Here is a 56,055-nt window from a genome sequence, read left to right as displayed (position 1 = left end):
GTTGTTGCGGGCATATTCGAGCGCGCTTTGCAGGCGATCTGAGCGAGGCGCCAGCGCCAGCATTTCGGAATGCTGCGTCTGGCCGCCTGAACGGCGCTGATTCATGACCAGGCGATGCGCCACAATACGGGCAATCTCTGCGCCCAGATCTTTTTCCACCATACCGAGCGCCATATCCAGCCCAGCGGTCATTCCTGCCGAAGTCCAGATGGTGTCATCGATAATAAAGATACGGTCATCTTCAAGCTGAACGCCGGGATGCAGTGTGGTGAAACTGCGGGAGTGCGCCCAGTGCGTGGTGGCCCGTTTTTGCGCCAGAAGCCCGGCCTGTGCCAGCACAAAGGCGCCGGTGCAGATGCCCGCGATACGGCGTGCTTTTCGGGCAGAGGTTTGCAGAAAATGAATCACCGCCGGGCTTGCGGGCTCCTCTACCGGGGAAAGCACCCCCGCCACCAGCCAGGAATCAACCAGGGTTTCGTCGCTCAACTGTTCGGAATCCACGCCAATACCAGAGGAGGAACGCACCTTGCCACCGGATTCGGAATAGACCGTCAACTGGTAAAAAGGCTTCTCAGCCACGAAGTTGGCAAACTCAAATACCGTCAGCGTCGACAATGCCAGCATCTGAAAGTGGTCAGAAATAATCAATCCTATCCGGTGCATCGCAACCTCTTTATGGCAATTCAACATTTACCCATTGCGCAGAACGGGCGCGTAGCCGCTCCGATATACCCAGGCTGGCCAATGCCAGCAACAAAAACAGCATCGAGCTTATCATCACACCGTAAAAACCGCTCAGAGGATAAAGCCAGGACGCGACCGCTGAGCCAAAACCAATACCGCAGAACATAAAGGCGCTGGTTAAAGCCAGCGAAATCCCCCGCGTTTCTGCTGAGGAGATTTCCACGATGCGCCGCTGCTGCGTTGGCCATAGCAGGTCCGTTGAAAAGGCCCACACCACCAGCAGGATAAACAACCACGCCAGTTGAGCGGGTAGCAGCGTTATCAGCAGCATATCTGCGACCAGCAAGGTCATACCGATGATCAGTAAACGCTCCGCACTGTAAACGCGTGCAGCACGACTGACAAAAAGGTTGCCCAGTATGCCCGCCACGCCAATAACCGTTAACGCGATAGAGACATCGGTGGCCGCACCGTGCCAGCGGTCGCGGATCATCGGCGAGATAAACGCGTACATATCGTATACCCCGGAGGTGATAAAAAAGACCACCAAAAACGCGGACAGCGATTTACCGTCGGTCAGCACCTGGCCGACATGACGCAAACGGATATCGACGCCTTTAACCTCATTCGGCACCAGCAGCCACACACCTGTAGCGGTGATCAGACTTACCAGCGCGACAAGGGTAAACAAGCACCGCGCCCCCCAGGCATTGGCTATCCACGCGGCCAGCGGAATACCCACCATACTTGCCATCGACACGCCCAGCAAAATCATGGCAATGGCGCTGCCACGCTCCCTGGTGGACACTAACTCAGCGCCCAACGCCACCAGCACCGGGCCTATCAGCGACGCACCCAGCCCCATCACAATACGCGAGATGACCAGCAATGCGTAATTCGGCGCAATGGCAAAAATAGCGGCTCCCAGCGCGAACACCAGCATGCCTGCCAGGACCTGGGTTCTGCGCATCATCGTGCCAAATATCACTTGCGCCAGCGGCGCACCCAGGGCAAACGTCAGGCCGAAAATAGAGAGCAAACGGGCGCTTTGCGCATCGCTGAGTCCCCATTCATGGGAAATGGGCGCCAGGCTACCGGCAACGGAAAGGGAACCTGTTGCCTGAATAAAATAAGCAATACTCAGCGCCCAGAGCGCGCGGCGTTGCGGCGTGGAAATGTGGTTTTGCATCATAAACTCCAGCGAAGGGCAGTTGCCTGCCCGACATCCGATCACGCAACCGGGATTGGGTTTTCAACCATTGCCTGATTAAACGCGTTCACCATTGCGTGTTCATTCGCACCGGGGTTGGCGCGGGCAGGGAGCACGCTATCGACAATGGCTTCGGGGTTATCCGTAGCCAGTTTCTCGAAGGTTTGTTCGATAAAGTCTGCTAAGGGCATTGCCCGTGCATCGCCACTTTTGTAGATCAGATCGGTGTCCACCCACGGCGGTGCAATCTCTATCACGCTCACTCCCGCGTCGCGGAGCAAAAAGCGCTGGGAAAGGGTATAGGAGTGGATTGCAGCTTTGGTTGCGGAATAGAGCGCGTTAGTGACCAGTGGCAAAAAGGCCAGTATGGAACTGTTGTTGATCAGTACCGCATCATCTTGCTGTTTCAGATGCTCAACAAACGCGGCGCTCACCCGAACGGTGCCCAGCAGATTGGTATCCAGCAGCGTGGTGGCCATCTCGTCATCCAGTTCCGCGGCGGGATTATCAAACGGCATTATCCCTGCGTTATTTATCACTACGTTTAGCGCCGGATAGCGAGACAGTACTTGCTGTGCCGCGTTTTTAATATCAGAAGCACTGGTGACATCGAGGACCACGTAATCCATACCCGGATTGGCGGCAGTCACGCTCTCTAATAGCGCCTTACGACGACCAGAGATGATCACCTGATTGCCAAGCTGGTGAAATTTTTCAGCGATGGCGCGACCAATACCTGAGGTGCCGCCCGTAATAAAAAGAGTGTTTCCGGTGAGTTTCATCATGTCATTCCTGTTGGATAGAAGGGTTAGCGGCCAGCACTATCACGGTAGCGTTCAGCCGGGATATTGCTCGAAAGATGTTGGATCATGGCCTTGCGGCTGTTTTCCATCGCCAGCCACTCTGCTTCGTTGTGCAAAGAAGGGATGGTGACAAGTTCACCGCGCAAAAAGCCTGTCAGCGCGGCATCCACCAGGTCATAAGGGCTCATAACTATCGCTTTATCGAGCTGCTCCAGCGGGAGTCCGCCGTTATCCCAGAACGGCGTTGCCGTTGCGCCTGGTAATACGGCCTGGATCTGTATCCCTTTGTCGGCCAGTTCGTGGTGCAAGGAGTGACTAAAGGCCAGCACAAACGCTTTTGTTCCGCCGTAAACACCGTTTAACAATTCCGGTGCGATGCTGACAATGGAAGAGATGTTGATGATGGCGCCGTTGCCACGCGCGACGAATCCGGGAACAACGGCGTATGTCAGGCGAGTCAGCGCAACCACGTTCAGGTTAATCATCGCCTGCATCTGGTCGACATCGCTGGATAGCAGCGGCGTGTGTGTGCCCGTGCCCGCATTGTTGACCAGCAGAGTGATGCTGGCATCGTCGCGCAGTTTTTTCTCCAGGGCGTTAAGTTGTTCGGCATCGCCAAGATCGGCCACCACCACCTCAACATTCCGGGCCGTATCGGCGGTGATATGGCTTGCCATCTGATTCAGGCGGTTGTGATTGCGGGCAACAATAATCAGGTCGTAACCCATGCGTGCCAGGCGATTGGCGTAAATAGCACCGATGCCAGTTGATGCACCGGTGATCACGGCTGTGCCTTTACTGGGTTGTGTAGCGATGTTCATAGCAGGTTCCTTTCAGTCACCATTGATTCGATGGAAGAATCATAAGGAAGAAAGGGATGTCTTAAATGACGATAATGGTCGTTATTCAGGACATTCTGAATGCACCAGTGCGGTGACAGGTGATGTCGCAGCTTCACTGTGCGGACTTGCGAAGATTGCCTGCTTAAAAGAAGCGGCGCACAGTTAGGCAATAAAATGCTGAAAAAATAATGGATAAGGCGTTTACTGGCACCGCCACAGTAACGTTAATCCGATACCAAATCAGGAAGGAAAAAGGGAATGAAGGGTTTTCTTAAAACAGTAAGTGCAGTTTTTATGATGTCAGCCAGTTCTGTAGCGCTGGCGTCGTCTGTCCCTGCCACTGATACCACGCCGCAGATGGCCTATGAAGATATCTCACACTCTTTACCTGCGCTTGAACCTATTACCTTTCAGGCCAGTCCGGAAAAACACAAGTTGTTAGTCTTTGTAGATAATCAGTGCGTCTATTGCAGCTTCGTCGTCAAAAATATAAAGAAATATACGGATGCAGGTTTGACCATGTCATTTCTGACTGTTGTTCCATCATCAATAAAAGATTCGGTTATCGAAGATATGGCCAGAGTATGGTGTGCGTCAGATCGTCCGAAAAGCCTGCAAAATGCGATGGCGGGATTTTTACCGGCAAATGACAGCACGGAAAAATGTAAAAATCTGATCATTCAACAATCTGCACTTGCAGACCGGCTGGGCGTAAAGGCAACGCCCGCGATGGTTGTGCTCGATAGCTCCGCCCATACTTTCCTGGGCAGTGTATCGCCGGACAGAATTCTCTCTGAATTACACTAATATACTGCACAGGCGGCCAGTCGCTATGTGTTTCATCGCCAGAACGGGCCGCCTGGCGATGTGGATACTAGATGATCGTGACACTGAGCTGTGGAAATTGCACCGCAGCGACATGAACAAGATCGCCAACAAAGACAATTTTTTCCCCTTTGCTTTCCAGAGCATAAAAGGGTTTGATCAAAGGCCGCATAGCGGCCTCTTTACAGCACTGTCTTTATTACACCTGGGTCAGCCCGCCATCGACGCAAATTTCCGCACCGGCGATATAGCGACTGTCATCACTGGCAAGGAACAGCGCGGCGCTGGCAATCTCCTCCGGCGTGCCCATTCTGCCTAACGGAATGGCGCTAATGATCCCCTGACGGAACGCCTCCGATGCGGCGGCCATCATTTCCGTGTCCACCGGACCGGGTGCGACGACATTCACCCGAATACCGCGGGGGGCGAGTTCACGTGTCCAGGTACGTGCAAAAGAGCGCAGTGCGGCTTTGCTGGCGCTGTAGACCCCATAACCTTCCGAGCCAATAACGTCGGCTATCGAACCAATTAACACCACGCTGGCACCGGGTTTCAGCAGGGGCAGGGCCGCCTGCAACGCAAACACCGGAGAGCGGACATTCAGACCAAAAATCTGCTCAAAATGATCGGCGGAAATCTGTTCCAGCGTCGCATGTTCCGACATACCGGCGTTAATCACCAGCACGTCAATATGACCGGATTCGGCCTGCACTTTTTCCATAATTCGGATGAGCTCGCTTTGCTGGCTGACATCGGCGCGCAATGGCAGGGCATTGTTTCCGATGGTGGCAGCGGCGGCCTGCAACTCTTCATCCCGACGAGACGTAAACCAGGTGGCGGCGCCTTCGTGGGCGAAACGTTGGCTAATCGCCAGACCGATGCCTTTGGCTCCGCCCAGTACGACGGACACTTTATTATTGAGTCTGTTCATCATTGCTCTCCTCAGTGAGTGGAAAACAGATGATATAAGTTTTATATTTAGTATCAATTACGCACTTTGTTTATACCAGATATCAATGGATATACCGACATGACAAAAATTGATTGCAACAGCCTGAGAGAAGTAGGAAAAACGCGTCCGGTGCTTGAGCACATCACCAACAAATGGTCGATTCTGATCCTGACCGTACTGTGCACGGAACCCTCGCGCTTCAATGAGATCCGCCGCCGCCTGGATGGCATTACCCACAAGGCGCTTGCTGATGCTCTCAAGCGCCTTGAACGCAACGGTTTGATATACCGAAAAGTGCTGCCCACCATGCCGGTTGGGGTGGAATACAGCATTACCCCTTTAGGACATTCGCTGCGTGAACCTTTCGAGGCGCTTTACCACTGGGCGCTGGAACATGGTCCGACTCTGGAGGCTGCGCAAAAAGAGTATGACAAACAGCGACATGAAGAAGAGTCCGTCGTCTGACAGAACGTTTTGCTGCTAAAAGAGATATCCCGTGTGTTATTTTAATCGGGATACTGAGCGTCAGAGCGTATTTCTGAAACAGGCTGGTAAAATATCCGCGTGTTTGCGCAAAAACGTTATTTATTTTAAATGCAACTTTCATATGAAGGGTGGCTGAATATCTTTTGTACGTTTGCTTGTATATCAGATACACAAATCCAGACGTATCGTGTTAACATTTGTGCCACCACAATCTGTATCCCGTTAGTTTTTTTCATAAAACAAAATAAATAGATGATCTTTATCATTACGCTCAAGGTTTACCCTGACTACAATAAAATAAAGCAAGAATGAATTGCGCTGTAGAGGTAGGGGATGAATATGAAATGGATCCGTTATAAAAAAAGATTGCATCGGCTAACTACCATTATCCCCGGCTGCGAATATCGGCTGGCCATTCCCGAAGAACGGGCGGCAGTGACCGTTGATCGCGTCGCACTGGAAAAGGTCGTCCGCGAACATTATGGGCTAAAGTGGCACTGAATAATAATGCAAAATTAGCTGCATAATAAACGCCCTGGCGAAGGCCGGGGTGTAAATTTTATCCTCTCTTATAACCCTCTCTGTTTATCGTCTTCTTGCCTGCGTATTTTTACTCTTATGCTCCGTTAAAACTGGCATCGACCTGGCCTGTAAAAAAGCGGTCATGATCTTCAATCTGACGATGGCGGTTTTATTGCGCACAGGGGCTGATCTCTTTCGTCCCGTTGGGAGACGGCACTGCCTCAGAAGAAGGCAACGGGTACGTCGCATAACGCGCTTACCACTCACCTTTTAGTCGCAGAATGTCAGGTTTCGTTACATTTTTTTTGGCCTGCGGGTCAGAGATTGTCACGAAGCGCCATCCTGCCGACATGGCATTTTTGCGTACTGATAAATCAGTTGATTAGCCCGAATTAATGTCTCTCGGCTCTTTTATCAGGATACGCAATACCGTTTTGTCTCATCTAAAAACCCTGCATTCAGTAAGATTTTTATCGCTTTTTAGCCTCGATGAATGGCGGCCTGTAAACCCTATGCTAAATTTTTCCTGACCCAACAAAGAGGTCGAACAGAGAGGAAACGGTATGAAATTCAATGACGAGCGTACGGGACTCATTGGATTAGCCATTGGGGCCGCTGTTATTGGGCTGATTTCGGGCGGTAAGGTTATTAATCGGGACAATATCATCGAAGAGATAGAGCGCCAGGGCAGAAACAGGGGCGACGGGGTGGAGGATGCCATTTTTACGCAGGCGGCGAGTCTGGTAATGAAAGGGAAATAAAGGCCCACTATTTTGCGTGGCGTCACATTAAGGCCATGACAAATGTGATTCCGGGGCTTAGTTTGCCATCGTTTAGTCTTTATTTAGGAAACGGTGGGTAGATTAATCGTGATCCGTTAATCCTGTGGCTACAGGGTAGCGTATAGACCAAAACACAAATCTATCCATGCAAGCATTTTACCGTCAGTGTGAACTGGCGGTTTTTTTTGCCTGCATTACGGCAAAAAAGAAGGCCCCTCGCGGCGTATCGGCGCGAGGGGCCTGTTTAGTGGGGGATTATCTCCGTTCATTAGTCGTCCCATTTATGGCTAAAATAAGCAGCAAGAAAACCAGAAAATAAAATTATTCCCAGCACTGCAATAAAGACGTGCATATTTCCTAACATGATTGCTCTCCTTTTATCGAATAATACTAACCTCACTTACCTTTCGTTATTTGCCGCGTTGAATGGAATACTACCTCATTGAATCTAAACAATAGCTTAATTATGTGAACTATTTATTCACCAGCGTAAATTTTTTGCGAAATTGTCCTGGGGTGAGTGCGTAATGTTGCTGAAAATGATGGCGCAGGGCGGCACCATTGCTAAAACCGATTTGTTCGGCAATCACGTCGATATTCATTCGTGACTGGGTTAGCAACTCTTCGGCCCGCCGCAGACGGGCCTGCAAAATCCAGCGGGCGGGTGTAGTGCCAGTCGATTCCGCAAACCGGCGTAAAAACGTGCGCGGGCTCATGCCGACATGACGGGCCAGCGACTCAACGGTATGGCTTACGGCGAGCTGCTGGTGCAAAAAATCAAACAGTTTCCCCAACGACTGACTCTCCCGCGAACGGGCCACCGGTGCCGTCACTTTTTGCGTCTGTGTCCCGTCGCGGTGGGGCTGAACCACCAGACGTTGGGCAACATTATTGGCGATGTCTCGACCGAAATCGGTTCGGACAACATGCAGACACAGATCGATGCCTGCCGCGCTACCCGCTGAGGTCATTACGCGGCCTTCATCATAGTAGAGCGCATCTTCCAGCACCTCGATTGCCGGATAGCGCTGACGCAGCAGATCAGTGTAGCGCCAGTGGGTTGTCGCTTTTCGTTCGTTGAGGAGCCCGGCTGCGGCAAGCACAAAGACCCCGGAGCAAATAGACATTATCCGGCATCCGCGCTGATGGGCCTGGCGAAGTGCCTGGCAAAGCGTCTCCGGCACCGGCATTTGCGCGCCGCGCCAGCCTGGAACAATGATTGTATCGGCCTGTTCGAGCAGTTCCACGCCGCCTTCGGTCACAATGCGGATACCACCAGTCGCACGCAATTCCCCTTCATCCACCGCCGCAACGGCGAAGCGATACCAGTTCTCGCCCAGTTCGGGGCGTGGCAGGCCAAAAATTTCCACGGCAACGCCAAACTCAAAAGTACATAAACCGTCGTAAGCGAGAGCGACGACCAGGTGTTGGTGTTCGTGGGGCAGTGAAATTGTCATGTTTTTGCGGTTATCTGGCATAAAGCTATACAGTCGCTGTGTCCTGTTTTCGTTACATTAGTGTTAACACAAACCTGGAGAAAGCACTATGAGCTATGTATCGGAAGTTCCCGCAGCCTCACCTGAGATTACCGCCAGTCACTTTTTGCGCCGCCTGAGCGTCGAGACAGATTGCGCCGATGTCCACCATGCGTTGAACCACGAGGAGCAAGATTTTGTGCTGTTACATGTGGTGGGCAGCCCGGAGACCTTCGCCAGGCGCCATATTCCCGGCGCGATCCATCTGCCGCATTCGCAAATGACACCGGAACGCATGGCGCAATGGCCCCAGGATACCCTGTTTGTTGTCTATTGCGCAGGCCCCCATTGTAACGGGGCGGACCGTGCGGCGCTCAAACTGGCGCGGTTGGGGCTGGCGGTGAAAATTATGATCGGCGGGATAACCGGCTGGGAAGATGAAGGGTACAGTTTCGCGGCAAGATGAATTTTTTTCATGTGTGATGAGAAAATCTCGTTTGCTATACAGACGCTGCGTATGACATTTTATTTGGACGTTTAGCCATCCAGAAGGCTAAGAATTCAAATAATGAACTATCACGCCGGGAAACTATCTGACCCGGCGTGCAAGGAGATCACCATGCAGCAGCGTCATCAGGCCCCGTTCCGCGCAGACGTAGTAGGTAGCTTCCTGCGTCCGGATGCCATTAAACAGGCTCGTCAACAATTTGCACAGGGCACAATCAGCGCACAGCAACTGCGTACCGTGGAAAACGAGGCTATCCGTCAGGTAGTTCAGCAGCAGTGTGACTGCGGCTTGCATGTGGTGACCGACGGTGAGTTCCGCCGCGCCTGGTGGCATTTCGATTTCTTTGATGGTCTGCAGGGCGTTGAGCGTTACGACGCGGATAAAGGCATCCAGTTCAATGGTGTGCAGACCAAAGCACACGGCGTGCGGGTGACCGGGAAACTCGGTTTTGGCGATCACCCAATGCTGGAAGACTTTGTTTACCTGAAAAGCATCAGCGGTAATGCCCAGCCGAAGATGACCATTCCAAGCCCGAGCGTGCTGCATTTCCGTGGTGGTCGTAAAGATATCGACGCCACCGTCTACCCGGACCTGGCTGATTATTTTGACGATCTTGCGACCACCTGGCGCGACGCGATCCATGCGTTCTACGCCGCAGGTTGTCGATATCTGCAACTGGACGATACCGTCTGGGCCTACCTGTGCTCTGACGATCAGCGCCGTCAGATAGTCGAGCGTGGTGAAGACCCGGATGAGCTGGCGCGAATTTATGCCCGCGTACTGAACAAAGCGCTGGAAGGCAAACCGGCGGACTTAACGATTGGTCTGCACGTCTGTCGCGGCAATTTCCGCTCTACATGGATTTCCGAAGGCGGCTATGAGCCGGTGGCGGAAGTATTGTTTGGCAGCGTGAATGTCGATGCGTTCTACCTTGAGTATGACAATGACCGCTCCGGTGATTTTGCGCCGCTGCGCTTTATTCGCCCTGGCAAACAGCAGGTGGTACTGGGGCTGATAACCACCAAAAATGGGGAGCTGGAGAACCCTGAAGGCATCAAAGCGCGCTTACAGGAAGCGGCGAAATATGTCAGCCTGAACCAGCTTTGCCTGAGCCCGCAGTGTGGTTTTGCCTCAACGGAGGAGGGGAACACGCTGACAGCAGAGCAACAATGGGATAAAGTGCGCCTGGTTACGCAGATAGCGGAAGAGGTGTGGTAATCCGCCAGTCATAACGACAAACAGAATACTTTGGACATGCGGGTCACCCTGCATGTCCTTTCTTTATTTATTCGGCCAGGCCAGAACCAGACATAAGGGAGCCATTAATGGCGACAAAAAGGGATAAATCGGAGCAGATTTGTGGATACTGAGGTGATGGCGTCGCGCGGCCAACGGGCCTTTCACTCTTCTTCTTTTCGCTACCTGTTTTTTGGCCGCCTGCTGACCGTGCTGGGAAACGGCATTGCCCCGATTGCGCTGGCGTTTGCGGTGCTGGATATCGGCGGCTCCGCGACGGACTTAGGGCTGGTTGTGGCGGCACGTTCACTCTTCAACGTTATCTTCTTGCTGCTCGGCGGTGTGCTGGCGGACCGCTATTCGCGAAGCCTGGTGCTGGTCTCCTCTTCGCTGGTGGCGGCAGTGGCCCAGGGGATGGTGGCCTGGCTGGTGCTCGACGGCAGCGCAACCATTATGCTGCTGGCAGTGCTCGGCGCGCTTAACGGCGCGGCGGCGGGCATCGCGTTGCCTGCCTCATCGGCGATGGTGCCGCAGACGGTGCCCCTGCATACCCTGCGGGAAGCGAATGCCCTTATCCAGCTTGGTGTGTATGGCGGTACGGTGATTGGCGCGTCGCTTGGCGGTATGCTCACCAGCACTATCGGTCCAGGATGGGGGCTGGCGATTGATGCGCTTGGCTTTGCGGCCTCGGCTCCGCTCTACTTACTGATTCGTGTTGGGGCAATCGCATCACATGAAACGCAATCAAATATCCTGCAGGATTTGCGCGATGGCTGGAAAGAGTTTATCGCCCGTACCTGGGTCTGGGCGATTGTGGTGCAGTTTACTATTGTCAATGCGGCCTTTAGTGGGATGGCGATGGTACTCGGCCCCATTGTGGCGGATGAAACCTTTGGCCGTACCGGCTGGGGGCTCGGCGTGGCGGCGCAAAGCATTGGCCTGATTGCCGGTTCGCTGATTGCGCTGCGCTGGCGTCCCCGACGCGATCTGTTTATTGGGGTGATACTGATTAACTTTTGCGCGTTGCCGTTACTGGCTTTGGGAATCTATCCCACAACGACCGCATTGATGGCCGGTTTCTTCCTGGCCGGCGTGAGCTTTGGTCTGTTTGGCGTGGTCTGGGCGCAGTCACTGCAAACCCATATCCCGCCTGAAAAACTGGCGCGGGTGTATGCCTATGATGCCCTGGGCTCGTTTGTTGCCATCCCGGTTGGTGAAATTGCCGCCGGTCCGCTGGCGCAGCACTATGGCAGCACGCCTGTCCTGCTGGCCTGCGCGCTGGCGGTGGTGCTGGCTACGGTGGCGGCCTGCTTTGTTCCCGCCATTCGTTTGCTCGACAACTCGCCGCAGATCCGCCCGAACCGCTAAAGCACAGACAGGCGTTAGCTTGTCTGCAACGCAGCCAGTGGTTTTGCCTGCATCCCCCGCAGCATCATCAGCCAGGCCAGCACGATGGTGACCATCATAATGACAAAGAGCGTCCATGCCGGCAGGGTGGTCAGGATAATCCCGGTTAACAGCGGGTTCATTGCCGCGCCCAGCCAGCCCAGCGCCTGGGCTGAGAAGTAGCTCGCTTTCATCCCCGGCGGGGCAATGTTATCGATCAGCATGTACTCGCCGGGGGCATAAATCACTTCGCCAAGGGTAAAGACGGCGGCCGATACGCCCCAGAACCAGAGATTGTCCCCTGAGAACATAAACCCGCCCAGCCCCAGCACAAAACAGACGGTGCCGAAGGCCATTAACGGGCGCAGGTTGTTTGCCGTCAGCTTACTGCCCAGCCCATATTGCAACGTCACTACCACTGCGGCATTCACCGGCAGTACCACGGCAACGACTTTCTCGGCAAAGTCGCCGTCGGCGATCGACAGGACATACTGCGCAATACAAGACGCAAACGATCCGGCGACAAAAGAGGCCAGCAGTCCGGATAACGTAAACCAGCGTAGCGCGCGGTCACGCAATAACACCGATGGCGACCAGGCCACGCAGTTTTCGCTGCTCTGCGCCACGTGCACGCGGCGAACAAATAGCTGAATAAACACTAACGGTATCGCGGAACAGAAGGCCGCGAGCCAGAAAGGCAGATTGATGCTGTACATGACCAGCATCGTGCCGATCGGCGGCCCGACGGTCCAGCCGATATTAATAAACGTATAGTTGAGCGAAAAAATCCGCGCTTTCGCCGCCGCGCCCAGCGTATCGGAAAAATAGGCTTTCAGAACGGTCGAAAATACCGAATAGGCGCAGTTAATGAGCGAGAAAAATAACACCACCAGACCGGCATGGCTGACCAGTGGAATAGCGCTAAAACCAAGCAGAAACACGGCGATGGCCAGCAACATATAGCGCTTTTTATCGAATTTATCCGCCAGGATACCGAAGCCAAGACTAAAGACCACGCCAATGGTCAACGCCGTCGTCATCGCGTAACCCACCTGGTCAACGGACATGGCGTACTGGCGATTGAGATAGATAGTCATGAATGGCAGCGTTGCGCCGCGGCCTATGGTTAACAGCAACGACGACGCCAGTAGCGCGGCGGTAGAGCGCTTTTGTGTTGAGATCATTTTCCTGCCCGACAATGCCTGTTGTTATAGTTTTTTGTGATGTCTAACAGCAATAACATGCATAAAGCGTGATGTACATCGGTTGATTTATCCGTGGATGCCAAAACTGACCTGCCAAAAATAATGATCTGTCTCTGGACTGTTTTTTGCGTTAACGTAAATTTTTACAAAAGTTTAAAAATCAGAGGCGAAGAATGACGCGTAAAGATGGACTGCTGGCGCTGTTGGTTGTGGTGGTTTGGGGCCTGAATTTTGTGGTGATCAAAGTCGGGCTGCACAACATGCCTCCACTTATGCTGGCGGGTTTACGCTTCGTTCTGGTGGCATTTCCGGCACTGCTGTTTATTGCGCGCCCTAAAGTACCACTGCGTTTACTGTTGGGCTACGGTCTGACCATCAGTTTCGGGCAGTTTGCGTTCTTATTTTGCGCCATCAAGTTCGGCATGCCTGCGGGCCTGGCGTCACTGGTTCTGCAGGCGCAGGCGTTTTTCACCATCATCCTTGGCGCGGGCGTGTTCGGTGAACGTCTGCAGGGGAAACAACTGGTCGGCATTGCGCTGGCGGTCTTCGGTGTGCTGGTGCTGATTGAGGGCAGCCTGAGCGGGCAACAGATCCCGATGATCGGTTTTGCCCTTACCCTCGCGGCGGCGTTCAGTTGGGCCTGCGGCAATATCTTCAATAAAAAAATCATGAGCCACAGCTCACGCCCGCCGGTCATGTCGCTGGTGGTCTGGAGCGCCTTGATTCCGATTATTCCTTTTATGGTGGCATCGCTGGTCTTTGAAGGCCCGGCGTTGATGCGACAAAGCCTGGTCAGTATTGACCTGACGACCATTCTGTCACTGATTTATCTGGCGTTTGTGGCGACGATTGTCGGTTATGGCATATGGGGTTCGCTGCTTGGGCGTTATGAAACCTGGCGCGTGGCGCCGCTGTCGCTGCTGGTGCCGGTGGTAGGAATGGCCAGCGCCGCGCTACTGCTGGGTGAGTCGTTGTCCCTGTTGCAACTGGGCGGGGCGGTGCTGATTATGGCGGGGCTTTACATCAATGTGTTTGGTTTTCGCTTACGTCGGGCAGTTCAGGCGTAAGAGATAAAAAAGCCCCGCCGAAGGCGGGGCAAAACGATTAGGTGCGCTCGTTGTAATAAGGCACGCCCAATTCGTCGGATTTATCACTCCCGGCTCCCATGTGGTTAAAGTCGAAAGGCGACTGTTCATGGGAGGTGGGCATTACCATTGTGTCACGTGGGTTCTGTTTCGCAGGGTGTGCGAATTGTTCCGCATAACTCTGGCCGGTCAGTAACACCATCACGGTGAGGGCGGCACAGGCAATACGTTTCATGATTTCCTCGATACGTCTTTAAAACAGGCGATTAGCAATTACAGTGGTTTAACGGAAATAGATAGCGAGACTCTCCGGGTATTTCTGTCACACGATACTTGTGTGGCGGCACGTCAAAGTAGTTTTTGAACGTGCGCGTCAGGGTTTGTTGCGATTCAAACCCATAGCGCTCCGCGAGATACAGGATCGGTTCATTACTGCCTTTCAGCTTCTGTGCGATTTCAGTCAGCTTACGGCTGCGAATGTACTGTCCCAGGGAGTGCCCCGTCTCTTTTTTAAACATCCGTTGCAGGTGCCATTTGGAGTAACCCGAACGCTCTGACACTTTTTCCAGTGAGAGCGGCGATTCCAGGTTATCTTCAATCCAGTCCAAAATGCTATGAATAGTGATGGCGTCAGTATTGCGTCTGGACATCGTCATACCTCTTTTTCGTTACGGCAAGATCTTCTTGAGCAAGTGCTCCAGAGTTGCCACTTCTTCTGCCGTTAAGTTTTTTGTTAATTCCTGATGCAGGTTTTGCCCTACTAATTGATGACATTGCTCACACAACGCGGCGCCGTCGGTGGTTAATTGCACCAGCACGCCGCGTTTGTCATGCGGATTAGGATTTCTTTCGATCCAGCCTTTGCAGACCAGTCGGTCAAGCATGCGCGTAAGCGCACCAAGGTCGACAGAGAGGATCTTTTTTAATTCAACCGGGGTGATACATCCCTGGCAGCGGATAGAACAGAGCACCTTAAACTGCGTGGCGGTGACATCCAGCGGCGCGAGATAGTCGTTAAGTAAGCGATCTTTTTTTTGGTTAACCATATGGATCAAGCGACCAAGTGGAATGATTTCGTTAAACAGATCACTTGTGCTTTTCACAGTGGTTGCCCCGGCAAGTATATTAGTCACGGCAGATATTATTGCTCAGGCAAGTATAAGTCAACTGAATGAATTAGCTTATGCCACGATTTGCTAAAGCCGCGTTATTTTTACTTTTTGCCACATCTATGTCTTTTTTTTTTATTAATTAATAAAGAGATAAGCAAAGCCACTGCCGGGCAGGTCGCGATGAAGATATACTCTCCGGTACGTTTGTTGGCCCTGGAGAGCCTTATTAGATGATGGATTTATTGAAAGTAATTGGCCTTGGACTGGTGGTGATACTGCCTTTGGCAAACCCACTCACCACCGTTGCGCTCTTTTTAGGGCTCGCCGGCAATATGAACAGCGCCCAGCGCAATCACCAGTCGATGATGGCCTCTGTCTATGTCTTTGCCATCATGATGGTGGCGTATTATGCCGGGCAAGTGGTGATGAATACCTTCGGGATTTCAATTCCGGGGTTGCGTATCGCCGGTGGGCTTATCGTGGCCTTTATCGGCTTTCGTATGCTTTTCCCGCCGCAGAAAATGCATGAAGCGCCGGAGATCAAAACCAAATCGGAAGAGCTGGAAGAGGAGCCGACGGCCAATATTGCTTTCGTGCCGTTAGCGATGCCGAGTACTGCCGGGCCGGGGACGATTGCGATGATCATCAGTTCCGCGTCGACCGTGCGCGAAAGCAGCGCCTTCCCTGAATGGGTCTTATGGATTGCGCCACCGCTGATTTTCGCCACCGTGGCGGTGATCCTGTGGGGATGTCTGCGCAGTTCCGGGGCGATAATGCGGCTGGTAGGAAAGGGTGGAATTGAGGCTATTTCTCGTCTGATGGGCTTTTTGCTGGTCTGTATGGGTGTGCAATTTATCATTAATGGCGTACTGGAAATCATTACGACCTACCACGCCGCTGTCTGATGTGACAGCCGTTACGCTGATGGCCGCCAGTGCCAGGCGCGGGGAGATAAATACCGTCAGCGGTAGCGCATGCGACCCGCTGACGGTGAGGCATTACATATGGTGTGGTTGCTGCCTTTCTTCAAGCGATACCGGCCAGCGACGGAAAATCACCACCGACCAGACCAGCGCGGCCAGCGCCGGAATGGCGCCCGCATAGCCAATGGCTGACATCGACCATTGCAGGCTGACTTGGTTACCGACCAGCGCGCCCGCGCCAATCCCGATATTGAAAATGCCCGAAAACAGTGACATGGCGACATCGGTCGCGTCCGGTGCCAGCGCCAGGACTTTCACCTGCATACCGAGGCCGATAATCATAATCGCGATACCCCAGAAGACGCTCAACACGGCAAGGTTCATCTCACTGCCTGCCGCAGGGCGCAGCAGCAGCAGCGAAATGAGCAGCAGGCCAATTGCGCCGCTAATAAGACCGGAGGCATGTTTATTGCCCAGCTTGCCAAACAGCACGCTGCCAAAGATCCCCGCACCGCCGAGGATCAGCAGCAGTAAGGTGGCGAAATTACCGCTAAATCCCGCCACATTCTGCACGAACGGCTCAATATAGCTGTAGGCGGTGTAGTGGGCGGTAACCACCACGACAGTCAGCAAATAAATCGATAACAGCGCCGGGCGACGGAACAGTTCCGGCAGGCTACGCAGCGAACCGGAGTGCTCGCTGGGCAGTTTCGGCAACAGTTTGATCAGACACAGCAGGGTGACCAGCGCACCAAAACCGATGGCGAAGAAGGTGGTACGCCAGCCAAAATATTGCCCGACGACGCGACCAATCGGAATACCCAGCACCATAGCCAGCGCCGTACCGGTAGCAATAAGACTCAGCGCCTGCGCGCGTTTGCCTGCCGGGGCGAGGCGAATGGCCAGGGAGGCGGTGATAGACCAGAAAATAGCATGGGCGAAAGCGATACCGATGCGGCTTATTACCAGCACATGGAAATTCCACGCCAGGAAGGAGAGAACATGGCTCCCAATAAACAACACGAACAGGCCAATCAGCAGCTTACGGCGCTCCACCTGACTGGTCAGTAGCATAAACGGCAGCGACATCAGCGCCACAACCCAGGCGTAGATCGTCAGCATAATACCGACCTGCGGTGTTTCCATGTCAAAGCTTTGCGCGATGTCCGACAGCAGCCCCACGGGCACGAACTCAGTGGTATTAAAAATGAACGCAGCAACGGCAAGCGTCACCACCCGGAGCCACGCGACTTTTCGTGAAACCATTTGTGTTGTCATATATTTTGGGATCGGTAGCAGGAGAAGAAGATGTGCAGATCTTAGATCTAATTCTGCTCAAAATACAAACTTTTTGTGATCAATGTCTCATTTTTCGGTGGGGCACAACGATGCCAGTTGAAACAAAAAGCAATACAAGGGAAAAACGAACTAAAACAAAAAGGAAAACAAGAGGAAAGGCTATGCATACAATCGACTTCTACATGGTGGACGCGTTCAGCGACCGTACGTTTGGCGGCAACGCCGCCGCCGTTTGTCCACTAACAGAATGGTTACCTGATGACGTGCTGTTGAAAATGGCGCAACAACATAATCAGTCGGAAACCGCCTTCTTTGTTCGTAACGACGACGGTTTCGAGCTGCGCTGGTTTACCACGCAGTATGAAATCAACCTTTGTGGTCACGCCACGCTTGCCGCAGCCCATGTGATTTTCGAATATCTGGACTACCCCGAGACGCAGATTAACTTTACTACCCGCTTTGTTGGCCCGCTTACCGTAAGTCGCAAAGGCGACTGGCTGACGCTGGACTTCCCGGCCTGGCAAACAGAAAAGGTGGAAACGCCGCCTGCGCTGCTCTTTGAAACGCTCGGCATCAGCCAGGCCAAAGAGGTGCGTGTGGCACGCGATTACATGGTGGTGCTGGACAATCAACAGCAGGTTGAAGCCGTTACCCCGGATATCGCCGCGATGATCCCCTTAAACAAAATGGTCTGTATTACCGCACCGGGCGACGAGCATGATTTTGTCAGTCGCTTTTTCTGTCCGGGTGAATCGGTACCGGAAGATCCGGTAACTGGTTCGACTCATAGCATGTTGATTCCGTACTGGGCGGATAAGCTCGGTAAGACCGTTTTGCAGGCCCGCCAGCTCTCAGCCCGTGGCGGCGAACTGCGCTGCGAAGCGCGTGGCGAAAGGGTATTGATTGGCGGCCAGGCCACCATTTATCTGATTGGCAAAGTCTATTTGCGTGGTTAAAAATAAGCACCGTTGAGAAAGTTAAAGGGGTGACAGTGTCACCCCTTTTCCGTTACTTAAGCGATGCGCCGCCGCATATCACCAGCTCCTGACCGGTCATGGCCGCCGCGTCCGGTGACAGGACGAATCCCACCAGCGCGGCCACTTCTTCCGGTTTAATCAACCGTCCGATGGGCGGCATATTGGGTGGCGAGCTTTCGCGTCCGGGCGCACTGAGCATCGGCGTTTGCGTCGCACCCGGCGCCACCACGTTGGCCGTGATACCTCGCGGCGCAAGCTCTGCTGCCCAACTGCGCACCATTCCCACCAGCGCCGCTTTGGTGGCAACATACTGCGATCGTCCCGCCGCGCCGCGCGACGTCCGGCTACCGATAACCACGATCCTGCCCCCGGAGGCCATCTGTGGAGCGAAGTGGTTCACCAGCGTTTCCGCTGCCAGTACATGCAATTGCCACAACCGCTGACTGACCTCAGGCGTTATTTCACCAAGCGGTGCGGCGGCCATCATTCCGGCGGCATGAATGAGCGCATGGGGCACGGGCAGGGTATTGAGCACATCACGCAGCGCCGCGCTGTCGCTGAGATCGACACAGACGCTGTTAAAGTGTGTGTTGTCGCGTGTGACCTTTGAACGGCTAAGCCCGGTGACATTCCACCCCTGCTCAAGCAGGCGGCTGACAATGGCCTCGCCAATCCCGGAACTTGCCCCCGTTACAATCGCATGTGGCATGTTTACACCCCCAGCAGTGAGCGCGGCACTTTGAACACCGCTTTGCGAACGGTCATGGGTTCCGCCGCCGCGCACAGTGCCTGATGCGGTTCGCCGGGTAAGAACACGGCAAAATCACCCGCTTGCAGTAGCATACTGACCGGTAGTTCTGCGGTTGTGGTGATAAACAGATCCGGTTTACGTTCCTCATCCGTTGCCAGCGGCGTATTTTGCGTACCGGCGCAGATAATTTCTTCCCCCGTCAGCAGTACCTGAATATCCGCCCACTGGTGGTGATATTCCGTATGGCGGTCTTCACGCCGTTGCGTGTTGGCCGGACCAACGGTACAGAACCATTCTGCGCCCGGTAACTGAAAACGTCCGTCATCGCGCGTCTGCAGTGCAGCGAGCGAACACTGGGGAAGCGCGAGAATATCGTGCAACACCGCAGGTAACCCTGCCTGCGGCAGGGCGTTAAGATTGCCAAAAATCACACAGACTCCTTAACCCATTCCGGTGATACGCGCACGTATTTAATCGCCTGGCGGAAATACGTGTAAGCAATATGCAAACTGCCGTCCGCGCCCTGTTTGATGCTCGGGTAGGAGAACTCACGGTTCAGTTTTTCCTGGGAGTTATTAGTCATGCAATAGCCGTCGCCTTCATCAAGATGACGCTGCCACGGCCAGCTTTTCCCGCCGTCAGGCGATATCGCCACGGTCATCGGCGCGCGCGGCGCACCCCAGAACGCGCTTCGCCCTTCGGTCACTTCCGGCTCTTTACGCCCGTCGCCATCATCAATCTCATCGTATAAGGAGGCGCGACGTTCCAGCGCACCGGCGGCACTCATGTGGTTAAAGACCAGCGCCAGATTACCGTCCGCCAGTGTTGTGACCTGAATAGACGAGTTGTTGTTAGGCAGCGTTGTCGGTTCCGGTACGGACCAGCTTTCACCGCCATCAGTGGACTGGCTGTAATAGATGTTATCCGCCCAGCGGCTGCGAAAGAGCGCGACCAGCGTGCCGTCGTGTAGCGCGGTGATGTTCATATGCACGCAGCCGAGACTTTGCGGCACGTCAACATCACGCCAGGTTTTTCCCTGGTCGGCGGAGATTTTCACCGCGCTGACATCATCATTACCCACCCATTTTTCGCCCGGTTTTGTGCGGCAATAGAAGACCGGCAGCAGCCAGTTGCCGTTTTCCAGTACGGTGATCGGCTGGCGAATAAAGGTGCCAGGCTTATCAAGCAGCGTGGCAATCTCACCCCAACTGACACCCAGATCGGTCGACTGGCGATAGCGGACGATTGCCGTGTCCTGGTTGCCGGAGATCTGCGCGGTCCACATCAGCCACAGTACGTTATCCGGGGCCAGAAAAAGGACCGGATTCTGCTCAGAGCGGGTGGCATCGTCAGACAGCTTCACCGCGTCACTCCAGCGCTCACTGCCCGGTGCGAGGCGAGATCCCCACACGGAAATATCCGCTACCCCTTCCTGGGTGCCACCAAACCAGACACACATCAGTGTGCCATCAGGTAGCGGCAGGATGTTGGCCGCGTGGTTTTGCGGGCAGGGCGAGGGCAGCATTGCACTCAGTACCTGTGCGTCTTCCTGTTGACGAATTACACCATCACGATTAACGGTAACGGACATATCAAACTCCACTATTTTGAACGGGTGTTGGCGCTTTTGGGTGTTCTTTACTCGGGATCAGGCGGTCAAGAACCATAATCACCGCAGGGGTAATCAGCGCGATATACATATTGTTAATACCAAACGGGTCGCCCAGCACGTACCAGACAGACGTGACGACACAGGCGCCAATCAGGCCAGCATTCGCACCACGGGTGCTTTTAAAGAAGGGCGCATAGAAGGCAATCACAGCGACCACGGTGATGGACAACCGAATAGCACGGGTAAAGAACGACAGTTTCAGAACTTCCGGGACCAGCAGCACGAAAATCAGCGGCAGGAAGCCAATAAACAGAGAAAGCCAGCGCGTCGCTTTAAATTCCTGTTCCGGCGTTGGATTGCGGTAAGGCACGTAGAAATCTTTAACGACCAGCGAGGCGATAGCCAGCGCCACGGTACTCACACTCACGAAAATGGAGGCAACAAGTGACGTTGTCACGAGTCCGGCAATCCACGGATTCATATCCTGCAGGAAGATAGGCATGGCGTACAGGCTGCTGATTTCCGGATGCAGGTATTTGGCCGCCACACCGATCACCGCAATCGCCAGGGAAATAGGCAGACAGAACCAGAAGGCAATCCAGGTGGAACGTCTGGCGGATTTCACGTCTTTGGTAGAACAGATGGCCTGAATCACGAACTGGGTACAGAAAATAGAACCAATGGTGCCAATCAACCACGCGAAAATCGTGCTTGGGCCAAAGTTACCGTCCCAGGTCCAGTAGAAATGCGGCATCTCTCTGATCATAGGGGTGAAACCACCGGTTTTGTACAGCGCGAAGACCATGATCACCAGGATACCAAAATATTTCAGTGCGCTGTGCAGCAGGGTAACCCAGGCGACCCCTTTCATCCCGCCGTAAGCGAAGTAGAACGTACTGACAATCGCGGTAATAAAGGCTGCAACCGGCAGACTCACTTTCAACACGGTTGCGATAGCCGCCGCGCCGCTGACGTAGTTACCGACGTTTACCAGCAACAACGCGTAGATCATGATGATAGAAATGATGTTCTTAGTGCTGTTGCCGTATTTCTCCGCAATCGCGCCGGAGATGGTGATTTTGCCGGTGTTATAAATACGTTTTACCAGCAGCAGACCAAACAACGGGAAACCGATAGCCGCGCCCAGAACGGACCAGGAGGCGGCAATCCCACCTTCAAACGCGGCCTGTGCGGTACCGATAGTGGATTTTGCGCCGATGTATTCAGACATCAATAAGATGCCTACCAGAAAGGCCGGCATCGCGCGCGAGCCTTCCATAAAATCGCCGGAGTTTTTACTGCGTAAACGGAAGGTAAGCCAGGTAGTAAAGACGATATAGGCAATGACTATACCGACAATGATCAGGGTATCTTGTGAAGTAAACGTGTTCATCTTTGCCTCTCTTTGGGGCGAGTGAAGCCAGGGCGCCTGAGGTGCCCAATATTCTAATGACGAATGAAAAACGCCTTAACGCACGTACTGCGTCACTATCTGGCGAATTTGCAGTTGTTGTTCTTCGGTGAATGAAACGGCATAACGACTTTCGCCGACGTTATAGCCCATCAGTTGTACTGCTTTTTTAACCGCCGCCGGAGAGAACCCTACGCTATAGAGATCGGTGCGCAGGCCGGTGACATTTTCTTGCGCCTGACGAGAACCTTCCACGTCGCCAGCCCTGAAATGCGACCAGATCGCATTAATTTCATTCGGGGCGACGTTCGCAAGGCCAGAGATACAGGCTGAACACCCTTCCACAAATCCCCGGTGAATCAGGGAGTCCGGTCCGTTCAGAACATCGAAATTATCGATATCTTTTACGGCGTTCAGAAATCCGCTCAGGCTGTCATAGCTGCCTGCGCTGTCTTTAATGCCAATAATGTTTGGATGTTCCGCCAACACGCGAACGGTTTGCGGTTCAAGAGTATTCCCGGTGCGGGCAGGGATGTTATAGAGAAATACCGGGACGCTAAGGGCATCAGCGACAGCGGTATAATGGTTAATTAATTCGTTTTGTTTTAAGGGCACAAAATAGGGTGTGATCACGGAGACCGCGTCGACGCCCAGCTTTTCAATCTGTTTACCCAGACGAATAGTCTCGCGGGTAGCGATCTCACCAATATGAGCCACCACATTGGCGCGGCCGGCCACTTCCTCAACACAGGCTGCGGTGACGGTGATTTTTTCCTGCTCATTCAGCACAAAAAACTCACCGTTTGTGCCGCCGCAGAAAATACCGTTTCCGGCAGCCAGTTGGCGATTGACCTGTTCTTTTAGTGACTGAACGTTCAATCCGCCTTCTTCATCAAAAGGCGTGACGATCGCCGTCAGCACGCCTTCAATTTTCTTACTCATTGCACATCTCTCCATGAAAAATCAGTGAAACAATGTCTGGTAAATCGCTTGCACGGCGGCGTGATCAACAGTGCAAGGGGCATTATTCATTAAGCGCTTAACGTTCAGGGCGGCATCGGCCAGCGACGGAATATCCGCGCGCGGCACCCCCAGCGCTTCCAGGTTGTCCGGCAGGTTGAGGCGTTTTACCAACGCGGCAAAGTAATTCACCAGCGCGTGGGATTTATCCTCATCGCTGAGCGTGGTATCCGCGCCCGGAACCAGATCCCACACCTGCGCGAATTTTTCGACGGCGTACGGGCGCACCACTTTCATGCAGGGGGCCAGCAGAATGGCATTGGCGACACCGTGCGGCAGGTGGTATGTGCCACCCAGCGGGTAGGAGAGCGCATGTACCAGATGGGTACCCGCATGCGTGATCGCCGCACCACCGTAATAAGAGGCCCACAACATTTCGAGGCGCGCGGTCAGGTTGTGTGGCTCACTGACGGCGGTTTCGATGTTGTGCAGAAGCTTACGCAGACCGGTCAGGGCGACGTTATCGCTTACCGGGTTGGCGATCGTGGCGGTAAAACATTCGATCAGGTGGCACAGGGCATCAATACCGGTAGAAGAGGCGATATGCGCAGGCATGCTGGTGGTCAGTTCCGGCAGCAGGGCGACATAATCCGGCAGCAGCACCGGAGAGATGATCCCCACTTTGGTGTTCTGTTCCGGGATCGCCAGAATCGCATTCGGTGTAGCTTCGGAGCCGGTCCCGGCGGTGGCCGGAATCAATAAAGACGGTACGCGTGCGGTCGGCTTTTCCCCGGCCAGCAGGGCGTCAAGGCCAGGAGAGCTCGGGTGATAAAGTACCGATAACAGTTTGCTGACGTCGAGAACGCTGCCGCCGCCGATACCGACGACCAGATCAAATGCCGCGTCTGGCGCATCGGCGAGAATACGGGCGACATCATGCTGGCTGGGTTCCGGCGGTACGTTGTCAATAATCTGTACCAGTCGGCCTTCTGCCTGGAGCAGCGTCAGAATGTGCTGCGTTGCGGCAAGTTTGATGACGTTGCCATCGCTGACCAGTAAGAGTTTCTTTTTACCCGTAAGCAAAGGCGCGATAGCGGGAATGGCCCCTGCGCCGCTTATCAGGGTGCTGTTTATTGTTACCACAACGTTCTCCTGTCTGTCTTTGTGGTGATTGAACTCAATCATCTTTTTTCAATCACGGTCACTGTATGGCATAAATTTATAATTTATTCGCAAATTAAATAAGTTGATCTTGCTCACATATAATCAATTATGATTGAATATAATCATAACCAGAACGTAACGACGCGGAGTAGGGATGAACAAACAAAGCGCGGTCCAGCAAGTGGTGATTCTGGCCGATGACTTCACTGGCGCGAATGATGCGGGCGTGAGCCTGGCGCAGGCAGGGATGCGGGTAGAAGTGGCACTGGAAGCGACATATCAAAGTGATGCGCAGGCGCTCATTTATAACAGCGACAGCCGGGCGATGACGGCGACGGCGGCGTACGAGAAAGTCGCCGAGCTGACCGAAAGCGTACTGCGTCTCTCTTCACCCGCGTGGCTGGTGAAAAAGATAGATTCCACGCTGCGCGGTAATCCGGGGGCGGAAGTGATGGCCATGCAGCGGATTACGGGTGCAAAGGCAGTGATTATCGCCCCGGCATTTCCGGCGGCAGGGCGCATTACCCGCGAGGGGAAATGCCTGGTCAATGGCGTGCTCCTTACCGACACCGAGTTTGCCAGCGATCCGAAAACGCCGATTACCTGTGCGGACGTGGGCGCGCTCTTTAGCGGGCATAGTCAGAACATCACACCCTCGCAGTTGCCCGTCGCGCTCTTGAGTGGCAGTGCGCAAGTCCCGGCGCTGCTGGTGGTGGATGCGCAAACGGATGCCGATTTGGATGACGTCATCACCCATGCCATGCAGGCGAGTGAAAGGCCGCTGCTGGTCGGTTCCGCCGGGTTGTGTGATGCCCTGTCACGCCGTCTGGCGCCGCAAAAACAGCCGGTAGTACTGGCGGTTGTCGGCTCAATGAGTGAAATCGCTCAAAAACAGGTGAGCATAGCCGCGCAGCATCCACGCTGCGAACACATCTTTGTTGATATTAATGACGTCTTTCAGTCGTCAGCCACCGATTATCGCGCCGCGATTGTCGCCGCGCTTAACGGTGGACGCCATTGCCTGGTCCATACCTGCCCGGATGAACAGGCGCGCCATCAGGTGGCGACGCTGTGCGAGCGCTGGGGAGTGGGCCGCGCTGAGTGCGGCGAGCGTATTTGTGATTATTTAGGCGCACTTACCCGCGATGTGCTGCAACACAGTACGCCTGACGGTCTCTATCTCTCGGGTGGTGATGTGGCGATAGCGGTCGCCAGGGCGCTCGGGGCAAAAGGGTTTCAGATTCGTGGGCGCGCCGCAGGTTGCGTGCCCTGGGGATATTTTTCAGGTTGCGAATGGCAACGACCAGTGATGACCAAAGCGGGCGGTTTCGGCGACGAAACCACGTTGCGCAAGGTTTTGAATTTTATTGAGGAGAAGTCGAGTGACTAACATTATTGCCGTAACCATGGGCGATCCTGCGGGGATTGGTCCGGAGATTATTATTAAATCGCTGGTCGAAGGGGAACTGTCCGGGGCGCCGGTTGTGGTTGTGGGCTGTGCCCAAACGTTTAACCGTATCCTGGCGCTGAACATCACGCCGCATGCGGAACTGCGCATTATTAACCAGGTCAGCGACGCCCATTTTGCCCCTGGCGTGATTAACGTGCTGGATGAACCGCTGGCGGATCCGCAGGCATTGGAACCCGGTAAAGTACAAGCCCAGGCAGGCGATCTGGCCTACCGCTGCGTACGTCGTGCGACCGAACTGGCGATGGCCGGCGATGTGAAGGCCATTGCCACCGCACCGCTGAACAAAGAAGCACTGCACTTAGGCGGTCACCACTATCCGGGACATACTGAGCTGTTGGCGAAACTGACCAACATTAATGACTACGCGATGGTGCTCTATACCGACAAACTCAAAGTGATTCATGTCACTACGCATATCGCGCTGCGTAAATTCCTTGATACCCTGAATCAGGATCGCATCAAGACGGTGATTCGTGTGGCGGACAGGTTCCTTAAGCGCGTTGGCTTTGCAAACCCGCGTATCGCGGTGGCCGGTGTGAACCCGCATGCCGGAGAAAATGGTCTGTTTGGCGATGAAGAGATCACCACCGTAGGTCCGGCGGTTGAGGCCATGAAAGCCGAAGGAATCAATGTTTACGGCCCGTGCCCGCCAGATACGGTCTTTATGCAGTGCAACGAAGGCATGTACGACATGGTGGTGGCGATGTACCACGATCAGGGACATATTCCGTTAAAATTGCTGGGCTTTTACGATGGGGTTAATATCACTGCTGGTTTGCCGTTTATCCGTACCTCTGCGGATCATGGCACCGCCTTTGATATCGCCTGGACCGGAAAAGCGAAACCGGAGAGCATGGCGGTTTCCATCCAGTTAGCTATGCAAATCACACGAGAATAATATGAAGGGATATAACCGGTTAGAACAGATTATGGATTATCTGAAAGGCCATAATCTGGTAACGGTAGACCAACTGGTGACCATCACAAATGCGTCTCCTGCCACCATTCGCCGCGATTTGATCAAACTCGATCAGGAAGGGGTGATAAGCCGTTCACACGGCGGCGTTACCCTTAACCGGTTTATCCCCTCGCAGCCGACGACGCATGAGAAAATGCAGCGTAACCTGTCGGAAAAGCATGCCATCGCCTGTGCGGCCGCGTCGCTGGTGAAAGCCGGTGACGCGATTGTCCTGGATGCCGGTACCACCATGATTGAACTCGCTCGTCAGTTGACGCATCTGCCGCTGCGGGTGATCACCAGCGATTTGCACATTGCGCTGTTCCTCTCCGAGTTTAAGCAGATCGAAGTGACAATTATTGGTGGGCGTATTGATGACACCAGCCAGTCCTGCATCGGCGATCATGGCCGTAAACTGTTGCAGGGGATTTGGCCGGATCTGGCATTCGTAAGCTGCAACGGCTGGGATTTGGAAAAAGGCATCACCTCGCCAACCGAAGAGAAGGCGGCGCTGAAACGGGCATTGATTGATAATGCGCAGCGTCGGGTATTGCTGGCCGACAGCAGTAAATACGGGGCGTGGTCGCTGTTTAACGTCGCCCGTCTTGATTCACTGACGGATATTGTCACCGACAGTCACCTGGGTGACGATATCCGCCAGAAACTTGCCGTATTACCTGCCCGGTTAACCATCGCCAGTTAATTTCCACTCGGATCAGGCTCTTTTACTTTGATAAACAGACGGCGTGCTCATTGCCATGCCGTCAGTTTATTTTCAACTGATTTGTGTTCGGGCAGCGTTAATCAATGACCGCCGCTTTCAACATATTTCCCTGCTCGTCATGGGAAACCGCGAGACGAAGTTTGCCATTTTCTGTCAGGATCCGACGGTGGTTATTCTTAAGCTGCAATAGACAGGTCTCGTAATGGGCATGACTTTGAGCAGCAATATTTTTGGCCGACTCCAGGGTTGTCGCAATAAAATAACGACGATGTACGAGCATCTCTTCGCTGTTAAATCTTGAGCTGGAAAGAAAAGCCGCTGCTTTCTCATTGATGGTAAAGATAAAGTTGGTGAGTTGCTCTTCCCACGCTTTGCGTTGCAGGTCAAACTGGCTGAAGTCTTTGTTCGTGGGATCAATGCACGCCTGAATCCAGGCTAACAGGGCGGCCAGCTTTAACAAAACATTTCTGCGCTGAACTAAAGGATTTATGCCTTCCGCGATCGTTTTTAACTTTTGATAAGTATCACCCGTGCCAAAGGTATCGGAATCTTTTAAGGCCCTGGCGGAAGCTTGAAGCGTTTTCAAATCAGCGAACAGGATCGATTGCCACTCGTAGGCATCTGCTACTGTGTCTTCGATTTTATTCTTGATTTGTAATGACACATCGTAATCAAAATCGCCACGGCGGAGTTTTTCTACCAGCCCCTCCAGATAATGAACTCGCCCTTCAATGCGCGCCAGGTGGGTGTTATCTATTTTGTTGTGCAGTTTTTCTACGGACTCTTTGATTTCGGCCAGATTCTGGCTAATGTCTGCCAGATGCGCCTGGGCAACCATCAGACTTATGAGTTGAAAAGAACCACTGGCGATCTGCTTGAGTTTCCCGCCTTCAATAATCCGTGCTTTTCCCGCGATTTTACCGGCCTGTTTCCCGCCTGTATGCACAACATCTGCCAGCGTTTCTCCGGCGGTGGTTTGCATCATTTTGAAAGTCCCGTCTTTCAGACCTTGCTGAATATGTGGTTTGAAAATAAGTTCGACGGTTTTTCCATGCGTATTAATGACACCCTGACATGCCTGGGCGGCCAGAGCACTCATACGCTTAAGCTCGATGGGGTCGGTAATGTCGTAAAGCACATCGTCAGGGAAAGAGGGGCATTGTCTTACATCAATAACCGGAATCCCTTTCTCATCAACTAACGTGTATTCATTGTTATCTTCACTGGTCATAAAAATCCCTTAATACGTTTCACGGACCTGGATAAATCTGGTAGTGATGTTATCAGACCTTCTTTTGCACGACTTGTGAGATGAGGTTGTGTAAAAAAAACAATTTTATTTATCGGGAATTTGTCTTTTGAAATGATAATAAGCTGTTTTGGCGATCAAAAAATGCCTGCGCTGGACGCAGGCAGGATTATTTTCGACAGCACGCCCTCAGGGCAGGCGCGCGATATTGGCTTTTATTACCGATACGGAGTGGTTGAATTTCGCCACTTCGTCTTCTTCAAGCTGCAACTCAATAATCTGCTGTACGCCGCTCTGGGTCAGGACCGCAGGGACACCGATAGCAACGTCGCTTACGCCATACTCACCGTCAAGTACGCAGGAGATCGCCAGCGCGCGGTGGCTTCCGGTAAAGATATTGCGGCAGATTTCCGCAATCGTCCCGGCAATACCGTACTCGGTGCAGCCTTTACGGGCGTAAATTTCAAAACCGTGCTTGCGCACGCTCTCCGCCAGTCCGTCAAAATCGATCGTCTGCCCGGTACGGCGCTTCCAGACATCGGCAATCGGCGAACCGTAGACCGACGAGTGCGACCACACCGGAAACTGGGTGTCGCCATGCTCGCCAAGGATAAAAGCATCAATACTCTGCGCGCCGATATCCAGTGTCTGCGCCAGCGCGCGCCGCAACCGGGTGGTATCCAGCCACACGCCGGTACCAATGACCTGGCTACGCGGCAGGCCAGAGAGTTTCCACACCTGCCAGGTGATGATGTCGCAGGGGTTGGTGGCAATCAGAAAGATGCCATTAAAGCCGTTTTCCATCATCTGCGGCACAATGTTTTTAACGATACGCGCGGTGTTTTGTAGCTCGTCCAGGCGGGTCTGCCCCGGTTTAAGCGGGCCGCCGGAGACAGTGATGACCGCAATGTCCACATCGGCACAGTCGGCGGCGTCGCGCCGGGTGATATGCATCATGCCCGGCATATACGCGGCGGCATCCGCCAGATCCTGCACATGGCCTTCAACGCGATCGCGGTTCAAATCAACAAGGATCAACTCTTCGGCGATGTTCTGATTCAGCAGGGCGTAAGCCGCCGATGCGCCAACATTGCCAGTACCGATGATCATCACTTTGCGGGCTCTGGTATTCATTTCTCTTCCGTTATCAGGATTACGCGTGAGCGTAAATTACCGCCGCAGGCGCGATTTATGCAATCCGGACAGGGATATATAAGTTAATTGTATGGCGGAGTGAGCAGGGTTTGCGCGTAATTTAACAGAACCATAACAGGAGAGCCCATGTATACCTTTATCCCCGCCTCGGCGAGCCAGCCGGGCATTCGTACTCTGATTGCCGCCCTGGATGCTTATCAAACCCAGCTCTATCCGGCCGAGAGTAATCACCTGCTGGATCTGGCAACCCTGCCACCTGAGAGCGTAATCATGCAAGCCATCGTACATACGTCCGGAGAGATGGTCGGCTGCGGCGCCATTGTGCTGAACGACGATGGTACCGGTGAGATGAAGCGGGTCTATATCGATGCGCGCCATCGCGGTCAGCTACTGGGGGATAAACTGCTGAATGCCCTGGAGGCGGCGGCCGTTGCGCGCGAGTGCCATACGCTGCGCCTGGAGACGGGCATTAAACAGCAGTCGGCAGTTCGTCTTTATACACGCTGCGGATACCAGCGGCGGGAGGCTTTTGCCCCTTATGCAGAAGATCCGCTCAGTATTTTTATGGAAAAACGGCTGACTGCGGATCGGCTTTCAGCACTTCAATAAAGGCATCCAGGTGGCGGGTTTTCGCACCGCGCCGCCACACCAACCAGGTGTTCAGCCAGCGCCAGTTTTCCGCCAGCGGCCAGGCGCCGACCTGGTGGTGACCGGGCATACTTTCCAGCATGCTGCGCGGAATAAGCGCCAGTCCGGCACCGGCAATCACGCAGGCCAGCATGCCGTGATAGGACTCCATTTCGTGGATTTTCCCGGGGGTAGCCTGATCGGCGTGAAACCAGCTCTCAAAATGGCGGCGGTAGGAACAGTTGGCGCGAAACGCATAAATACTGGAACCATTCACCTGGGCGGCCCGGGTGATCGGTTCGTGGCCGTGCGGGGCGACAATCATCATCTCTTCACGGTAGACCGGAATGCCTTCCAGACCGGGATGCATCACCGGCCCATCGACAAAGGCGGCGCTCAGCGTGCCATCAAGAATACCATCAATCATCGTGCCGGAAGGCCCGGTAGCCAGATCGAACTGAATGCGCGGATAGCGCTGATTATATTTCGCCAGTGTGGCAGGGATACGCACTGCTGCGGTGCTCTCCAGCGAGCCGAGCGAAAACAACCCTTGTGGCTCGTCCCCGGCCACGACCATACGCGCTTCATCAACCAGCGCGAGGATCTGCTGGCTGTAGCGCAAAAAGCTATGCCCGGCGGGGGAAAGACGCAGACGCTGGTTTTCACGAATAAAGAGATCCACCCCCAGGTCGGCCTCAAGCTGGCGAATGCGGGTGGTCAGGTTCGACGGCACACGGTGCACTTTTTGCGCGGCCTGGGTAATGCTGCCGGTCTGCGCCACGGCGTTAAACATCTCAAGCTGCGTTAAATCCATGGTGTTCTCCATTCGTGAATAGTGAAGTTAATATTATTCAGTTTTCAGGAATAACAAATTCAGCGACGATAGCGCAATACCTGAACAGCGAAAGCGAGAGAATTATGTCTATTTCATCTGCCACCCATGCCATTTCCGTGAATCCGGCGACCGGAGAAACCCTGTCGGCTACCCCCTGGGCCAGCCGTGAAGACGTCGACGCTGCCCTGGAACTTGCCGCCAGAGGCTATCGCCAGTGGCGGCAAAAAAGTGTCAATGAGCGTGCGCAGGTTTTGCGTGCGGTCGGTGAGGTATTGCGCCGTCACGGCGAAGCGATGGCGCAATTGATTTCACAAGAGATGGGCAAACCGATAGCCCAGGCGCGCGGCGAAGTCGCTAAATCCGCCAACCTGTGTGACTGGTACGCCGAACACGGCCCGGCGATGCTGGGTTCAGAAGCCACCCAGGTTGAAAACAATCGGGCGACCATTGAATACCGTCCGATGGGGCCGATTCTGGCGGTGATGCCGTGGAACTTTCCGCTGTGGCAGGTGCTGCGCGGTGCGGTGCCGATTCTGCTGGCGGGCAACAGCTATCTGCTTAAGCATGCGCCGAATGTGCTGGGTTGTGCGGCGCTGACAGGCAAAATCTTTACCGAAGCCGGGGTGCCGCAGGGTGTCTTTGGCTGGGTGAATGCCACCAACGACGGCGTGAGCCAGGCGATTAACGATCCGCGCATTGCGGCGGTAACCGTTACCGGCAGTGTGCGTGCCGGGGCGGCGATTGGTGCTCAGGTCGGCGCCGCGCTAAAAAAATGTGTGCTCGAACTGGGCGGTTCCGACCCGTTTATTGTCCTCGGTGATGCGGATCTCGATCTGGCCGTGAAAGCAGCAGTGGCCGGACGTTATCAGAACACCGGGCAGGTTTGCGCGGCGGCTAAACGTTTTATTGTTGAAGCCAGCATTGCCGATGCCTTCACGGAGAAATTTATCGCGGCGGCGGCGGCCTTACCCCAGGGCGAACCGCTGGATGAGGCGACCTACCTTGGCCCGATGGCGCGTTACGACCTGCGTGATGAACTGCACGCTCAGGTACTGGCGACGGTCAGCGAAGGGGCAACCCTGGCCCTCGGCGGTGACAAACCCTCCGGGGCAGGGAACTACTACCCGGCTACCGTGCTGACGCATGTGACGCCACAGATGACCGCTTTCCGTCAGGAGATGTTTGGCCCGGTGGCAGCCATCACCGTAGCGCGCGATGCGGAACATGCGCTGGAACTGGCCAATGACAGTGATTTCGGTCTGTCTGCGACGGTGTTTACCGCCGATATGGCGCTGGCAGAGGGTTTTGCCGCCCGCCTGGAGTGTGGTGGCGTCTTTATTAACGGCTACAGCGCCAGCGATGCCCGTGTGGCGTTCGGTGGTGTGAAGAAAAGCGGATTTGGGCGTGAGTTGTCGCATTTTGGTCTGCACGAGTTTTGTAACGTACAAACCGTATGGAAAGATCGCCTGTAATCGTATGCGCGCCCTCCCGGGGGCGCGCCGTCTGCGGATGTCATGGTTTCGTCATACTTCTTTCGTAAACTCGCGGGCATCGTGAGGTTATAGAAGAATATCATGAACTTAAAGCAAATTTTCCGCCGAATTTTTCGGCAATTGACACCACGGCAGTTTGGCTTGCTGGCAGGTATCTTCTGGATTATAGGACTTTTTTCCGCACTCCAGATTGCCTCCTCCTTCGTTCTCACCCTGTCGTTGCGCGATGCACAGCACAACGAACAACTTAATCAACAAACCCACCTGCAACAGATAAAAGTCGATGAAGCCCGCGTGGCGTTACTGGCGGCAAGCGATCTGCTTAACCGCGCAGGCGTCTATTTTATGCAGGATAAAGAGACCGGCTCTGACGGTAGCTGGCATAGCCTGATGGATGAGGCGCAGGCTGCGCTTGCGACGTCGCAGAAATCCTGGCAGGCCTGGCTTGCGATGAATCCACCGAAAGATGACGGGCTGATCAACAGCTACCAGCTTTTCTACGGGGCGATAAAAGAACAGGCCGACGGGCTGGTGAAAACCAATTCAACCGATGCGTTCTTTGCCGTTCCGGCTCAGGCGTTTCAGGCCGATTTTAACGACAACTACGCGCGCTTCCAGCAGGCCAGTGAAAAGCGGGCCGATGAGGGTCGCCTGACCTTAATGGGCGGGTTAGCGCGCCTGCAACAGGTGTTTGTGCTGGTGCCCGTGCTGTTGGCGGTTATCGCCATTGCAGTCTGGTTTGGCATGTCGCGCTGGGTAATTTCACCGCTACGTCGGCTTATTGCCCATATCAATACCCTGGCGGCCGGTGACCTTTCCACGCCATTGCCGGAGGTCAAACGCTTCAACCGTGAAATTGATCAGATTGTCCTGAGCGTCGACACCATGCAACACGGGTTACAGCAACTGGTCAGCCAGGTGAGTCAAGCCACCCGTTCGATGGTGAATAACATTGATAGCCTGGCGCAGGGCAATCAGAAGCTATATCAGCAATCGACCCGCCAGGCACAAGAGCTTGAGGACGTGACGGCACATATCGCGACCCTTGAATCCCATGTTGAAGGCAATAGCGGCTATGCCCAGCTTGCCAGTGAACGTGCTGATGAAGCGCGTAAAGTGGCGGCGGGGGGCGACAGCATGATGGAGACGGTAAACCAGTCGATGCAGGCGATTGTGGGCCGGGCGTCTGAAATGCGCGGTATCGTCGAATTGATTGAAGGGGTGGCGTTCCAGACCAATATTCTGGCGCTCAATGCCGCCATCGAGGCGGCGCACGCGGGTAACCACGGGCGCGGCTTTGCGGTGGTAGCCAAAGAAGTGGGGCTGCTGGCGCGTAAAAGCAGCCATTCGACGCAAACCATCCAGCAACTGATCAACCACTCTTTGCAGGGCATTAATGACGGTACTCACGCGGTCAGTAAACTGGAAAATAATCTGCAACAGGTCACCGGCCTGGTCGGGCATCTTAGCGGATTACTGAACGATATCTCCACGGCGACCCTAAGCCAGGGGGAGAGCATTCATCATATGACCCGTCGTTTGCATTCGCTCAATAAGGTGGCGCGCCGCACCGGAGAACTGGTCACGGATGCTACCGAAGCGTCCGTGCAACTGCATAATGATTCTCACGCGTTGATGCAGGCTGTTTCCCGCTTTCGTCTCCCGGCCTGATTTTTGCTATACTCGCAGCCCATTTTACGGCTGCGAGTAAGGATCGGGTGTGGCGACAGTCATGGATAACAGCGTACTTGAGGCATTGCTTGAGCAGGTACGCCCGCTGAAAGGTCTGGGAAAAGTGGCAGACTATATTCCCGCGCTGGCGACCGTCAGCGGGGACAAATTGGGTATCGCCATTTGTACCGTCGACGGTGAACATTTCCAGGCAGGTGATGCCGATGAGCGTTTTTCCATTCAGTCACTTTCAAAAGTCCTCAGCCTTGTGGTGGCGATGAACCATTACGAGGAGGATGAAATCTGGACGCGTGTCGGTAAAGACCCGTCCGGTCAGCCGTTTAATTCTCTTTTGCAACTTGAAATAGAGCAGGGCAAACCGCGGAATCCCTTTATCAATGCGGGCGCGCTGGTAGTCTGCGATATGTTGCAAAGCCGCCTTAGCGCCCCGCGCCAGCGGATGCTGGAAATCGTGCGCAAGCTTTCCGCCACGCCGGATATCGCGTTCGACAGCGTGGTGGCCCGCTCTGAGTTCGAACACTCCGCGCGTAACGCGGCGATTGCCTGGCTGATGAAATCCTTTGGTAACTTCAATAATGATGTTGCCACGGTACTGCAAAACTACTTTCACTACTGCGCGCTGAAAATGAGCTGTGTCGAGCTGGCGCGGACTTTTCTCTTTTTGGCCGACAAAGGCACGGCGCCGCATCTTGCTCAACCGGTATTAACGCCGCAACAAACACGCCAGGTCAACGCGCTGATGGCAACCAGCGGCATGTATCAAAATGCCGGTGAGTTCGCCTGGCGTGTGGGATTACCGGCAAAATCGGGCGTGGGCGGCGGCATTGTCGCGATTGTGCCGCAAGAGATGGCCATTGCGGTCTGGAGCCCGGAACTGGACGAAGCGGGCAATTCACTGGCGGGGATTGCCCTACTGGAGGCGCTGACCCAAAAACTGGGGCGTTCGGTGTACTGATGTCTGACTACGACGCATTGTTTGCGCGGCTTGCCCGCTCCACTTTTCGTTCCCGCTTTCGGCTGGGGGCGAAAGAGCGCCAGTACTGCGTGGATAAGGGCGCAGAGGTTATCGCGGCACACGCGGCTGATTTTGTTACTCAACGCCTGGCCCCCGCGCTACCGCAGAATGACGGCAAACAGACGCCGATGCGTGGACATCCGGTCTTTATTGCCCAGCATGCCACGGCTACCTGCTGTCGGGGGTGTCTGGCAAAATGGCACAGTATTCCAGCCGGTGTTGAACTCACGGATGTGCAGCAGCGTTATATCGTCGGGGTGATTTATCACTGGCTGGTCCTGCAAATGAATTCATAACACTAATGAATTAAACGGCAAACACATGTTAAAGGCCTGTTATATCGACATTACATGTTAAGCTATACGCCGTCTTTGTCGCGTCGAAATGACCTGCAACATCCTTACCTGGGATTGATATGTAATGCGCGCTCTTTTTTCGCCCACATTTCGCCTGCTGCGAAATGATCAGCCGTTCATCAATGCGACGGTGATTTTTCTGATCACCACGCTCTTTTATTTTGTTGGAGCGATGCTGCGTCTGGTCGAGGCGCTTTCGCTCTTCTGGCCGCTAAATGCAGTGATGGCAGGGATCTTTGCCCGTTACGCTTTTTTACAGCGCTGGCCTTACTATCTGATGAGCTTTGTGGCGATGATCCTCTACGACGGCATAACCACCTCGTGGGGCTGGTCATCGGTGGTGATTAATTTTTCTAACATGGTTTTTATCATAACGATGGCGCAACTGGTGCAACGCGAGCAGCGGCTTATGCGTCATGCGCCGCAACCCATAAACGCGCTTAATCTTTTTGGCTACTGTCTGGTGTCGGCAATGCTCTGCGCGCTTTTCGGTGCCTTCGGCTCGATGGGGGTGGTCATCAACCAGGATTTCCTGATGCTCTTTGGTGACTGGTTCAGCGAGCAGTTTGCGACGGGGGTACTGATCCTGCCTTGCATCCTGACCGCCGTCTGGCCGGACACGCGGCTGGCTTTAAATAGCAAGACGCTGTTGCCCGTACTGGCGTTGATTGTCTCCGTACTGGCCTCGGTGTGGGTAGGGGGGGCGGGCAGTCTGGCATTCCCTCTGCCAGCGCTTATCTGGTGCGCCGTCACTTTCTCCTTGCCACTGACCTGCCTGCTGACATTGATAACCGGCGGGCTGGAAATCATCCTGGTAGCCAACGGGTTGATCAATATTTTTGTCGCCTCGCCGTTGGAGATGTCGCGCATGTTTTCTGCCCGACTGGGGATCGCCACAATGGCAATTTGTCCGGTCATCGTCTCTGTCAGTGTGGAAACCATCAACCGTTTGATGCGCCATGTATCTTTGCGCGCGGACTACGATTTTCTGACCCGTGTTTACTCCCGTTCTGGCATGTATGAAGTGCTCAACCATGACAGTAATGGCTTTGCCAACAAACATCTGACGGTCATGCTACTGGATATCGATTACTTCAAAAGCGTTAACGATAACTACGGGCATGAGTGCGGCGACCGGATGCTCACCGCGTTTGCGCAGAAGGTTCGTCAGGAATTGGGTGAGCAGGGGGTTATTGCCCGGATGGGAGGCGAAGAGTTCGCGGTGATAGCTGCCACGGTCGGTCCACAGGAGGGTTTTCTGTTGGCTGAACGGCTTCGTAAGTCGGTTGAGGCGCATCCTTTCCACTGGCATGACCAGACACTGCGCCTGACGGTCAGTATTGGTGTCAGCAACGGAAAGGTACTTTCCGGCTCGTTGACGGAGGCTTTTAATAAATTACTCGCTGAGGCGGATGAGTATCTTTATCGCTCCAAAAATGCAGGGCGAAATTGCGCCAGTATGCGCCAGACGCCAATCGACGAAACATTAAAATCCTCAGTCGGTTTTTGAGAGCGGTCTGCCTGTCTCGACAGCGCGAATGAGTATTGTTAGAAGGTAAAACGATTGAGATAAGTTATTAAATTACTTGCTACAAATTTTCTTCGTCAATACTATAACCGAGTATATGTATCGGAAAAATTTGCGCCATGAATGGATCTGACAATTTGAAGAAAAGCGAGCGGATCGCTGGCGGCAGGTTCGTCAGACGCATGTACCTGATGCGTATTCTTGGGACATTTCTCTGTTTTTTTCCCATTCTCTCCGTATTGCTGGAGCTCCATCGCCCCCTGTGGCTGATACTCTTACTGGGCGCTAATGCCTTTATCTGGCCGACGCTGGCATTTATTCGTGCCCGCCGCTCCGACACCCCCCTGACGCTGGAACATCAAAACCTGATCTTAGATGCCGGTGCCGGTGGCTTCTGGATAGCCATGATGTCGGTTAACCCCCTGCCATCGGTGGTCATTGCTACGATCCTGCTCGCCGATCGCCTCTCGGCGGGCGGCGTCGAGCTGATGCGCAAAGCGGGGATGGTGATGCTGGCTGCCTTTGCGGCGGCTTGGGTGGCGCAGGGGATGAATTTTTATGTTGAGGTGTCTCAGCGCACCATGTTCACGACGCTGCCCCTGATTGCCATCTATATGCTGGCGCTCAGCGTATTAACCGACAACATTGCCGTAAAGCTACGAAATAAAAGCCGCGAGCTGGAACGCATTGCGATGATGGACCCGCTGCTGGATATTGCCAACCGCCGCCTGCTGGAAAAACGCATCCAGTATGAGCTGGATAAGCTGCGTGAACTGCCGCACAATTCAATGCTGATGTTCATCGATATCGATAATTTCAAAGAAGTTAACGATCGGTTTGGTCACAAAGCGGGCGATGCGTTGCTGGTCACGGTGTCGAAGATTCTGCATGCCGCGACGCGGAAAACCGATACCCCGGCGCGCCTGGGTGGGGATGAATTCGTGATTTTGCTTCCTGACACTACACAGGAAGAGGCGCTCGCCGTTGCCGGGCGAATTATGGATTCAGCCGCTGTGATGAGCGTAACTCAGGAATATGCCTTCCACTGTACCCTGAGTATTGGCATTGCCAGTGCGACCCAGGGGATGCAAAACGTCACGGACTGGCTGAAAGCGGCGGATGACGCCCTCTATAAAGCAAAACGCCGCGGCAAAAATCAAATCTACTCACACTGACAAACGTGCTGAATACGCTAAGCTTTATCCTGTACACCGCGAATCGGTCGCTCGATCACGTCTTATAATCGCGGACACCTGCCGATACTGACTAGCGAGATAGGCACTTTATGAAAACTCCTGCAATTCCCTTTGATGAGGAAAAACGCCTGGCATCGTTGCGCGAATCCGGGTTGCTTGATACAGGAACTAATGAACGTTTCGACCGGCTGACGAGGCTGGCAAAGCGGTTGTTCAATGTTCCTATCGCGCTGGTGACCCTGGTGGGTGAAAAAACACTGCATTTTAAAACCAGTGACGGCACCGCCCATGAAAGCCTGCCGCGCCATCTCTCTTTTTGCGGACACACCATCCTCAGCACAACGCCGCTTATCGTCAACGATGCCGGTAGCGACGAGCGCTTTTGTGATAATCCCCTGGTAACAGGAGAATCTCATCTGCGTTTTTATGCGGGCTACCCGCTGCGCCTGCCCGACGGTGCGCTGGTCGGTTCATTTTGCCTTCTCGATCGCACTCCGCGTGCTTTCTCATCCGCTGAGGTGGATATTCTGAAAGATTTTGCGCTAATCGTGGAAAATGAGTTTGCGGTGATGAGTGCCGCGACCACCGATGAACTCACCGGGCTGTTTAACCGCCGTGCGTTTGATAATCTGGTGAAATTTGCAATTAATAGCGCCCGGCGTCGCGCTGAACCGCTAGCGCTGGCGTGGGTGGATCTCGACGGTTTCAAACAGATCAACGACACCTGGGGGCACAACGAGGGCGATGAGGCGCTGCGCTCAATGGCAAAAGTGATGCGCGCAAGCTTCCGGGAAGCGGATCTGTTAGTGCGCTATGGTGGGGATGAGTTCGCAGTCCTTTTTTCCGACACCCATGAGCAGGGGGCGTGGATTGCCCTGGAGTATCTGGTGGAGCAGACTCAGGCCTGGAACTTGTCCTCTGGCAAACCCTGGAAGCTTGCCTTTTCCTGGGGGGTAAGTGAGTTCGATCATAACGGTAACGGCGATATAAAAGCCTGGCTGGAAGATGCGGATGCCAAAATGTACGCCATGAAGACGAAAAACCATCGCGAACGCTAGCGCTGTAACAAAAAACCATGACATGGGATGTTGTGTTAAAAATATGTAAAATGCATAGTGGTTATTTTTTAAGGAACAAAAATGACCACTTCCTCTTCTTTTCCTCCCTTTCTGTCGGTAAATCCGAAATCATATTGATGAACACTGTGACGTACTGAATTACGGCCTTCTGGGCGTAGCATTGTGCGTCTTTTATATGTTTTTGTGACGGGTGTTGTATTTTTGTGATTGCCGTTGGAAATGTTGTCTCGCTTTGATCAAAACAGGGGTTCGTGGTCGAAAAGTTTGGTAAGTTATTAGACCAATCTTCCTAGGTTGTATGACTAATCAAAAAAGGAACCCATTGTGAACACAGTTAACCGTCGCGATTTCCCCGGCGCTTCTTACCCTGAGCGTGTGATTCAGTTTGGCGAAGGCAACTTTCTGCGCGCCTTTGTCGACTGGCAGATCGATTTATTGAATGAACACACTGACCTCAATGCCGGTGTGGTGATTGTTCGTCCTATCGACAGTGACTTCCCGCCCTCTCTGAGTACCCAGGACGGCTTGTATACCACTATCATTCGTGGCCTGAATGAGCAGGGCGAAGCGGTCAGCGACTCACGCCTGATCCGTTCCGTGAATCGTGAAATCAGTGTTTACGGGCAGTACGATGAGTTCCTGAAACTTGCGCATAACCCGGAGATGCGTTTCGTCTTCTCCAACACTACCGAAGCCGGTATCAGCTATCACGCAGGCGACAAATTCGATGACGCACCGGCGGTGAGCTATCCGGCGAAACTGACCCGTCTGCTGTTCGAACGCTTTAGCCACTTTAACGGCGCGGCAGATAAAGGTTGGGTCATCATCCCGTGTGAACTGATTGACTACAACGGTGACGCGCTGCGTGAACTGGTGCTGCGCTATGCGCAGGACTGGGCGCTGGGCGATGCGTTCGTGGCATGGCTCGATTCTGCTAACACCTTCTGCTCAACGCTGGTTGACCGTATCGTAACGGGCTATCCGCGCGATGAAGTGGCTAAAATTGAAGCGGAACTGGGTTACCATGACAACTTCCTCGACACCGCAGAACATTTCTATCTGTTTGTGATCCAGGGGCCGCAGTCACTGGCCGCCGAGCTGCGTCTGGACAAATATCCGCTGAATGTGCTGATTGTCGACGACATCAAACCCTATAAAGAACGCAAAGTCGCTATTCTGAACGGCGCGCATACCGCACTGGTTCCGGTTGCCTTCCAGGCGGGTCTTGATACCGTGGGCGAGGCCATGAACGATACCGAAATTTGTGCCTTTGTTGAGAAAGCGATTTATGAAGAGATCATCCCGGTGCTCGACCTGCCGCGTGATGAGCTGGAATCCTTTGCCAGCGCGGTGACCGGGCGTTTCCGTAACCCGTATATCAAACATCAGTTGCTCTCTATCGCCCTGAACGGCATGACCAAATTCCGTACCCGCATTCTGCCGCAACTACTGGCGGGGCAGAAAGCTACCGGTAAACTGCCTGCGCGCCTGACTTTTGCGCTGGCCGCGTTGATCGCTTTCTACCGTGCAGACCGCAATGGCGAAGCCTATCCGGTGCAGGATGACGCCCACTGGATCACCCGTTACCAGCAACTGTGGGGCCAACATGGTGATCATCAGATCAGCACCAGCGATCTGGTAAAAGCGGTATTGTCGGTCAGCGAACACTGGGAGCAGGACCTGACTCAAGTCAGTGGACTGGTAGAACAGGTTTCTCTGGATCTCGACGCTATTCTGCTGCAAGGCATGCGTCAGGCTGTGAAACCGCTGTGCTAATGGCATTCTGTTAAGCGTGTAACGAACCCGGCTTGCGCCGGGTCTTCTTTTCCCTGTCTTTAGTTACAACATACTATTGAAGAAGGTTAAAGCACACGCATCAGAATCGGCGGAAAAATGTAAAAAGGTCTATCAGGACGGAAGATCCTTTCTATACTTTACTTTGCCACACCAGTGCCGATACGTTCGGCCAGGGAAATCCGTTGTTGCCGCAGTCTGGCGCAACAAGAACGAAAGAGAGGGACAAGCAATGGAAAAGCTGGAAAGAGCGGTGCCTGTTGTTATGGGTCTGGTCGTCAGTATTTCGCTTATTGCCACGGCCTGGGATATCTCATTCGTCAGTACTTTGCCCTGAGTAGTTGCCTGAAAGGGGACACATTCCCCTTTCAGGCCTTAAACCATTCCCGTGTTTCTTTCGCTACTCGTTGTAATAACGCCACCGCCTCTTCGCTGCTATGAACATTGGTGTAACCCATGATTAAACCGTGGCGTTTTTCAGGGCTGTTATACCACTCTGAAAGTGGACTGACCTTTAGCTGCGCGTTTTGCCAGATTTTTGCCAGATGCACATCTTCTTTGCCATGGCGTAAAAAAGCGATAATGTGCATGCCGCCATCGTTAACCTCAATATCAAACAGATCCGGAAAAACCAGGCTTAGCGCATCGAGTGCCATCTGGCGACGTTGCTGATAAAGCGTGCGCATCTTCTTTAAATGGCGAAAGAAATGTCCTTCTGCAAGGAAGTTCGCAACGATTTTTTGTGTCAGCACCGGTTGTGCGCTTTCAGTGATTTCACCAGCCTCATGGAAGGCGTTAAGGGTGGTGCGCGGCATGACCAGATAGCTGATACGCAGGGCAGGCATCACCGTTTTACTGAATGTGCCCATATAAATGACCCGATCCCCATTATCAATACTCTTGAGGGCAGGCAGTACCTTGCGGGTGTAATGGAATTCGCCATCATAATCATCTTCGATGATCCACGCGTTGTTAGCATTGGCCCACTCCAGTAACTGGCGTTTACGCGGCAGGGAAAGGGTAACCGCCAGCGGGCTATGGTGTGAGGGAGTGATGCAGACAAAGCGGGCATCCGAATGGTATTTCAGCAAGTAATCAACGTTAAGCCCCTGCTTGTCGACTGGTGCGTAATGAAGGTTTTCGACCTTCTTTCTCAGTAATTGCTGGCCAAAGAGATAGCCCGGATTTTCAATGACGACTTTATCGCCGCGCGCCGCCAGCGCATCGAGGATGAGCGTAAGATTGTTACGATAACCTCCAGTGATATAAATCTGCTCCGCCGTGCAGGTCAGCCCACGAGAAACACTCAGATAACGGGCAATGGCCTCACGTAGCGGCGGATAGCCCATCAGTGGGGGATTGGTCATCTCTTTGGGTGACATAGCGCGCACGGCTTTGCCGGACAGAAGCAGCCATTTCTTGTAAGGAAAGGCATCCAGTGCGGGAATGCCCAGACGGAAATAGCCCTCCCTGTCGCGAACATCTACCATTGATCTGAGCTGTGTGTCAGCGGTCCAGGCCTGAACGGGGCATTCTTCCTTTTTGGGGACCAGCAGATCCGGGTTTACCCGCGTGCCTTTCGCACCCTGGCTGACCAGATAGCCTTCGCCTACCAGAATGGCATACGCCGTTTCCACGGTTTTTCGCGCCACCTCAAGTTCGTCAGCCAGCACGCGCACCGAAGGGACTTTGTCTCCGGGTCTTAACAACCCGCTGAGAATGTTGTGCCGATAGCGTTCGTAAATATCACGATAGCCTAACCTCATGTCCTACCTCATTTGTCTGTTTTTGTATCTTTTTAGTACGTCATAAATCTCTAATATAGCGGCTGTCAAATCAATTCATGAGGAAAATGACAATGACCACTCGCGCTAACCACTTCCAGACCGTACCTGTACTTATCAATACGCTGGTTGAAGCCAGCATGGCATCACATAAAAGTTCACTGGATGGAGCCATCAAAAACCTGGTGGATATTCGCGCTTCTCAACTTAACGGCTGCGCGTTTTGTCTGGATATGCATGTGAAGCAGGGCAAACTGCGCGGCGAACGCGAACTGCGTCTTTACCATGTGGCTATCTGGCGGGAATCACCCTTGTTTAGCGCCAAAGAAAAAGCGGCGCTGGCGTTAACCGAAGCCTTAACACATCTCGGTCCGGAAGGGGTGACGGATGAGGTTTATCGCCACGTGCGGGATCATTTTAGCGAGGTAGAAATTTCCGAACTGGCGTTTGCCATTGCCACCATCAACGCCTGGAACCGCCTGCAGATTCTCGCGCAAATAGCACCCGGCTCGCAGGATGCGGCCTATGGTCTGGATCGCGCCGGGTTACAGTGAGTGCTGCCTGTACTCGCGGATAAAGGCGATAAACGCCTGCAAACCGGCAGGGATATGACGATGACCGGGGTAATACAAACACAGCCCTTTAAAGGGCTGTGTCCACTCATTGAGCACACTGACCAGCCGGCCTGAACGTAAATCATCTGCAATATACAATTCCGGTAAAAAACCGATGCCGAGCCCGGCGCGTACCGCGGCAATGGATGTAAACAGGTCGGTGGTGGCAAGTCTCGGCGGCACGGCAATGGCAAATTGTTCGCCGTGACGAGCAAACTCCCAGCGATAAATACCCCCGTGCGACATTCGCATGCAGATACCTTGCTGCCGGCTGAGGGCTTCCGGGGTGAGCGGCGTGCCGTGTTCAGCAAACCACTGCGGCGTGGCGACCACCCGCATGTGAATATCCGGCGTCAGCGGCACGGCAATCATATCCTGTGGAACCGCTTCCGCCAGACGAACCCCGGCGTCGTACCCCTCGGCGACAATATCGATCATGCGGGCATCACTGGCAGTTTCCATGCGCATTTGCGGATAGCGCGCCAGAAAAGCAATCACCAGTTCATCAAGAAAAAGCTGCCCGATAGCCTGCGGTACATTAATGCGTAAGGTACCGGAAGGCTCATCAGGCAGGCTGTGAATTTCGTCCGCGGCCTGCTGGATCTCTTGCAATGCCGGACCGATGCGGGCGACAAAACGCTGTCCGGCTTCGGTGAGCGCGACACTGCGAGTCGTGCGGTTAAAAAGTCTGGCGTCAAGACGCGTTTCCAGCCCGGCGATGGCATTACTGACCGCCGTTGCCGACATTCCCAACTCCTATGCTGCGGCACGAAAGCTTCCCCGACGCAGCACCGCCATCACCACTTCCAGTTCAATCAAACCTGAACGATGCATAGATTATCCTGATAATCGAAACAACCCTTGCAGGATAACCCGGGTTATCGGCGCGATAAAGCTGTGTCAGACTGGCTGCATTAACCGTGGAGGACACTATGCAACAGCTTGAACATCTCTGGATCAATGGCGAATTTACCCGGTCCCAGGGCGAGGACTATTTCGATCTATATAACCCTTCTACCGCCGAGGTAACAGGGCGGATACGCATGGCAAATGCCGATGACGCCGCGCGGGCAATTGCAGCGGCAAAAGCGGCCTTTGTTCACTGGTCGCACACAAGTGTTGAAGAGCGGCTGGCAGTTTTACAGCGAATGCGTGATGCCATGGCCGCCTGTCAGGATGAACTGCTGCATGCCATTATCGAGGAGTACGGTGCCCCGGCGTCACGTTCCGCGTGGATGGCCAGTTATCCGGTGGCGGTGATTGATCAGGTCATTCATGATTTACGGCAATTTGAATTTTCCACTGCGGTTGGCAAAGCCCTGGTGAAGATGACACCGCTCGGGGTGGCCGGGCTTATTACACCCTGGAACAGCAACGCCGGGTTTATCTGCGGCAAACTCGCCGCGGCGCTGGCGGCTGGTTGTACGGCGGTGATCAAACCAAGCGAGATGAGCGGGTTACAAACCCATGTGGTGATGAAAGCGCTGCATACGGCCGCGCTACCACCGGGTGTTTGCAATATCGTTACCGGCTTTGGCGCGGTGGTGGGTGAGGCCATAAGCCGTCATCCGGACGTTGCCAAAATTTCGTTTACCGGCTCGACGCAGACCGGTAAGGCGATTTTACGTAATGCCGCCGAAAGTTTTAAACGTGTGACACTGGAGCTTGGCGGTAAATCTCCGACCTTGATTCTGGACGATGCCGATCTGGCGACAGCGGTACCGCTTGCCATCCAGGCCGGTTTTATGAACAGCGGTCAGGCGTGTATCGCCGGTACGCGAATTCTGGTACCACAATCGCGTAAAGCCGAGTGTGAAGAGGCGCTGCACAAAGCGGTTGCGGCGGTGAAATCCGGTGACCCGCTCGACCCGCAAACGGACATTGGCCCGATGGTCAGCGAAAAACAGTGGCAGCGGGTACAGGGATATATACATCTTGGCTTACAAGAGGGCGCACGTCTGCTGACTGGCGGAGAAGGGCGTCCGGAAAACAGCGGGAAGGGGTGGTTTGTGAAACCGACACTTTTTACCGATGTGGACAACAGTATGCGCATCGCCCGTGAAGAGATTTTTGGCCCAGTATTGTCGATTATTGCCTATCGCGACGATGACGATGCCGTAGCAATCGCTAACGACACAGATTACGGCCTTAGCGCGTTGGTGTTGGGCTCAGATGTGCAGCGCGCGCAGCGTATCGCCGGGCGTATCATCTCCGGTCGGGTGCAAATCAATACCCTGGCACACGAAGCCGGGGCACCGTTTGGCGGTTTTAAACACTCAGGGATCGGCCGCGAAATGGGGCGCTGGGGGATAGCGGCGTTTATGGAGCCGAAGGCGGTGGTCAGGTAGCCCAGTAAAAAATGGTTTTTCGCAAGACTGATTTATGAACTGAAAACAAAAAGGATCAGCCAGGGATCCTTTTTGCCAGGATCACCAGCGACCGTAGGGGTAGGTTTTATCTTTGATGAAATCTTTTACGTACTGGTCATATCCATCAGGAATACTGTAATTAAAATCAATCAGTGTAGGCACCTCTTTACATGCATCAAGACCTTCCCCGGACAGGGTGGTGAGTCTTCGTGGCTGAACAGGAAGGTTATCGCCCGCTGCACTACTTCGCAGCCATATCCGGACTTTCCCTTCCGGTGCCAGACCAATCAACAGGGTTTTGTACCAGGCCGTGTTGCCTAACCGATCTTTCCCGCTTGGCGTCATCATGGTGTCGTAGATGGAGCGGTGAAACACAATCCGCGTCTCGTACGTTTTTTTGTCGATCACCGAGTCCCAGCAGAACAACATCATGGCCGGTGGATGGCGCGCTTTGTTGAAGCGAATACTCCTGCTGCCCGTTCGGTTATTCCAGGTACCGACAACAGCAGGATCGGACTCGGTGTAGTCGAGTGTACTGAACGTGTAAACGACATCTTCGCTGTCAATAATTAACGCACGTGTGGCAAAAGCGGGTAGGGCATGGGGGGTAAAAAAGTCGAACTGCCATTTGCCGTAAGGCATTTCGCCGGTGTCTTCCGGGGTCTGCGGCGAATGTGCCTGACAGCCGTTTAAAGTCATCAGCAGTATCAGGGCTGCGGGGGTTTTGCGTGTCATAGATTTCTCCGTCCATGGAACAGTCCTTTATTTCAGCCAGGATCACCAGCGACCGTAGGGGTAGGTTTTATCCTTGATAAACTCGCGGGTTGTTTTGGTGTAACCATAACCCTGAGAATGGTTAGTTATTCCTTTGCAGGCATCCAGTTTATCCCCGGACAGGGTGGTGAGCCTTCGTGGCTCAACGGGAAGGTTATCGCCCGCTGCACTACTTCGCAGCCATATCCGGACTTTCCCTTCCGGTGCCAGACCAATCAGCAGGGTCTTGTACCAGGCCGTGTTGCCTAGACGATCTTTCCCGGTTGGCGTCATCATGGTGTCGTAAATGGATTTATCAAACACAATCCGCGTCTCGTACGTTTTTTTGTCGATAACCGAGTCCCAGCAGAACAACATCATGGCCGGTGGATGGCGCGCTTTGTTGAAGCGAATGCTCCTGCTGCCCGTTCGGTTATTCCAGGTCCCGACAACAGCAGGATCGGACTCGGTATAATCGAGTGTACTGAATGTATAAACGACATCTTCACTGTCGATAATCAACGCACGTGTGACATCTGCGGGTAAGGCGTAGGGAGTAAAAAAGTCGAACTGCCATTTGCCATAAGGCATTTCGCCGGTATCTTCCGGGGTCTGCGGCGCATGTGCCTGACAGCCGTTTAAAGTCATCAGCAGTATCAGGGCTGCGGGGGTTTTACGTGTCATAGATTTCTCCGTCCATGGAACAGTCCGTTATTTCAGCCAGGATCACCAGCGACCGTAGGGGTAGGTCTTATCCTTGATAAACTCGCGGGTTGTTTTGGTGTAACCATAACCCTGAGAATGGTTAGTTATTCCTTTGCAGGCATCCAGTTTATCCCCGGACAGGGTGGTGAGCCTTCGTGGCTCAACGGGAAGGTTATCTCCCGCTGCGCTGTTCTGCAGCCATATCCGGACTTTCCCTTCCGGTGCCAGACCAATCAACAGGGTTTTGTACCAGGCCGTGTTGCCTAAGCGATCTTTCCCGGTTGGCGTCATCATGGTGTCGTAAATGGATTTATCAAACACAATCCGCGTCTCGTACGTTTTTTTGTCGATAACCGAGTCCCAGCAGAACAACATCATGGCCGGCGGATGGCGCGCTTTATTGAAATGTGCACGCATCCGGACCCGGTTATTCCATGTCCCTATAGTGTCAGGATCCCCGGGCTGGCTGTCCAGTATGCTAAATGTATAAACGATATCTTCGCTGTCAATAATCAACGCACGCGTGACATCAGCGGGTAAAGCGTGAGGGGTAAAAAAGGCGAATTGCCACTTACCGTATGGCATTTCGCCGGTGTCTTCAGGGGTCTGCGGCGTATGTGCCTGACAGCCGTTTAAAGTCATCAGCAGTATCAGGGCTGCGGGGGTTTTGCGTGTCATAGATTTCTCCGTCCATGGAATAGTCCGTTATTTCAGCCAGGATCACCAGTGACCGTAGGGGTAGGTTTTATCCTTGATGAAATCCTTTACGTACTGGTCATATCCATCAGGAATACTGTAATTAAAATCAATTAGTGTCGGCACCTGTTTACAGGCATCAAGACCTTCCCCGGACAGGGTAGTGAGTCTTCGTGGCTCAACGGGAAGGTTATCGCCCGCTGCGCTGTTCTGCAGCCATATCCGGACTTTCCCTTCCGGTGCCAGACCAATCAGCAGAGTCTTGTACCAGGCCGTGTTGCCTAATCGATCTTTCCCGGTTGGCGTCATCATGGTGTCATGGATGGAGCGGTGAAACACAATCCGTGTCTCGTACGTTTTTTTGTCGATCACCGAGTCCCAACAGAACAACATCATGGCCGGTGGATGACGCGCTTTGTTGAAATGTGCATGCATCCGGACCCGGTTATTCCAGCTTCCTATGGTCCCGGGATAGCCGGGTACTCTATCAAGCGTGCCGAAGTTATAAACGACATCTTCACTGTCGATAATCAACGCACGTGAGACAAAAGCGGGTAAGGCTTCAGGGGTAAAAAAGGCGAACTGCCATTTGCCGTAAGGCATTTCGCCGGTTTCTTCCGGCGTCTGCGGTGCACGTGCCTGGCAGCCGTTTAAAGCCATTAGCAAAATCAGGGCTGCGGGGATTTTTGACATCATGCGTTTTTCCCATCCATGTTATAAACCGTTCGAATCCAATTTTCATCTGGCCGGTTAACAAAACCAATCAGCTCGGCAGGGGAAGCGCCACCACGAATAACGCCGCTCGAATAAGTGATAATGGCATTCCAGTGCGCCGAGCAGTGAATATAGTTCGTGGCGATTATATTCAATTCTGTCTCGCTAAATTTTTCCGGCTGATGGCCGGAGCGCACGGCTTTTCCCATTGAAACCGCTTTTTTACAAAGCGGAATCAGCTCAGGAGGAAGATTCAAATTATCGTTTTCTTGAATATCCTCAAATAACACCCCCGCATCCTGCGCTGCATCGAGCATCACTCGTAGCACTACTTTCGACCAGTCGTTTTTGACATTTCGGTGTCGCAACGTTAATGCCGCATAGCTGCGTTTTTGTGGTTCGCCATAGCGATCAGACGGCATACGGTCATCAAACCAGGTCTCTGCAGAAATTTCACTGGTACGCATGATCGGGGCAATGCAGGGGTAATTATCGAGGATTGCCATTTGTTTTAGGGTTTGATAGTAACCTCTGGTCTCTTCTTCGGGTTGACGGAGCGGCACGGTATCCGTTTGCGGGCGCGTCAAAAAAAGATTTTCCTCCAGTAATGGCAGGTACCCTCCGCCAATGTCCGAGTGTACGCCTGGCAATGCCAGCTCCGGCCATGCGGGTTTTACGCTATTTAGCGCGAAATTGAACCGGCATTCATGTGCCGCCGTGATGTGAAAGACTTTTTCTGCCACGCCGGGACGAAGCGCAATATTTACTGCTCCTGTGTCGGCGTTATGTGGATTGAACCCATTCGTCGGAGTGCCAATTGCAGCCACAGTGTCAAAAATGCCAATAAAACGGGTCTTTCCGGCGGGCAGCCCCGTAAAGGACATACCTTGCATGCCATCCTGGATAGCGCTGATGATGGCCGGGTCTCGCGCATATACCCGGTTGGCAAAATGTCTGGCTGCTGCCGCGCCACGGCTAAAACCAAAGATATCGAACTGGAGGGACTGGATGATGAGCTGAGTATCTGGAATATTATTATTCAATTCAGCCAGGACTGTCTGAATATGCTCACCAATAACAGCTACGGCTCTGTCTGTCTTGGCAATAACACCCGTGTCGGATATCCCCAATCCCTGTCCGATAGTACTGTCGGGTTTACCTGATTCAGTTCCGATACCCTCAATATAAATGGGATGCTGAATCTCAGTACTGTCTGGTGAGAAACGTTGTTTATACAACGTTGCTAACCAATGCACGTTGGTGTAATACCCCAAATAACTGGTTGCGCCGATACCTGAAACACCGAATTTATCTCGTGCACATTTACCCAGAAGCGTTTCGGCTTCCCTGCCTGACATGTGGAAGTGTTCTGCCGTACATGCTTTCATCATGTTTGCGGCATTGACGGCGTTATTGCCTGTACCATCAAAGAAAATGCCAATCGTTAGCGTCACTTCGCGCTTTTCTTCCTGTTTTTCCTGTTCAGGAGCAGGTGTGGTCAAATTTGGCTTATGGGCAGATTGCGCGTGCTGTGTTGGCTCTCGCCCACCTCCGCCTGTTTCATATGTATCGTTGAGCTGAGATGCGATAAATCGAGAACGGCACGGGCAGCTACTCATGCTGTGCAGCGTCCCTGCCATCATTTTGTTGTGAAGAAATGTCTGGGGAACACCCCCTATTATTTTATAAACGCCAGAATATCTGCCGCAGGTTACGCTATCGAACTCTCGTGCCTGCGGTATTCCCATGATGGTATGATCATCTGCCCCCTCAATAATGACGCCGCCACAGGTGGTTTTGTCGCCTCTGACTAAAAAATATCCTATTGCCATCATTATCCTCCCTGATGTTTGATTCCGATCCTTCGGCAACGCCTGTCAGTAGATTTTCAAATCTGGAAACGTTTTAAAGATGTTGTGTGCATGGTAACCAGGTCTTTGCACTAAACCTAAATTCCAGCCGTATTCCAGGATGATGCTAAGGGTTTTTCTGGGTTGTAGTATCAGGGATGTCAGAAGAGAGTTGCGAAGGAATGAAGAAGGGTGACGGTGATAGAGAGACGCCGGTTTCCCGGCGTCACGTTTTCTTAGCGTGAGTCTTGCATTTTTAACTGGAAGAAACGCACGGAGTTACGCAGTTGTTCGCTTTGCTCAGACATGGAGTGGGCAGCGACAGCGGCCTGTTCCACCAGCGTGGCGTTCTGCTGGGTAACCTGATCCATCTGGTCGATGGCGACGCTGATTTCACGAATCCCCTGATGCTGCTCGGTCGAGGCAGCGGAAATCTCCGCGACAATATCGGTCACTTTATTCACAGAGGTGACGATCTGCTCCATCGCCCGGCTGGCGGTGTCTGCATAACGAGAGCCGTCGGTAATTTTATGGACGGTCCCTTCGATAAGTTGCTTAATTTCTTTCGCGGCGTTGGCACTTTTTTGCGCCAGAGTACGCACTTCACCGGCGACCACGGCAAAACCTTTACCCTGTTCACCGGCGCGGGCGGCTTCGACGGCGGCGTTGAGCGCCAGGATGTTGGTCTGGAAAGCAATTCCTTCAATCACAGAAATGATATCGACGATTTTCTGCGAGCTGTCGGAAATTTCATGCATCCGCTTGAGCATATCGTCCACTTCTTTTCCGCCTTTTACGGCGGTCTGTGACGTTTCGCGCGCCAGCTCGCTGGCCCGGCGGGCGTTGTCGGCGTTGCTTTTTACGTTTTCCGTAATCTGCTGCATATTAGACGAAGTCTGCACCAGTGAGGCGGCCTGTTCCTCAGTACGTTGAGACAGGTCGCTGTTACCCTGAGATATTTCACTGGCGGCAAGGGAGATAGCTTCGCTACCATGGATGATGCCGTCGATAATATCGGCCAGCTTGCTATTCATAAACTTGATGGTTGCCAGCAGACTCTGGGTGTCGTTATCTTTCAGTTTGACGTCGGCTTTCAGATTACCCGAGGCAATTTCATTCATGATCTCCACGGCGTAAGCAGGCTCGCCGCCTAACTGGCGAGAGAGGCTACGGGAGATAACCAGGGCGATGAACCCGGTGGCAATCAGTGCCAGTAGCAACAACCCACAGAAAGTGTAGAGGGCTTTGTCGTAGCCGGACTGCGCAATAGCCCCCGCTTCTTCACCGCTGGCCACTTCTTTGTCCACCAGGGTAGCAAGGTCTTTCATCAACTGGGTACGGTATTTGGACGACACCGCGCCGCTGATTTTGGATGCTTCCTCAAGTCTGCCTGCGCTAACGGCCTCGATAACTTTGGCGTTAACGTCGACGAAATTACGGAAGTTATCGACAACGGTATTAAACAGTGTGCGGGTATCTTCCGGTGCGTCGGCGGAAATTTTTGCGAACTGGCGCTGGGCATTTAAAAATGTCGCCTGGTTTTGCAGCAGTTCGCCACGATGTTGTTCCCGCTCGGCAGGCGTGACGGAACCGATATACTGAATTTGCTGTAAGCGCATTTCTGATAATACGCCACGCATTTCCAGGGTATATCGGACGCCCGGCATGCGATTATCGCGGAATTTATCAATATGGGATTTACTGATGTGCAACTGATAAATGGAGACAATACCAAGTACTAACATCATCGCTATAAGAATGGAAAAGCCAGTGAGCAATTTTGCTAATACAGATGCCTGAGAAAATTTTTTCATAGTGATCATTTTTTAATGAAAAGGTATTACCTATATCGGTAATAAACGCGAAAATATTGATTATTTTTAATTGATCTCAATCACATATTTTTTATTTTATTGCGACGAATAGGTGTCGGTTAAAAAATAAACTCTGGTCGAAACAGCATAAATGTTAAGGATGTAAATAAAATGAAAACAACATGTTTATTTATAAAGTGAAATAATGTTTCACCCATAAATAATTTAGCAGTGAAAATAACCACCCAAGGAATGGTTTTAGTTATTTATTTTGCAAAACTCACCGGCAGCTCATCGGCCCATTTTGTCGCTTTATTCATCATCTCGGTCACTGCTGCTTCTGGTAGCCCTATATCCTGCGCCATATCGCTGGCTTCTTCCCACATGCGTTGCTCGTAGAGCATAGCAAGGCAAACGTACTGATAAAGCACGCCGTTTTGGTGCTGGAGGGCCATGATCACCTCTTGTGATACCGCAATTTGCGCCATCAGATCTTCCAGCGGCATTTCAAGGATCACATCCAGTAACGAAAATAGCCCAACCATAAAGGCTTCGTTGGATAACGGGTGAGAGGAGGTTCGGCTCGCTGCCAGTTCGCAGAATTTGGCGCGAATCAGACTTAAATAATAGATTTCGGTAGTCTTAACGGTTTCGAATGAAGTTAAACAGGCGACCAGTACAAAGCGACGCAGTTCATTAATCCCGAGATAAAGCACAATATCTTTCAACGATTGATTGCGTAAACCTGAAATACCCCTTTTATTATAAAGGATATTTTGTGCGTAACGCATAATTTTGAAAGACAACGACACATCGCGTTTAAGTAGATCTTCGATGCGATTCAAATCTGGCGATTCGACGTTTACTTCGTGCATGAGCTTTAAGGCAAATGCGCGGTTGTGTAACAATTTGTTTCTTTTATGTACTACGGGTTTGCTGAAAAAATAGCCCTGAAAGAGATGGAAACCCATTTTTTTATAGGCTTCAAACTCGTCATAACTTTCCACCTTTTCGGCAAGAAAAACCGCATGACGGAGCATCTCTCGCTTATTGCCTATATAAGCAGCAATTTCTTCACGGGTATTTTTCTGAATATCGAATTTAATAATATTAATATAGGGAATAAACGCATCCCACTCGCTACTCAGCGAAAAATCATCCAGGGCGATACGAAAACCCTGGGTTTGCATCCGTTTTACGGTTTCCAGCAGGCGATGGTCGGGGCTGGCGGTTTCGAGAATCTCAATGATGACACGGTCTTTGGGCAGGGTTTCGGCGAGGCCATCCACCAATAATTGATGCGGAAAATTAACGTAAACGGAATTGTTCTCATCTTTGCGGCCCACTGGCGCGCCAAAAAACTGTTCTTCAATCAGTTGTGTGGTTGCCTGTTCCGATGAAACATCAGGGAAACGATTTACCATGCTATCCCTGAAAAGCAGTTCATAACCGACAGTGTTTAATTTGTTATCAAAAATTGCCTGTCTGGCCACAAAAGAAAACATTCATTACCTCACAAATCCGTACGCCTCACATCATTCTCGATAATACAAGGTACATTAACGCCGCAGGTAAATGAACACGCTTGCTTAGCAAAAACTCCCTTATGATTATTAAAAATATAGGCATAAGTACGTGATTTAACAATTTGTGAAAGGTAAAGAATTGAGGCCCTGCATGGGGGCAGGGCCAGAAGGGTTAATACGCATCGAAACAGAGCTGCCGTTCGCAACAGGCGTCGCAACTGGGCGACCGACAAATGAGCTCTCCTTCTGTCTGTAAACAGCGCTGACGATAGAAGAACTTCTTCCAGCGCATATTTTCGCTGTTCATCTCCACCAGTTGCGGAAAGCAGTCGCTCATCAGTTCGCGCAATTCCGCACGCGAACTCAGCCCGAGATCCTGCCACAGATGGTTGAATGCCAGCGACACACTGGCAATGATCTGATGCATCGGCTCTGCTCCCGGCAACATATGGCATGCCAGCCAGTCGGCCAGTTGCGTTCGTTCCTCTGTACGGCTGGCGATAAGCTCCGACATCAACGTACGCCGCAAAACCACATCCGACGGCGCGGTATTGTGCGCGTTGAGCGCCAGCCAGTGGTTGTCGGAAAGCCCCATCTGCAAAGGGTAACAACCTTCACCCTGCGCATAGAGCTTTACCAGGCGATCAAGCCAGTAGTGCCGCGCGATGGGGGTCATGCCACCCCCTTGTGACAATCGGCTTGTTGCCACTCTTGACGCGCTTTTTCCCACCAGCGCGCAAGCGTCGGAAGGACCGGTTGCCACGCGTCATCAACGCAAGGCTCAATACCCTGTGCCTCCAGTTGCTGCCAGGGACCGTAGCCAATACGTGAGCAAAAAACGGCTTTTACATCCGCCAGCAGCGCCATGATCGCCGCCATACGTGCTTCACTGTCCTGGGGTTCACATTCGTCGCTTCCCTGGCAGTATTTGGGGGTAAAACGCTCATTCACCAGAACAACGCCCGCAGCGGAAAGACTGTAGATACGAAAACGATCCGCATGACCAAAATGACAGTCAATCACGTCTCCCCGCGTGGAGGCGACCGCGACCAGGCAGGCATCCGCTTCGTCTGACTCGCCCTGCGTGGCGATACTGGCGTGTAGCCTGGCGCGTTTTTGTAATGTCGGCAGCCAGGGTTGAGGCGCCGTTTCTGTCGGGGTAAACAGAAATTGCTGGCTGCGATCTTCGCCCAGCATACCTATCGCATCCGCACGGCACTGCTGGCAGTGGGTCATTTGCGGAATCACCTCGCCACACTGCTCACGAGTGGCGGCAAGCATCGCCGCATCCGGCTCAGGTTGACCGTTGAGGCCAAAAACGGTGCCATGCTCTGGTCGGGCAATCAGCGGCATAATGTTATGAATAAAGGCGCCGTATTGCTGCAATGTCCGGCTGACATCCACCAGAGAATGATCGTTGATACCGGGTATCAGCACCGAGTTGATCTTCACGAGCACACCTTTTTCCGTCAGTCTGCGCACCCCTTCAAGCTGGCGGGCCACGAGGATCTTTCCGGCTTCGCGACCGCTGTAGCGCTCACCGTCCAGCCACAGCCAGGCATAGATTTGCGCGGCGATATCGGGATCGAGGGTGTTAATAGTTACGGTGACGTGGTCAACGCCGACCTCCAGCAACCGGTCAACGGCATCGGGTAGCATCAGGCCGTTCGTCGACAGACACAGCTTCAAATCCGGTAGATGCTCGCGGATCAGTTCCAGTGTTTTGAAGGAGCGACCAATGTTCGCCAGCGGGTCACCGGGACCGGCGATCCCCACCACCGACAGTTGAGGAATTGCCGTCGCGACCTGGCGTACTTTCGCCACTGCCTGTTCGGGGGTCAGCAACGA

57 protein-coding genes (2 of these 57 cut by a window edge) are annotated in these 56,055 nt (G+C 53.3%); 24 read left to right on the top strand and 33 right to left on the bottom strand.

The window, feature by feature from the left end:
- The 4 genes in view from IP582_RS13440 to IP582_RS13425 are tightly spaced (at most 41 nt apart) and all read right to left on the bottom strand, a layout consistent with a single transcriptional unit that may run on beyond the window.
- Positions 1–663: the 5' portion of a GlxA family transcriptional regulator gene (locus IP582_RS13440; RefSeq protein WP_193793468.1), read on the bottom strand. 279 nt of this gene lie to the left of the window's left edge; 663 of the gene's 942 nt are visible here — the first part of the coding sequence; it begins with the start codon at positions 661–663; its stop codon lies beyond the left edge, outside the window.
- 10 nt (positions 664–673) lie between these two features.
- Complete coding sequence (locus tag IP582_RS13435) at positions 674–1,873, bottom strand: MFS transporter (RefSeq protein WP_193796272.1); 1,200 nt, start codon at positions 1,871–1,873, stop codon at positions 674–676.
- 41 nt (positions 1,874–1,914) lie between these two features.
- Positions 1,915–2,676, bottom strand: coding sequence for an SDR family oxidoreductase (locus IP582_RS13430; RefSeq protein WP_039078906.1), 762 nt, complete (start codon positions 2,674–2,676; stop codon positions 1,915–1,917).
- Between the two features lie 26 nt (positions 2,677–2,702).
- The gene (locus IP582_RS13425) at positions 2,703–3,518 is read right to left on the bottom strand and encodes an SDR family oxidoreductase (protein ID WP_193793467.1); all 816 of its coding nucleotides are present in this window, start codon (positions 3,516–3,518) and stop codon (positions 2,703–2,705) included.
- A 279-nt stretch (positions 3,519–3,797) separates the two neighbouring features.
- Here IP582_RS13425 and IP582_RS13420 point away from each other — a divergent pair, with 279 nt between their 5' ends.
- Positions 3,798–4,346, top strand: coding sequence for a thioredoxin fold domain-containing protein (locus IP582_RS13420; RefSeq protein ID WP_193793466.1), 549 nt, complete (start codon positions 3,798–3,800; stop codon positions 4,344–4,346).
- A gap of 67 nt (positions 4,347–4,413) precedes the next feature.
- Here IP582_RS13420 and IP582_RS25470 read toward each other — a convergent pair whose 3' ends face one another.
- Together IP582_RS25470 and IP582_RS13415 are read right to left on the bottom strand one after the other, a co-directional pair.
- On the bottom strand, positions 4,414–4,536 hold the full coding sequence (locus IP582_RS25470; RefSeq protein WP_255520059.1) for a hypothetical protein: 123 nt from the start codon (positions 4,534–4,536) through the stop codon (positions 4,414–4,416).
- Between the two features lie 27 nt (positions 4,537–4,563).
- On the bottom strand, positions 4,564–5,295 hold the full coding sequence (locus IP582_RS13415) for an SDR family NAD(P)-dependent oxidoreductase (protein WP_039078909.1): 732 nt from the start codon (positions 5,293–5,295) through the stop codon (positions 4,564–4,566).
- Between the two features lie 99 nt (positions 5,296–5,394).
- On the opposite strand from IP582_RS13415, the gene IP582_RS13410 reads away from it, so the two are divergent.
- The 3 genes from IP582_RS13410 (at position 5,395) to IP582_RS13400 (ending at position 7,085) form a co-directional block, all read left to right on the top strand.
- The gene (locus IP582_RS13410; protein ID WP_079498229.1) at positions 5,395–5,781 is read left to right on the top strand and encodes a helix-turn-helix domain-containing protein; all 387 of its coding nucleotides are present in this window, start codon (positions 5,395–5,397) and stop codon (positions 5,779–5,781) included.
- A gap of 360 nt (positions 5,782–6,141) precedes the next feature.
- Positions 6,142–6,303 carry a hypothetical protein gene (locus tag IP582_RS13405; protein WP_158276519.1) on the top strand — a complete coding sequence of 54 codons (162 nt, stop codon included), beginning with the start codon at positions 6,142–6,144 and terminating at the stop codon, positions 6,301–6,303.
- Between the two features lie 584 nt (positions 6,304–6,887).
- Entirely contained in the window at positions 6,888–7,085 is a 198-nt protein-coding gene (locus IP582_RS13400; RefSeq protein ID WP_039078911.1) for a hypothetical protein, read from the top strand.
- 289 nt (positions 7,086–7,374) lie between these two features.
- On the opposite strand, the gene mgtS is transcribed toward IP582_RS13400, so the two are convergent.
- Both mgtS and ftrA read right to left on the bottom strand, forming a co-directional pair.
- Entirely contained in the window at positions 7,375–7,470 is a 96-nt protein-coding gene (mgtS, locus tag IP582_RS13395) for a protein MgtS (protein ID WP_039078912.1), read from the bottom strand.
- Between the two features lie 109 nt (positions 7,471–7,579).
- Entirely contained in the window at positions 7,580–8,584 is a 1,005-nt protein-coding gene (gene ftrA / locus IP582_RS13390; protein WP_193793465.1) for a transcriptional regulator FtrA, read from the bottom strand.
- Between the two features lie 67 nt (positions 8,585–8,651).
- Between ftrA and IP582_RS13385 the strand changes: the two genes are divergently transcribed.
- From IP582_RS13385 to IP582_RS13375, 3 genes are all read left to right on the top strand, one after another.
- Positions 8,652–9,047: a rhodanese-like domain-containing protein gene (locus IP582_RS13385; RefSeq protein WP_039078914.1), complete on the top strand. Its 396-nt coding sequence runs from the start codon at positions 8,652–8,654 to the stop codon at positions 9,045–9,047.
- A gap of 153 nt (positions 9,048–9,200) precedes the next feature.
- Complete coding sequence (locus IP582_RS13380; protein WP_107222775.1) at positions 9,201–10,307, top strand: cobalamin-independent methionine synthase II family protein; 1,107 nt, start codon at positions 9,201–9,203, stop codon at positions 10,305–10,307.
- A gap of 156 nt (positions 10,308–10,463) precedes the next feature.
- The gene (locus IP582_RS13375) at positions 10,464–11,693 is read left to right on the top strand and encodes an MFS transporter (RefSeq protein WP_193796271.1); all 1,230 of its coding nucleotides are present in this window, start codon (positions 10,464–10,466) and stop codon (positions 11,691–11,693) included.
- Positions 11,694–11,707: 14 nt separating this feature from the next.
- Here IP582_RS13375 and ydeE read toward each other — a convergent pair whose 3' ends face one another.
- On the bottom strand, positions 11,708–12,895 hold the full coding sequence (gene ydeE / locus IP582_RS13370) for an efflux MFS transporter YdeE (RefSeq protein WP_193793464.1): 1,188 nt from the start codon (positions 12,893–12,895) through the stop codon (positions 11,708–11,710).
- Positions 12,896–13,089: 194 nt separating this feature from the next.
- On the opposite strand from ydeE, the gene eamA reads away from it, so the two are divergent.
- Positions 13,090–13,983 (top strand): O-acetylserine/cysteine exporter, encoded by an 894-nt coding sequence (gene eamA, locus IP582_RS13365; protein WP_193793463.1) that lies wholly within the window; start codon positions 13,090–13,092, stop codon positions 13,981–13,983.
- Between the two features lie 37 nt (positions 13,984–14,020).
- Here the strand turns inward: eamA and marB are convergent, their stop codons facing one another.
- Genes marB through marR form a run of 3 tightly spaced genes read right to left on the bottom strand, consistent with a single transcriptional unit; the run spans position 14,021 to position 15,104 of the window.
- Positions 14,021–14,236: a multiple antibiotic resistance protein MarB gene (gene marB / locus IP582_RS13360; protein WP_039078919.1), complete on the bottom strand. Its 216-nt coding sequence runs from the start codon at positions 14,234–14,236 to the stop codon at positions 14,021–14,023.
- Between the two features lie 31 nt (positions 14,237–14,267).
- Positions 14,268–14,651, bottom strand: a complete 384-nt coding sequence (gene marA / locus IP582_RS13355) for an MDR efflux pump AcrAB transcriptional activator MarA (RefSeq protein WP_139153698.1) — start codon at positions 14,649–14,651, stop codon at positions 14,268–14,270.
- Between the two features lie 18 nt (positions 14,652–14,669).
- Positions 14,670–15,104, bottom strand: a complete 435-nt coding sequence (gene marR, locus IP582_RS13350) for a multiple antibiotic resistance transcriptional regulator MarR (RefSeq protein ID WP_039078921.1) — start codon at positions 15,102–15,104, stop codon at positions 14,670–14,672.
- 239 nt (positions 15,105–15,343) lie between these two features.
- On the opposite strand from marR, the gene IP582_RS13345 reads away from it, so the two are divergent.
- Positions 15,344–16,018, top strand: coding sequence for a MarC family NAAT transporter (locus tag IP582_RS13345; protein ID WP_193793462.1), 675 nt, complete (start codon positions 15,344–15,346; stop codon positions 16,016–16,018).
- A 93-nt stretch (positions 16,019–16,111) separates the two neighbouring features.
- Here the strand turns inward: IP582_RS13345 and IP582_RS13340 are convergent, their stop codons facing one another.
- Complete coding sequence (locus IP582_RS13340; protein WP_039078923.1) at positions 16,112–17,314, bottom strand: sugar transporter; 1,203 nt, start codon at positions 17,312–17,314, stop codon at positions 16,112–16,114.
- Between the two features lie 182 nt (positions 17,315–17,496).
- On the opposite strand from IP582_RS13340, the gene IP582_RS13335 reads away from it, so the two are divergent.
- Positions 17,497–18,291 carry a PhzF family phenazine biosynthesis protein gene (locus tag IP582_RS13335; protein ID WP_193793461.1) on the top strand — a complete coding sequence of 265 codons (795 nt, stop codon included), beginning with the start codon at positions 17,497–17,499 and terminating at the stop codon, positions 18,289–18,291.
- A gap of 52 nt (positions 18,292–18,343) precedes the next feature.
- Here the strand turns inward: IP582_RS13335 and IP582_RS13330 are convergent, their stop codons facing one another.
- The 6 genes from IP582_RS13330 to IP582_RS13305 all read right to left on the bottom strand — a co-directional run bounded on the left by IP582_RS13330 (position 18,344) and on the right by IP582_RS13305 (position 24,189).
- Positions 18,344–19,021, bottom strand: a complete 678-nt coding sequence (locus IP582_RS13330) for an SDR family NAD(P)-dependent oxidoreductase (RefSeq protein ID WP_039078925.1) — start codon at positions 19,019–19,021, stop codon at positions 18,344–18,346.
- A 2-nt stretch (positions 19,022–19,023) separates the two neighbouring features.
- The gene (locus tag IP582_RS13325) at positions 19,024–19,494 is read right to left on the bottom strand and encodes a YhcH/YjgK/YiaL family protein (RefSeq protein WP_193793460.1); all 471 of its coding nucleotides are present in this window, start codon (positions 19,492–19,494) and stop codon (positions 19,024–19,026) included.
- Positions 19,491–20,654 carry an exo-alpha-sialidase gene (locus tag IP582_RS13320; protein ID WP_193793459.1) on the bottom strand — a complete coding sequence of 388 codons (1,164 nt, stop codon included), beginning with the start codon at positions 20,652–20,654 and terminating at the stop codon, positions 19,491–19,493. The genes IP582_RS13325 and IP582_RS13320 overlap by 4 nt, the downstream gene beginning before the upstream one ends.
- A 1-nt stretch (position 20,655) precedes the next feature.
- The gene (locus tag IP582_RS13315; RefSeq protein WP_193793458.1) at positions 20,656–22,068 is read right to left on the bottom strand and encodes a sodium:solute symporter family protein; all 1,413 of its coding nucleotides are present in this window, start codon (positions 22,066–22,068) and stop codon (positions 20,656–20,658) included.
- Between the two features lie 75 nt (positions 22,069–22,143).
- On the bottom strand, positions 22,144–23,028 hold the full coding sequence (locus tag IP582_RS13310; RefSeq protein WP_193793457.1) for a dihydrodipicolinate synthase family protein: 885 nt from the start codon (positions 23,026–23,028) through the stop codon (positions 22,144–22,146).
- Positions 23,029–23,049: 21 nt separating this feature from the next.
- Positions 23,050–24,189: an iron-containing alcohol dehydrogenase gene (locus IP582_RS13305; protein ID WP_193793456.1), complete on the bottom strand. Its 1,140-nt coding sequence runs from the start codon at positions 24,187–24,189 to the stop codon at positions 23,050–23,052.
- A 175-nt stretch (positions 24,190–24,364) separates the two neighbouring features.
- Between IP582_RS13305 and IP582_RS13300 the strand changes: the two genes are divergently transcribed.
- From IP582_RS13300 to IP582_RS13290, 3 genes are read left to right on the top strand one after another with little or no spacing between them, the layout of a single operon-like run.
- Complete coding sequence (locus IP582_RS13300; protein WP_193793455.1) at positions 24,365–25,600, top strand: four-carbon acid sugar kinase family protein; 1,236 nt, start codon at positions 24,365–24,367, stop codon at positions 25,598–25,600.
- Positions 25,593–26,579 carry a D-threonate 4-phosphate dehydrogenase gene (locus tag IP582_RS13295; RefSeq protein WP_079498240.1) on the top strand — a complete coding sequence of 329 codons (987 nt, stop codon included), beginning with the start codon at positions 25,593–25,595 and terminating at the stop codon, positions 26,577–26,579. Before IP582_RS13300 ends, IP582_RS13295 begins: the two co-directional genes overlap by 8 nt.
- 1 nt (position 26,580) lies before the next feature.
- On the top strand, positions 26,581–27,342 hold the full coding sequence (locus IP582_RS13290) for a DeoR/GlpR family DNA-binding transcription regulator (protein WP_115464669.1): 762 nt from the start codon (positions 26,581–26,583) through the stop codon (positions 27,340–27,342).
- A gap of 97 nt (positions 27,343–27,439) precedes the next feature.
- Here IP582_RS13290 and IP582_RS13285 read toward each other — a convergent pair whose 3' ends face one another.
- Complete coding sequence (locus tag IP582_RS13285; protein WP_193793454.1) at positions 27,440–28,594, bottom strand: hypothetical protein; 1,155 nt, start codon at positions 28,592–28,594, stop codon at positions 27,440–27,442.
- Positions 28,595–28,801: 207 nt separating this feature from the next.
- Positions 28,802–29,746 carry an L-lactate dehydrogenase gene (locus tag IP582_RS13280; protein WP_193793453.1) on the bottom strand — a complete coding sequence of 315 codons (945 nt, stop codon included), beginning with the start codon at positions 29,744–29,746 and terminating at the stop codon, positions 28,802–28,804.
- Positions 29,747–29,893: 147 nt separating this feature from the next.
- Here IP582_RS13280 and IP582_RS13275 point away from each other — a divergent pair, with 147 nt between their 5' ends.
- On the top strand, positions 29,894–30,376 hold the full coding sequence (locus tag IP582_RS13275) for a GNAT family N-acetyltransferase (RefSeq protein WP_193793452.1): 483 nt from the start codon (positions 29,894–29,896) through the stop codon (positions 30,374–30,376).
- On the opposite strand, the gene IP582_RS13270 is transcribed toward IP582_RS13275, so the two are convergent.
- Entirely contained in the window at positions 30,330–31,208 is an 879-nt protein-coding gene (locus IP582_RS13270) for a LysR family transcriptional regulator (RefSeq protein WP_039078935.1), read from the bottom strand. The genes IP582_RS13275 and IP582_RS13270 overlap by 47 nt on opposite strands.
- Positions 31,209–31,312: 104 nt before the next feature.
- Here IP582_RS13270 and sad point away from each other — a divergent pair, with 104 nt between their 5' ends.
- The 8 genes from sad (at position 31,313) to IP582_RS13230 (ending at position 41,364) form a co-directional block, all read left to right on the top strand.
- Positions 31,313–32,701 carry a succinate-semialdehyde dehydrogenase gene (gene sad, locus IP582_RS13265; RefSeq protein ID WP_193793451.1) on the top strand — a complete coding sequence of 463 codons (1,389 nt, stop codon included), beginning with the start codon at positions 31,313–31,315 and terminating at the stop codon, positions 32,699–32,701.
- A gap of 102 nt (positions 32,702–32,803) precedes the next feature.
- Entirely contained in the window at positions 32,804–34,393 is a 1,590-nt protein-coding gene (locus tag IP582_RS13260) for a methyl-accepting chemotaxis protein (protein ID WP_193793450.1), read from the top strand.
- A gap of 49 nt (positions 34,394–34,442) precedes the next feature.
- A complete protein-coding gene (gene glsB / locus IP582_RS13255) occupies positions 34,443–35,369 on the top strand; it encodes a glutaminase B (protein WP_039078938.1) in 927 nt (308 codons plus the stop codon).
- Complete coding sequence (locus tag IP582_RS13250; RefSeq protein ID WP_193793449.1) at positions 35,369–35,725, top strand: DUF4186 domain-containing protein; 357 nt, start codon at positions 35,369–35,371, stop codon at positions 35,723–35,725. The genes glsB and IP582_RS13250 overlap by 1 nt, the downstream gene beginning before the upstream one ends.
- Before the next feature lie 124 nt (positions 35,726–35,849).
- Positions 35,850–37,295: a GGDEF domain-containing protein gene (locus IP582_RS13245; RefSeq protein WP_193793448.1), complete on the top strand. Its 1,446-nt coding sequence runs from the start codon at positions 35,850–35,852 to the stop codon at positions 37,293–37,295.
- Positions 37,296–37,495: 200 nt separating this feature from the next.
- A complete protein-coding gene (locus IP582_RS13240; protein ID WP_228007891.1) occupies positions 37,496–38,488 on the top strand; it encodes a sensor domain-containing diguanylate cyclase in 993 nt (330 codons plus the stop codon).
- A gap of 110 nt (positions 38,489–38,598) precedes the next feature.
- The gene (locus tag IP582_RS13235) at positions 38,599–39,567 is read left to right on the top strand and encodes a sensor domain-containing diguanylate cyclase (protein ID WP_193793446.1); all 969 of its coding nucleotides are present in this window, start codon (positions 38,599–38,601) and stop codon (positions 39,565–39,567) included.
- Positions 39,568–39,912: 345 nt separating this feature from the next.
- Positions 39,913–41,364 carry a tagaturonate reductase gene (locus IP582_RS13230; protein WP_039078944.1) on the top strand — a complete coding sequence of 484 codons (1,452 nt, stop codon included), beginning with the start codon at positions 39,913–39,915 and terminating at the stop codon, positions 41,362–41,364.
- A gap of 386 nt (positions 41,365–41,750) precedes the next feature.
- Here IP582_RS13230 and IP582_RS13225 read toward each other — a convergent pair whose 3' ends face one another.
- The gene (locus IP582_RS13225) at positions 41,751–43,148 is read right to left on the bottom strand and encodes a PLP-dependent aminotransferase family protein (RefSeq protein ID WP_193793445.1); all 1,398 of its coding nucleotides are present in this window, start codon (positions 43,146–43,148) and stop codon (positions 41,751–41,753) included.
- 92 nt (positions 43,149–43,240) lie between these two features.
- Between IP582_RS13225 and IP582_RS13220 the strand changes: the two genes are divergently transcribed.
- Complete coding sequence (locus IP582_RS13220) at positions 43,241–43,720, top strand: carboxymuconolactone decarboxylase family protein (RefSeq protein ID WP_193793444.1); 480 nt, start codon at positions 43,241–43,243, stop codon at positions 43,718–43,720.
- On the opposite strand, the gene IP582_RS13215 is transcribed toward IP582_RS13220, so the two are convergent.
- A complete protein-coding gene (locus IP582_RS13215; protein ID WP_228007890.1) occupies positions 43,712–44,527 on the bottom strand; it encodes a LysR family transcriptional regulator in 816 nt (271 codons plus the stop codon). The genes IP582_RS13220 and IP582_RS13215 overlap by 9 nt on opposite strands.
- Before the next feature lie 185 nt (positions 44,528–44,712).
- Between IP582_RS13215 and IP582_RS13210 the strand changes: the two genes are divergently transcribed.
- Complete coding sequence (locus IP582_RS13210; protein ID WP_193793443.1) at positions 44,713–46,128, top strand: aldehyde dehydrogenase family protein; 1,416 nt, start codon at positions 44,713–44,715, stop codon at positions 46,126–46,128.
- An 81-nt stretch (positions 46,129–46,209) separates the two neighbouring features.
- Here the strand turns inward: IP582_RS13210 and IP582_RS13205 are convergent, their stop codons facing one another.
- From IP582_RS13205 to nifB, 9 genes are all read right to left on the bottom strand, one after another.
- Positions 46,210–46,884: a DUF2931 family protein gene (locus IP582_RS13205; protein ID WP_110295275.1), complete on the bottom strand. Its 675-nt coding sequence runs from the start codon at positions 46,882–46,884 to the stop codon at positions 46,210–46,212.
- A gap of 42 nt (positions 46,885–46,926) precedes the next feature.
- Positions 46,927–47,586: a DUF2931 family protein gene (locus IP582_RS13200; RefSeq protein WP_193793441.1), complete on the bottom strand. Its 660-nt coding sequence runs from the start codon at positions 47,584–47,586 to the stop codon at positions 46,927–46,929.
- 42 nt (positions 47,587–47,628) lie between these two features.
- Positions 47,629–48,285 (bottom strand): DUF2931 family protein, encoded by a 657-nt coding sequence (locus IP582_RS13195; RefSeq protein ID WP_193793439.1) that lies wholly within the window; start codon positions 48,283–48,285, stop codon positions 47,629–47,631.
- A 42-nt stretch (positions 48,286–48,327) separates the two neighbouring features.
- Entirely contained in the window at positions 48,328–48,999 is a 672-nt protein-coding gene (locus tag IP582_RS13190) for a DUF2931 family protein (RefSeq protein WP_228007889.1), read from the bottom strand.
- Positions 48,996–50,849, bottom strand: coding sequence for a phospholipase effector Tle1 domain-containing protein (locus IP582_RS13185; RefSeq protein ID WP_193796269.1), 1,854 nt, complete (start codon positions 50,847–50,849; stop codon positions 48,996–48,998). The genes IP582_RS13190 and IP582_RS13185 overlap by 4 nt, the downstream gene beginning before the upstream one ends.
- 254 nt (positions 50,850–51,103) lie before the next feature.
- Positions 51,104–52,681 carry a methyl-accepting chemotaxis protein gene (locus tag IP582_RS13180; RefSeq protein WP_193793437.1) on the bottom strand — a complete coding sequence of 526 codons (1,578 nt, stop codon included), beginning with the start codon at positions 52,679–52,681 and terminating at the stop codon, positions 51,104–51,106.
- A gap of 266 nt (positions 52,682–52,947) precedes the next feature.
- Positions 52,948–54,186: an EAL and HDOD domain-containing protein gene (locus tag IP582_RS13175; protein WP_193793435.1), complete on the bottom strand. Its 1,239-nt coding sequence runs from the start codon at positions 54,184–54,186 to the stop codon at positions 52,948–52,950.
- Between the two features lie 193 nt (positions 54,187–54,379).
- Complete coding sequence (locus IP582_RS13170; protein WP_193793433.1) at positions 54,380–54,883, bottom strand: nitrogen fixation protein NifQ; 504 nt, start codon at positions 54,881–54,883, stop codon at positions 54,380–54,382.
- Positions 54,880–56,055 carry the 3' portion of a nitrogenase cofactor biosynthesis protein NifB gene (gene nifB, locus IP582_RS13165; RefSeq protein ID WP_193793432.1) on the bottom strand. 225 nt of this gene lie beyond the right edge of the window, so the window shows 1,176 of its 1,401 coding nt (coding positions 226–1,401); its start codon lies beyond the right edge, outside the window; the stop codon is at positions 54,880–54,882. Before nifB ends, IP582_RS13170 begins: the two co-directional genes overlap by 4 nt.

This window comes from Citrobacter sp. BDA59-3, from assembly GCF_015167655.1.
Lineage (GTDB): Bacteria > Pseudomonadota > Gammaproteobacteria > Enterobacterales > Enterobacteriaceae > Phytobacter > Phytobacter diazotrophicus.
Note: the sequence above shows the minus strand (reverse complement) of the source record. Positions and strands in the feature narration are given on the sequence as shown.

What these genes read in the sequence shown, in the direction of transcription:
- IP582_RS13280 (WP_193793453.1), bottom strand. Translation starts at nt 29,746, where the DNA reads ATGAATACCAGAGCCCGCAAAGTGATGATCATCGGTACTGGCAATGTT.
- IP582_RS13200 (WP_193793441.1), bottom strand. Translation starts at nt 47,586, where the DNA reads ATGACACGTAAAACCCCCGCAGCCCTGATACTGCTGATGACTTTAAAC.
- IP582_RS13225 (WP_193793445.1), bottom strand. Translation starts at nt 43,148, where the DNA reads ATGAGGTTAGGCTATCGTGATATTTACGAACGCTATCGGCACAACATT.
- ydeE (WP_193793464.1), bottom strand. Translation starts at nt 12,895, where the DNA reads ATGATCTCAACACAAAAGCGCTCTACCGCCGCGCTACTGGCGTCGTCG.
- IP582_RS13175 (WP_193793435.1), bottom strand. Translation starts at nt 54,186, where the DNA reads ATGTTTTCTTTTGTGGCCAGACAGGCAATTTTTGATAACAAATTAAAC.
- IP582_RS13245 (WP_193793448.1), top strand. Translation starts at nt 35,850, where the DNA reads ATGCGCGCTCTTTTTTCGCCCACATTTCGCCTGCTGCGAAATGATCAG.
- IP582_RS13210 (WP_193793443.1), top strand. Translation starts at nt 44,713, where the DNA reads ATGCAACAGCTTGAACATCTCTGGATCAATGGCGAATTTACCCGGTCC.
- IP582_RS13435 (WP_193796272.1), bottom strand. Translation starts at nt 1,873, where the DNA reads ATGCAAAACCACATTTCCACGCCGCAACGCCGCGCGCTCTGGGCGCTG.
- IP582_RS13310 (WP_193793457.1), bottom strand. Translation starts at nt 23,028, where the DNA reads ATGAGTAAGAAAATTGAAGGCGTGCTGACGGCGATCGTCACGCCTTTT.
- marB (WP_039078919.1), bottom strand. Translation starts at nt 14,236, where the DNA reads ATGAAACGTATTGCCTGTGCCGCCCTCACCGTGATGGTGTTACTGACC.
- IP582_RS13275 (WP_193793452.1), top strand. Translation starts at nt 29,894, where the DNA reads ATGTATACCTTTATCCCCGCCTCGGCGAGCCAGCCGGGCATTCGTACT.
- IP582_RS13345 (WP_193793462.1), top strand. Translation starts at nt 15,344, where the DNA reads ATGATGGATTTATTGAAAGTAATTGGCCTTGGACTGGTGGTGATACTG.
- IP582_RS13375 (WP_193796271.1), top strand. Translation starts at nt 10,464, where the DNA reads ATGGCGTCGCGCGGCCAACGGGCCTTTCACTCTTCTTCTTTTCGCTAC.
- IP582_RS13315 (WP_193793458.1), bottom strand. Translation starts at nt 22,068, where the DNA reads ATGAACACGTTTACTTCACAAGATACCCTGATCATTGTCGGTATAGTC.
- mgtS (WP_039078912.1), bottom strand. Translation starts at nt 7,470, where the DNA reads ATGTTAGGAAATATGCACGTCTTTATTGCAGTGCTGGGAATAATTTTA.
- marA (WP_139153698.1), bottom strand. Translation starts at nt 14,651, where the DNA reads ATGTCCAGACGCAATACTGACGCCATCACTATTCATAGCATTTTGGAC.
- IP582_RS13415 (WP_039078909.1), bottom strand. Translation starts at nt 5,295, where the DNA reads ATGAACAGACTCAATAATAAAGTGTCCGTCGTACTGGGCGGAGCCAAA.
- IP582_RS13330 (WP_039078925.1), bottom strand. Translation starts at nt 19,021, where the DNA reads ATGCCACATGCGATTGTAACGGGGGCAAGTTCCGGGATTGGCGAGGCC.
- IP582_RS13180 (WP_193793437.1), bottom strand. Translation starts at nt 52,681, where the DNA reads ATGAAAAAATTTTCTCAGGCATCTGTATTAGCAAAATTGCTCACTGGC.
- IP582_RS13235 (WP_193793446.1), top strand. Translation starts at nt 38,599, where the DNA reads ATGAAAACTCCTGCAATTCCCTTTGATGAGGAAAAACGCCTGGCATCG.
- IP582_RS13420 (WP_193793466.1), top strand. Translation starts at nt 3,798, where the DNA reads ATGAAGGGTTTTCTTAAAACAGTAAGTGCAGTTTTTATGATGTCAGCC.
- IP582_RS13340 (WP_039078923.1), bottom strand. Translation starts at nt 17,314, where the DNA reads ATGACAACACAAATGGTTTCACGAAAAGTCGCGTGGCTCCGGGTGGTG.
- IP582_RS13185 (WP_193796269.1), bottom strand. Translation starts at nt 50,849, where the DNA reads ATGGCAATAGGATATTTTTTAGTCAGAGGCGACAAAACCACCTGTGGC.
- ftrA (WP_193793465.1), bottom strand. Translation starts at nt 8,584, where the DNA reads ATGCCAGATAACCGCAAAAACATGACAATTTCACTGCCCCACGAACAC.
- IP582_RS13170 (WP_193793433.1), bottom strand. Translation starts at nt 54,883, where the DNA reads ATGACCCCCATCGCGCGGCACTACTGGCTTGATCGCCTGGTAAAGCTC.
- IP582_RS13205 (WP_110295275.1), bottom strand. Translation starts at nt 46,884, where the DNA reads ATGACACGCAAAACCCCCGCAGCCCTGATACTGCTGATGACTTTAAAC.
- IP582_RS13410 (WP_079498229.1), top strand. Translation starts at nt 5,395, where the DNA reads ATGACAAAAATTGATTGCAACAGCCTGAGAGAAGTAGGAAAAACGCGT.
- IP582_RS13400 (WP_039078911.1), top strand. Translation starts at nt 6,888, where the DNA reads ATGAAATTCAATGACGAGCGTACGGGACTCATTGGATTAGCCATTGGG.
- IP582_RS13195 (WP_193793439.1), bottom strand. Translation starts at nt 48,285, where the DNA reads ATGACACGCAAAACCCCCGCAGCCCTGATACTGCTGATGACTTTAAAC.
- IP582_RS13220 (WP_193793444.1), top strand. Translation starts at nt 43,241, where the DNA reads ATGACCACTCGCGCTAACCACTTCCAGACCGTACCTGTACTTATCAAT.
- IP582_RS13260 (WP_193793450.1), top strand. Translation starts at nt 32,804, where the DNA reads ATGAACTTAAAGCAAATTTTCCGCCGAATTTTTCGGCAATTGACACCA.
- IP582_RS25470 (WP_255520059.1), bottom strand. Translation starts at nt 4,536, where the DNA reads ATGCGGCCTTTGATCAAACCCTTTTATGCTCTGGAAAGCAAAGGGGAA.
- sad (WP_193793451.1), top strand. Translation starts at nt 31,313, where the DNA reads ATGTCTATTTCATCTGCCACCCATGCCATTTCCGTGAATCCGGCGACC.
- IP582_RS13215 (WP_228007890.1), bottom strand. Translation starts at nt 44,527, where the DNA reads ATGTCGGCAACGGCGGTCAGTAATGCCATCGCCGGGCTGGAAACGCGT.
- IP582_RS13425 (WP_193793467.1), bottom strand. Translation starts at nt 3,518, where the DNA reads ATGAACATCGCTACACAACCCAGTAAAGGCACAGCCGTGATCACCGGT.
- IP582_RS13335 (WP_193793461.1), top strand. Translation starts at nt 17,497, where the DNA reads ATGCATACAATCGACTTCTACATGGTGGACGCGTTCAGCGACCGTACG.
- IP582_RS13290 (WP_115464669.1), top strand. Translation starts at nt 26,581, where the DNA reads ATGAAGGGATATAACCGGTTAGAACAGATTATGGATTATCTGAAAGGC.
- IP582_RS13285 (WP_193793454.1), bottom strand. Translation starts at nt 28,594, where the DNA reads ATGACCAGTGAAGATAACAATGAATACACGTTAGTTGATGAGAAAGGG.
- IP582_RS13300 (WP_193793455.1), top strand. Translation starts at nt 24,365, where the DNA reads ATGAACAAACAAAGCGCGGTCCAGCAAGTGGTGATTCTGGCCGATGAC.
- IP582_RS13270 (WP_039078935.1), bottom strand. Translation starts at nt 31,208, where the DNA reads ATGGATTTAACGCAGCTTGAGATGTTTAACGCCGTGGCGCAGACCGGC.
- IP582_RS13380 (WP_107222775.1), top strand. Translation starts at nt 9,201, where the DNA reads ATGCAGCAGCGTCATCAGGCCCCGTTCCGCGCAGACGTAGTAGGTAGC.
- IP582_RS13320 (WP_193793459.1), bottom strand. Translation starts at nt 20,654, where the DNA reads ATGTCCGTTACCGTTAATCGTGATGGTGTAATTCGTCAACAGGAAGAC.
- IP582_RS13240 (WP_228007891.1), top strand. Translation starts at nt 37,496, where the DNA reads ATGTACCTGATGCGTATTCTTGGGACATTTCTCTGTTTTTTTCCCATT.
- IP582_RS13430 (WP_039078906.1), bottom strand. Translation starts at nt 2,676, where the DNA reads ATGAAACTCACCGGAAACACTCTTTTTATTACGGGCGGCACCTCAGGT.
- IP582_RS13385 (WP_039078914.1), top strand. Translation starts at nt 8,652, where the DNA reads ATGAGCTATGTATCGGAAGTTCCCGCAGCCTCACCTGAGATTACCGCC.
- IP582_RS13190 (WP_228007889.1), bottom strand. Translation starts at nt 48,999, where the DNA reads ATGATGTCAAAAATCCCCGCAGCCCTGATTTTGCTAATGGCTTTAAAC.
- IP582_RS13250 (WP_193793449.1), top strand. Translation starts at nt 35,369, where the DNA reads ATGTCTGACTACGACGCATTGTTTGCGCGGCTTGCCCGCTCCACTTTT.
- eamA (WP_193793463.1), top strand. Translation starts at nt 13,090, where the DNA reads ATGACGCGTAAAGATGGACTGCTGGCGCTGTTGGTTGTGGTGGTTTGG.
- IP582_RS13405 (WP_158276519.1), top strand. Translation starts at nt 6,142, where the DNA reads ATGAAATGGATCCGTTATAAAAAAAGATTGCATCGGCTAACTACCATT.